Annotated in this window: 59 protein-coding genes, 7 tRNA genes and 1 riboswitch (1 of these 67 only partly in view); of the genes, 56 read left to right on the top strand and 10 right to left on the bottom strand. The window is 31.9% G+C overall.

What is annotated here, in order from left to right; translation table 11 throughout:
• The first annotated feature begins 84 nt into the window (after window positions 1-84).
• The 9 genes from ACESR5_RS04145 to ACESR5_RS04105 all read left to right on the top strand — a co-directional run bounded on the left by ACESR5_RS04145 (window position 85) and on the right by ACESR5_RS04105 (window position 6,909).
• A complete protein-coding gene (locus ACESR5_RS04145) occupies window positions 85-489 on the top strand; it encodes a DUF1934 family protein (protein ID WP_373154377.1) in 405 nt (134 codons plus the stop codon).
• Complete coding sequence (cls, locus tag ACESR5_RS04140; RefSeq protein WP_373154376.1) at window positions 476-1,981, top strand: cardiolipin synthase; 1,506 nt, start codon at window positions 476-478, stop codon at window positions 1,979-1,981. The genes ACESR5_RS04145 and cls overlap by 14 nt, the downstream gene beginning before the upstream one ends.
• 65 nt (window positions 1,982-2,046) lie before the next feature.
• Window positions 2,047-3,708, top strand: a complete 1,662-nt coding sequence (gene argS, locus ACESR5_RS04135) for an arginine--tRNA ligase (RefSeq protein WP_087245823.1) — start codon at window positions 2,047-2,049, stop codon at window positions 3,706-3,708.
• A 9-nt stretch (window positions 3,709-3,717) separates the two neighbouring features.
• Window positions 3,718-4,050 carry a DNA-directed RNA polymerase subunit delta gene (gene rpoE / locus ACESR5_RS04130; protein WP_087245822.1) on the top strand — a complete coding sequence of 111 codons (333 nt, stop codon included), beginning with the start codon at window positions 3,718-3,720 and terminating at the stop codon, window positions 4,048-4,050.
• Between the two features lie 140 nt (window positions 4,051-4,190).
• Window positions 4,191-4,919: an alpha/beta fold hydrolase gene (locus ACESR5_RS04125; RefSeq protein ID WP_373154373.1), complete on the top strand. Its 729-nt coding sequence runs from the start codon at window positions 4,191-4,193 to the stop codon at window positions 4,917-4,919.
• Window positions 4,882-5,634: a type I 3-dehydroquinate dehydratase gene (gene aroD, locus ACESR5_RS04120; RefSeq protein WP_373154371.1), complete on the top strand. Its 753-nt coding sequence runs from the start codon at window positions 4,882-4,884 to the stop codon at window positions 5,632-5,634. The genes ACESR5_RS04125 and aroD overlap by 38 nt, the downstream gene beginning before the upstream one ends.
• Window positions 5,627-6,199, top strand: coding sequence for an HD domain-containing protein (locus ACESR5_RS04115; protein ID WP_373154370.1), 573 nt, complete (start codon window positions 5,627-5,629; stop codon window positions 6,197-6,199). Before aroD ends, ACESR5_RS04115 begins: the two co-directional genes overlap by 8 nt.
• 15 nt (window positions 6,200-6,214) lie before the next feature.
• The gene (locus ACESR5_RS04110) at window positions 6,215-6,403 is read left to right on the top strand and encodes a hypothetical protein (RefSeq protein ID WP_373154368.1); all 189 of its coding nucleotides are present in this window, start codon (window positions 6,215-6,217) and stop codon (window positions 6,401-6,403) included.
• Window positions 6,400-6,909: a Gx transporter family protein gene (locus ACESR5_RS04105; RefSeq protein ID WP_373154366.1), complete on the top strand. Its 510-nt coding sequence runs from the start codon at window positions 6,400-6,402 to the stop codon at window positions 6,907-6,909. Before ACESR5_RS04110 ends, ACESR5_RS04105 begins: the two co-directional genes overlap by 4 nt.
• A 39-nt stretch (window positions 6,910-6,948) precedes the next feature.
• On the opposite strand, the gene ACESR5_RS04100 is transcribed toward ACESR5_RS04105, so the two are convergent.
• Entirely contained in the window at window positions 6,949-7,020 is a 72-nt protein-coding gene (locus ACESR5_RS04100; protein ID WP_143747004.1) for an IS3 family transposase, read from the bottom strand.
• A gap of 77 nt (window positions 7,021-7,097) precedes the next feature.
• Between ACESR5_RS04100 and ACESR5_RS04095 the strand changes: the two genes are divergently transcribed.
• From ACESR5_RS04095 to ACESR5_RS04085, 3 genes are all read left to right on the top strand, one after another.
• Entirely contained in the window at window positions 7,098-7,625 is a 528-nt protein-coding gene (locus ACESR5_RS04095) for a VanZ family protein (protein WP_373154364.1), read from the top strand.
• A 102-nt stretch (window positions 7,626-7,727) separates the two neighbouring features.
• A complete protein-coding gene (glpK, locus tag ACESR5_RS04090) occupies window positions 7,728-9,212 on the top strand; it encodes a glycerol kinase GlpK (protein ID WP_129736890.1) in 1,485 nt (494 codons plus the stop codon).
• Window positions 9,213-9,221: 9 nt separating this feature from the next.
• A complete protein-coding gene (locus tag ACESR5_RS04085; RefSeq protein WP_087244508.1) occupies window positions 9,222-9,692 on the top strand; it encodes an immunoglobulin-like domain-containing protein in 471 nt (156 codons plus the stop codon).
• 82 nt (window positions 9,693-9,774) lie between these two features.
• Here ACESR5_RS04085 and ACESR5_RS04080 read toward each other — a convergent pair whose 3' ends face one another.
• From ACESR5_RS04080 to ACESR5_RS04065, 4 genes are all read right to left on the bottom strand, one after another.
• Window positions 9,775-11,523, bottom strand: a complete 1,749-nt coding sequence (locus ACESR5_RS04080) for a DUF2207 domain-containing protein (protein WP_373154362.1) — start codon at window positions 11,521-11,523, stop codon at window positions 9,775-9,777.
• A 1-nt stretch (window position 11,524) separates the two neighbouring features.
• Complete coding sequence (locus tag ACESR5_RS04075; protein ID WP_168082800.1) at window positions 11,525-12,073, bottom strand: LemA family protein; 549 nt, start codon at window positions 12,071-12,073, stop codon at window positions 11,525-11,527.
• A gap of 131 nt (window positions 12,074-12,204) precedes the next feature.
• Window positions 12,205-13,539, bottom strand: coding sequence for an MATE family efflux transporter (locus ACESR5_RS04070; RefSeq protein ID WP_373154360.1), 1,335 nt, complete (start codon window positions 13,537-13,539; stop codon window positions 12,205-12,207).
• Between the two features lie 9 nt (window positions 13,540-13,548).
• Window positions 13,549-14,088, bottom strand: coding sequence for a TetR/AcrR family transcriptional regulator (locus tag ACESR5_RS04065; protein ID WP_087244517.1), 540 nt, complete (start codon window positions 14,086-14,088; stop codon window positions 13,549-13,551).
• A 164-nt stretch (window positions 14,089-14,252) separates the two neighbouring features.
• Here ACESR5_RS04065 and ACESR5_RS04060 point away from each other — a divergent pair, with 164 nt between their 5' ends.
• From ACESR5_RS04060 to ACESR5_RS04040, 5 genes are all read left to right on the top strand, one after another.
• On the top strand, window positions 14,253-14,519 hold the full coding sequence (locus ACESR5_RS04060; protein ID WP_087244518.1) for a DUF2624 family protein: 267 nt from the start codon (window positions 14,253-14,255) through the stop codon (window positions 14,517-14,519).
• 73 nt (window positions 14,520-14,592) lie between these two features.
• The gene (locus ACESR5_RS04055) at window positions 14,593-15,573 is read left to right on the top strand and encodes an asparaginase (protein ID WP_087304002.1); all 981 of its coding nucleotides are present in this window, start codon (window positions 14,593-14,595) and stop codon (window positions 15,571-15,573) included.
• Window positions 15,563-16,438, top strand: a complete 876-nt coding sequence (locus ACESR5_RS04050; RefSeq protein WP_087936028.1) for a DMT family transporter — start codon at window positions 15,563-15,565, stop codon at window positions 16,436-16,438. The genes ACESR5_RS04055 and ACESR5_RS04050 overlap by 11 nt, the downstream gene beginning before the upstream one ends.
• Window positions 16,439-16,984 carry a uridine kinase gene (locus tag ACESR5_RS04045; RefSeq protein ID WP_087304000.1) on the top strand — a complete coding sequence of 182 codons (546 nt, stop codon included), beginning with the start codon at window positions 16,439-16,441 and terminating at the stop codon, window positions 16,982-16,984.
• Window positions 16,985-17,025: 41 nt separating this feature from the next.
• Window positions 17,026-17,433, top strand: a complete 408-nt coding sequence (locus tag ACESR5_RS04040; protein WP_373154357.1) for a hypothetical protein — start codon at window positions 17,026-17,028, stop codon at window positions 17,431-17,433.
• Here ACESR5_RS04040 and ACESR5_RS04035 read toward each other — a convergent pair.
• Window positions 17,415-18,011 carry an ATP-dependent Clp protease proteolytic subunit gene (locus tag ACESR5_RS04035; protein ID WP_087244523.1) on the bottom strand — a complete coding sequence of 199 codons (597 nt, stop codon included), beginning with the start codon at window positions 18,009-18,011 and terminating at the stop codon, window positions 17,415-17,417. The two genes, ACESR5_RS04040 and ACESR5_RS04035, sit on opposite strands and share 19 nt — an antisense overlap.
• A gap of 221 nt (window positions 18,012-18,232) precedes the next feature.
• Here ACESR5_RS04035 and gap point away from each other — a divergent pair, with 221 nt between their 5' ends.
• On the top strand, window positions 18,233-19,249 hold the full coding sequence (gene gap / locus ACESR5_RS04030) for a type I glyceraldehyde-3-phosphate dehydrogenase (RefSeq protein ID WP_087244524.1): 1,017 nt from the start codon (window positions 18,233-18,235) through the stop codon (window positions 19,247-19,249).
• Window positions 19,250-19,290: 41 nt separating this feature from the next.
• Here gap and ACESR5_RS04025 read toward each other — a convergent pair whose 3' ends face one another.
• Window positions 19,291-20,199, bottom strand: a complete 909-nt coding sequence (locus ACESR5_RS04025; protein ID WP_373154355.1) for a LysR family transcriptional regulator — start codon at window positions 20,197-20,199, stop codon at window positions 19,291-19,293.
• Between the two features lie 121 nt (window positions 20,200-20,320).
• Here ACESR5_RS04025 and ACESR5_RS04020 point away from each other — a divergent pair, with 121 nt between their 5' ends.
• The 14 genes from ACESR5_RS04020 (at window position 20,321) to ACESR5_RS03955 (ending at window position 36,867) form a co-directional block, all read left to right on the top strand.
• Window positions 20,321-21,424 carry a methionine synthase gene (locus ACESR5_RS04020; RefSeq protein WP_373154354.1) on the top strand — a complete coding sequence of 368 codons (1,104 nt, stop codon included), beginning with the start codon at window positions 20,321-20,323 and terminating at the stop codon, window positions 21,422-21,424.
• A 102-nt stretch (window positions 21,425-21,526) separates the two neighbouring features.
• Complete coding sequence (locus ACESR5_RS04015) at window positions 21,527-22,306, top strand: ZIP family metal transporter (protein ID WP_373154352.1); 780 nt, start codon at window positions 21,527-21,529, stop codon at window positions 22,304-22,306.
• 49 nt (window positions 22,307-22,355) lie between these two features.
• Entirely contained in the window at window positions 22,356-22,718 is a 363-nt protein-coding gene (locus tag ACESR5_RS04010) for a metal-dependent transcriptional regulator (RefSeq protein WP_373154395.1), read from the top strand.
• 88 nt (window positions 22,719-22,806) lie between these two features.
• A complete protein-coding gene (locus ACESR5_RS04005; protein WP_373154351.1) occupies window positions 22,807-24,240 on the top strand; it encodes a S41 family peptidase in 1,434 nt (477 codons plus the stop codon).
• Window positions 24,241-24,252: 12 nt separating this feature from the next.
• Window positions 24,253-26,226, top strand: a complete 1,974-nt coding sequence (gene uvrB, locus ACESR5_RS04000) for an excinuclease ABC subunit UvrB (protein WP_087244529.1) — start codon at window positions 24,253-24,255, stop codon at window positions 26,224-26,226.
• Window positions 26,226-27,569, top strand: coding sequence for a CCA tRNA nucleotidyltransferase (locus ACESR5_RS03995; RefSeq protein ID WP_087244530.1), 1,344 nt, complete (start codon window positions 26,226-26,228; stop codon window positions 27,567-27,569). Before uvrB ends, ACESR5_RS03995 begins: the two co-directional genes overlap by 1 nt.
• A complete protein-coding gene (uvrA, locus tag ACESR5_RS03990) occupies window positions 27,556-30,381 on the top strand; it encodes an excinuclease ABC subunit UvrA (RefSeq protein WP_087296710.1) in 2,826 nt (941 codons plus the stop codon). Before ACESR5_RS03995 ends, uvrA begins: the two co-directional genes overlap by 14 nt.
• A 10-nt stretch (window positions 30,382-30,391) precedes the next feature.
• Complete coding sequence (gene hprK / locus ACESR5_RS03985) at window positions 30,392-31,327, top strand: HPr(Ser) kinase/phosphatase (protein ID WP_087244532.1); 936 nt, start codon at window positions 30,392-30,394, stop codon at window positions 31,325-31,327.
• Window positions 31,324-32,133, top strand: a complete 810-nt coding sequence (gene lgt, locus ACESR5_RS03980) for a prolipoprotein diacylglyceryl transferase (protein WP_373154348.1) — start codon at window positions 31,324-31,326, stop codon at window positions 32,131-32,133. The genes hprK and lgt overlap by 4 nt, the downstream gene beginning before the upstream one ends.
• A gap of 89 nt (window positions 32,134-32,222) precedes the next feature.
• Window positions 32,223-33,284 carry a GTP pyrophosphokinase family protein gene (locus ACESR5_RS03975; RefSeq protein ID WP_087296712.1) on the top strand — a complete coding sequence of 354 codons (1,062 nt, stop codon included), beginning with the start codon at window positions 32,223-32,225 and terminating at the stop codon, window positions 33,282-33,284.
• A gap of 91 nt (window positions 33,285-33,375) precedes the next feature.
• Window positions 33,376-33,545, top strand: a riboswitch (Lysine riboswitch).
• Between the two features lie 64 nt (window positions 33,546-33,609).
• The gene (locus tag ACESR5_RS03970) at window positions 33,610-34,437 is read left to right on the top strand and encodes a transporter substrate-binding domain-containing protein (protein WP_087244535.1); all 828 of its coding nucleotides are present in this window, start codon (window positions 33,610-33,612) and stop codon (window positions 34,435-34,437) included.
• A gap of 3 nt (window positions 34,438-34,440) precedes the next feature.
• On the top strand, window positions 34,441-35,163 hold the full coding sequence (locus tag ACESR5_RS03965; RefSeq protein WP_087244536.1) for an amino acid ABC transporter permease: 723 nt from the start codon (window positions 34,441-34,443) through the stop codon (window positions 35,161-35,163).
• Between the two features lie 8 nt (window positions 35,164-35,171).
• On the top strand, window positions 35,172-35,915 hold the full coding sequence (locus ACESR5_RS03960; protein ID WP_087303992.1) for an amino acid ABC transporter ATP-binding protein: 744 nt from the start codon (window positions 35,172-35,174) through the stop codon (window positions 35,913-35,915).
• A gap of 79 nt (window positions 35,916-35,994) precedes the next feature.
• Complete coding sequence (locus tag ACESR5_RS03955) at window positions 35,995-36,867, top strand: MerR family transcriptional regulator (protein ID WP_373154346.1); 873 nt, start codon at window positions 35,995-35,997, stop codon at window positions 36,865-36,867.
• Window positions 36,868-36,877: 10 nt separating this feature from the next.
• Here the strand turns inward: ACESR5_RS03955 and ACESR5_RS03950 are convergent, their stop codons facing one another.
• Entirely contained in the window at window positions 36,878-37,216 is a 339-nt protein-coding gene (locus ACESR5_RS03950; RefSeq protein ID WP_087244540.1) for a hypothetical protein, read from the bottom strand.
• 102 nt (window positions 37,217-37,318) lie between these two features.
• On the opposite strand from ACESR5_RS03950, the gene ACESR5_RS03945 reads away from it, so the two are divergent.
• The 12 genes from ACESR5_RS03945 to ACESR5_RS03890 all read left to right on the top strand — a co-directional run bounded on the left by ACESR5_RS03945 (window position 37,319) and on the right by ACESR5_RS03890 (window position 42,631).
• Window positions 37,319-38,518, top strand: coding sequence for a PLP-dependent aminotransferase family protein (locus ACESR5_RS03945; RefSeq protein WP_373154344.1), 1,200 nt, complete (start codon window positions 37,319-37,321; stop codon window positions 38,516-38,518).
• A gap of 47 nt (window positions 38,519-38,565) precedes the next feature.
• Entirely contained in the window at window positions 38,566-38,907 is a 342-nt protein-coding gene (locus tag ACESR5_RS03940) for a hypothetical protein (protein WP_087244542.1), read from the top strand.
• Window positions 38,908-38,990: 83 nt separating this feature from the next.
• A tRNA-Asn gene (locus ACESR5_RS03935) sits at window positions 38,991-39,066 on the top strand.
• A 7-nt stretch (window positions 39,067-39,073) separates the two neighbouring features.
• Window positions 39,074-39,149 (top strand) — tRNA-Glu (locus tag ACESR5_RS03930).
• 3 nt (window positions 39,150-39,152) lie between these two features.
• Window positions 39,153-39,228 (top strand) — tRNA-Val (locus ACESR5_RS03925).
• A 9-nt stretch (window positions 39,229-39,237) separates the two neighbouring features.
• A tRNA-Thr gene (locus ACESR5_RS03920) sits at window positions 39,238-39,313 on the top strand.
• A 7-nt stretch (window positions 39,314-39,320) separates the two neighbouring features.
• Window positions 39,321-39,396, top strand: a tRNA-Lys gene (locus ACESR5_RS03915).
• A 7-nt stretch (window positions 39,397-39,403) separates the two neighbouring features.
• Window positions 39,404-39,486: transfer RNA gene (locus tag ACESR5_RS03910), tRNA-Leu, on the top strand.
• Window positions 39,487-39,491: 5 nt separating this feature from the next.
• Window positions 39,492-39,565, top strand: a tRNA-Gly gene (locus tag ACESR5_RS03905).
• Between the two features lie 564 nt (window positions 39,566-40,129).
• Window positions 40,130-40,789 carry a hypothetical protein gene (locus ACESR5_RS03900; RefSeq protein ID WP_373154342.1) on the top strand — a complete coding sequence of 220 codons (660 nt, stop codon included), beginning with the start codon at window positions 40,130-40,132 and terminating at the stop codon, window positions 40,787-40,789.
• 68 nt (window positions 40,790-40,857) lie between these two features.
• A complete protein-coding gene (locus tag ACESR5_RS03895; RefSeq protein WP_373154340.1) occupies window positions 40,858-41,190 on the top strand; it encodes a DUF5640 domain-containing protein in 333 nt (110 codons plus the stop codon).
• Between the two features lie 313 nt (window positions 41,191-41,503).
• Window positions 41,504-42,631, top strand: coding sequence for a hypothetical protein (locus ACESR5_RS03890; protein WP_373154339.1), 1,128 nt, complete (start codon window positions 41,504-41,506; stop codon window positions 42,629-42,631).
• A gap of 741 nt (window positions 42,632-43,372) precedes the next feature.
• On the opposite strand, the gene ACESR5_RS03885 is transcribed toward ACESR5_RS03890, so the two are convergent.
• Window positions 43,373-43,564 carry a hypothetical protein gene (locus ACESR5_RS03885; RefSeq protein ID WP_087936036.1) on the bottom strand — a complete coding sequence of 64 codons (192 nt, stop codon included), beginning with the start codon at window positions 43,562-43,564 and terminating at the stop codon, window positions 43,373-43,375.
• 162 nt (window positions 43,565-43,726) lie between these two features.
• Here ACESR5_RS03885 and ACESR5_RS03880 point away from each other — a divergent pair, with 162 nt between their 5' ends.
• The 5 genes from ACESR5_RS03880 to ACESR5_RS03860 all read left to right on the top strand — a co-directional run bounded on the left by ACESR5_RS03880 (window position 43,727) and on the right by ACESR5_RS03860 (window position 48,095).
• On the top strand, window positions 43,727-44,074 hold the full coding sequence (locus ACESR5_RS03880) for a metalloregulator ArsR/SmtB family transcription factor (RefSeq protein ID WP_087303987.1): 348 nt from the start codon (window positions 43,727-43,729) through the stop codon (window positions 44,072-44,074).
• Window positions 44,075-44,091: 17 nt separating this feature from the next.
• Window positions 44,092-44,310, top strand: a complete 219-nt coding sequence (locus tag ACESR5_RS03875; protein WP_087244546.1) for a cation transporter — start codon at window positions 44,092-44,094, stop codon at window positions 44,308-44,310.
• A gap of 82 nt (window positions 44,311-44,392) precedes the next feature.
• The gene (locus tag ACESR5_RS03870) at window positions 44,393-46,267 is read left to right on the top strand and encodes a heavy metal translocating P-type ATPase (RefSeq protein ID WP_373154337.1); all 1,875 of its coding nucleotides are present in this window, start codon (window positions 44,393-44,395) and stop codon (window positions 46,265-46,267) included.
• Window positions 46,268-46,357: 90 nt separating this feature from the next.
• Window positions 46,358-47,218, top strand: a complete 861-nt coding sequence (locus ACESR5_RS03865; protein WP_087244554.1) for a YitT family protein — start codon at window positions 46,358-46,360, stop codon at window positions 47,216-47,218.
• Window positions 47,219-47,273: 55 nt separating this feature from the next.
• On the top strand, window positions 47,274-48,095 hold the full coding sequence (locus ACESR5_RS03860) for a P-loop NTPase (RefSeq protein WP_373154336.1): 822 nt from the start codon (window positions 47,274-47,276) through the stop codon (window positions 48,093-48,095).
• A 36-nt stretch (window positions 48,096-48,131) separates the two neighbouring features.
• Here the strand turns inward: ACESR5_RS03860 and ACESR5_RS03855 are convergent, their stop codons facing one another.
• Window positions 48,132-50,057 (bottom strand): transcription antiterminator, encoded by a 1,926-nt coding sequence (locus ACESR5_RS03855; protein ID WP_373154334.1) that lies wholly within the window; start codon window positions 50,055-50,057, stop codon window positions 48,132-48,134.
• Between the two features lie 251 nt (window positions 50,058-50,308).
• Here ACESR5_RS03855 and ACESR5_RS03850 point away from each other — a divergent pair, with 251 nt between their 5' ends.
• From ACESR5_RS03850 to ACESR5_RS03820, 7 genes are all read left to right on the top strand, one after another.
• Window positions 50,309-51,640, top strand: coding sequence for a PTS sugar transporter subunit IIC (locus ACESR5_RS03850; RefSeq protein WP_373154332.1), 1,332 nt, complete (start codon window positions 50,309-50,311; stop codon window positions 51,638-51,640).
• A 75-nt stretch (window positions 51,641-51,715) separates the two neighbouring features.
• Window positions 51,716-52,144 (top strand): zinc-ribbon domain-containing protein, encoded by a 429-nt coding sequence (locus tag ACESR5_RS03845; protein ID WP_373154330.1) that lies wholly within the window; start codon window positions 51,716-51,718, stop codon window positions 52,142-52,144.
• A 13-nt stretch (window positions 52,145-52,157) separates the two neighbouring features.
• Entirely contained in the window at window positions 52,158-52,643 is a 486-nt protein-coding gene (locus tag ACESR5_RS03840) for a zinc-ribbon domain-containing protein (RefSeq protein ID WP_373154328.1), read from the top strand.
• 114 nt (window positions 52,644-52,757) lie between these two features.
• Complete coding sequence (locus ACESR5_RS03835; RefSeq protein WP_373154327.1) at window positions 52,758-53,684, top strand: type I phosphomannose isomerase catalytic subunit; 927 nt, start codon at window positions 52,758-52,760, stop codon at window positions 53,682-53,684.
• A gap of 11 nt (window positions 53,685-53,695) precedes the next feature.
• Window positions 53,696-55,123: a glycoside hydrolase family 1 protein gene (locus ACESR5_RS03830; protein WP_373154325.1), complete on the top strand. Its 1,428-nt coding sequence runs from the start codon at window positions 53,696-53,698 to the stop codon at window positions 55,121-55,123.
• 85 nt (window positions 55,124-55,208) lie between these two features.
• Complete coding sequence (locus ACESR5_RS03825) at window positions 55,209-56,243, top strand: NAD-dependent epimerase/dehydratase family protein (RefSeq protein WP_373154324.1); 1,035 nt, start codon at window positions 55,209-55,211, stop codon at window positions 56,241-56,243.
• A gap of 118 nt (window positions 56,244-56,361) precedes the next feature.
• On the top strand, window positions 56,362-57,671 hold the 5' portion of the coding sequence (locus ACESR5_RS03820) for a hypothetical protein (protein ID WP_373154323.1). It continues 61 nt past the right edge of the window; 1,310 of the gene's 1,371 nt are visible here — the first part of the coding sequence; the start codon lies at window positions 56,362-56,364; its stop codon lies off the right edge, out of view.

The following is a 57,671-nucleotide window of genomic DNA, read 5'->3' as shown; positions in this document are numbered from 1 at the left end:
CATGATTCATGGAAAATATGGGAATAAGAAATAAAACGTGACTTTCTCAGTGTGGTTTTGTTATAATGTAGGCGGTGATGTCAAATGTATCAAACAAAACAAATTCATTATAAAGCAATTTTTAAGCAAGATCATGATCAGCATAAAATTGAATATAAAGCCAAAGGATTATTTCATCAAGATCAAAAAACAAGTCTTGATTTTGATACACCTGAAGGACATATTCAAATATCTTATGATGATCAGGAAGTGCATTTACAACATGGAAATTCACTTTTAAAATTTCATAAAGAAAAACCATTTTGGAATCAATATCAATTACCTTATGGTTCAGTTGCTTTAAAAACAAAGTTACTGAAATTTCAAAATAATCAAGATAGCATGAAAATGAAATATGAATTGTATGATCAGCAAGGGTTAATTTCTACAGTTTATATCATGATTACAATGAAAGCCTATTGTCTGGTGGACGAACATGAAAATATTTAAAATATTTTTAAATCGTATTTTTGTTTTTGGTTTTCTTATCTTGATTCAAATATTATGGGTATTTTTTATAGGTAGAGAATTATTGGAACATTATTCATGGATTCATTATCTGATGCGATTGATCAGTTTGATGGTTGTCTTATGGTTAGTTAATAAAGATGAAAATCCTTCTTATAAGATATCATGGATTATTGTTGTTTTATTATTCCCAATGTTTGGGGGATTATTATATTTATTGATTGGAAATAAGAAACCATCTCATAAGATACGTAGAATTTTACAGCCTGCTTTAGATGAAATCAGTCAAGTTGCGATATTAGAAGATGATGTTTCCAAAACCCTAACAGAGTCCAAACAGGATGCGCTTCATTATTTATCTGATTTGGGATATGGAACTTATCTCAGAACAAAGTGTCGCTATTATTCGTTAGGTGACTATTGTTATGGAGATTTATTGAAAGATATCAGTCAGGCTAAAAAATATATATTTATGGAATATTTTATTGTATCTGAAGGATTGATGTTTGAAAATATTTTAAAAATTCTCGCTCAAAAAGTTCAGGAAGGTGTAGAAGTTCGTTTTATTTATGATGATGTTGGCAGTATAACAACACTTCCTTATCATTTTGAAAAAAAGTTAGAACAACTGGGAATTCAATGTGTTGTCTTTAATCCTTTTATACCGCTTGTTTCTGCCAGGATGAATCATCGAGATCATCGTAAAATTTGTATTATAGATGGAAATATTGGATATAGTGGTGGTTTTAATCTGGCTGATGAATACATTAATGTGAAAGTGCGTTTTGGGCATTGGAAAGATACAGGTATTCGTTTAGAGGGACAAGGTGTCTGGAATTTAACAACCATGTTTTTATCAACATGGAATGCCTATAAACATCAAGATGATGATTATACACAGTATCAACCTCATCAATTGCCACCGATTCAGCAGGATGGATATGTAGTGGCTTATGGAGACTCACCTGTTGACCATGAAGAAACGGGTGAAAACATATATTTGAATCTTATTAATCAGGCTCAAAAAGAAATTCTTATCATGACGCCTTATTTTATTATTGATGAAACAATGATGAAAGCTTTTTTACTGGCAAGAAGAAAAGGGGTGCGTATTCAAGTCATTACTCCTGGGATTCCAGATAAAAGAAATGTGTATCATGTGACACGTTCTTATTATTACTCGTTAATGAAAGAAGGGGTTGAATTCTATGAATATAAACCTGGTTTTTTACATGCTAAAATGGTTTTATGTGATCAAAGAATAGCAACCGTTGGTACTATTAATTTTGATTATCGTAGCTTGTATTTACACTTTGAATGTAATGTGATGGTGACTCAAAAATCTGTCATTAAAGATATTTCGAAAGATTTTAAAGAAACATTAGCATTAAGTCAAAAAGTCACGCTTAAAGATAGTCGTCGTTTTAGAGGAATATATGAAGCTTTTTTAAGGTTATTTGCACCATTAATGTAGAAAAAATGTTGACTATATCGTCAAATATGATATTGTATTAAAAGTATGATAAGAAGGAGGATATTATGGCTGTTAATAAAATAGAACTTTCATTAAAGAAGGTCTTACAAAAAGCAATTATTGATTTAAAATTTGTGGAAGATTATCCCCTTGAACAGATTGTAATAGAAATTCCTAAAGATAAAGCTCATGGAGATTATTCTACAAATATGGCAATGCAATTAACAAAAGTTTTAAGAAGAAATCCAAGAGAGATTGCTAAGTCTATTATTGATGCATTAGATTTAGAAGCAGGACATATTGAACGTGTAGAAATAGCTGGGCCTGGTTTTATCAATCTCTTTTTAAAGAAAGATGCTATGACATCAGTGATTAAAGATGTTTTAGATGAACAAGATCATTATGGATATTCTGATTTTGGTCAAGGGATTAAATATAATATTGAATTCGTATCTGCTAATCCAACAGGTGATCTTCACTTAGGACATGCGAAAGGAGCTGCGGTTGGTGATAGTATTTGTCGTATTATGAAAGCTGCTGGTTATGATGTGACAAGTGAGTATTATATTAATGATGCTGGTAATCAGATTACAAATTTAGCTTTATCATTATATGCCAGATATTTACAGGCTTTTGGACAAGATGCCTCACTTCCAGAAGATGGGTATCATGGACCGGATATTATTCAAATTGCAGAAAATTTGAAAGAAGAATTTGGTGATAAATTCTTAAATATTCCTAAAGAGGAAGCCATTGCTTATTTTAGAAAAATTGGGACAGAACATGAATTACAGAAAATCAAAGATATTTTAAAGGAATTTAGAGTTCAACATGATGTCTGGTTTAGTGAAACATCATTATATGAAAATAATAAAATTGAACCCACAATTCAAAAGTTAAAAGATCAGGGATATACTTATGAAAGTGAAGGGGCTTTATGGTTTAAATCTACTGAATTTGGTGATGATAAAGACCGTGTTTTAATTAAAAGTGATGGAAGCTATACATATTTGACTCCTGATATTGCATATCATTTAAATAAGTTGGATCGAGGATATCAGTATCTTGTTGACTTGTTAGGTGCAGATCATCATGGTTACATTCAACGTATGAAAGCTGCTATACAGGCATTAGGTTATAATGCAGATCAACTCAACATTGATATTATGCAGATGGTTCGTATGGTTGAAAATGGTGAAGTTGTCAAAATGAGTAAACGTACTGGTAATGCTGTGACAATTAAAGATTTAATTGAAGATATCGGAGTTGATGCAACACGTTATTTCTTTGCATCTAAAGCAGCAAGCTCACCATTTGATTTTGATTTAGGTTTAGCTAAATCTCAGTCAAATGATAATCCTGTTTACTATGCACAATATGCTCATGCAAGAATGTGCTCGATTGAAAGACAGGCTATGCAGGCTCATATCGAAGTTGCCAATCATTATGAATTATTAGTTCATGAAAAAGAAATTGAATTGGTTAAACACATTAATGAATTTAGAGATGAAGTGATTGAAAGTGCTAAACAAAGAGCTCCTCATAAAATCGCAAATTATATTCAAAAACTTGCGCAATTATTTCATTCGTTCTATAATGATTGTTATGTAATTGATGAAAATCATCTTGATTTATCATCACAAAGATTAGCTTTAGTGAAAGCTGCTCAAATTACTTTAAAAAATGCATTAAATTTAATTGGTGTGAATGCACCAGAAAAAATGTAGGAGGATATTATGATTGATTATAGACAAAGTTCAATGGTAGATGTTGCATTTGATTTAATGACAAAGAAAAAAAAGCCAGTTGATTTTTATAAATTATGGCAGGAAGTTTCTGAAATCAAAGGATTTAATCAAGAAGATAAAGATGAAAATGAATCTTTATTTTATACAAACATTACTTTAGATGGACGTTTTATTACAGTAGGTGAGAATCGCTGGGATTTAAGAAGTCGTCATAAATTTGATGAAGTGCATATTGATATGAATGATATTTATGCTGATGATGAAGAAGATGCATCTGAAGAAGATTCTGATGATGGTTTAATTGAAGATGATTATAATTAATAAAAAAGCAAATCACATTGAAGTGATTTGTTTTTTATTAATGATGTTATTGAAATAGAGTTTTCAGGATTTTATATATTTAAAAAGAAAGTATTTTACTCAAACAGGAAAAATGATTATAATGAAAAAGGTGAACCAAAATGAAAGACATTTATTATCAAGTGACTGGACAGGGATTTCCTGTAGTATTTTTACATGGTAATGGCGAAGATCATCATATTTTTGATCAGGCAGTCAATCTCTTATCAAAACAATATCAATGTATATGTATAGATTCTCGTTATCATGGGCAAAGTGTTCATGCAGGGGAACTCTCATACCAGCAGATGTGTCAAGATGTTATGGCGGTTATGGATGAATTAAACATTGCTGCATACGATGTGATAGGATTTAGTGATGGTGGTATTGTTTCACTTATGTTAGGAATGCAGGATTCACGTTTAAAGCATATTATATCTATTGGTGCGAATACCAAACCACGCTATATCAAAAGATTTTATCGTTTGACTTTTTATTTACAAATGATATGTCTAGCTATTTTTTCTATTTATCAAAAGAAAGCCAGATTAACATTTCGATTATATAAATTAATGTTAACACAGCCTCAAATTGAGTATAAACAACTTCAACAGATTCATGTTCCTGTTTTGGTTTTAGCAGGAGAATTTGATATGATTGATGCAAAAGATACAGACCATATAGGGGAGTCATTACCTTATGGAATTGTGAAAATTATTCAACATGGCAATCATTTTTTATTAAGAGATGCATTTCAGGAAACAGTAAAAGAAATTTCTTTGTTTCTAGAAGCATGTCATCAGGAGGAGAATTATGAGTGTATGTCAAGTTCGACAATTGAAGATAGGTGAAGGAAAACCTAAAGTTTGTATTCCTGTTGTAGAAACAACAACATCTTCTATATTGAAACAGATTCAGTTTTTACAGTCCTATCTATTTGATATTATAGAATTACGTATTGATTTTTATCAGGATATTCATGACTTACAAAAAGTCCAGGATTTACTGATGCAAATTAGAAATCAAACTAAAAAACCACTGTTATTGACATATCGTTCTGCTAGAGAAGGGGGACAAATCCAATTAAGTGATGAAGCATATCTTGCACTTATCAAAACAGCATGTCAAAGTCAATGTATTGATATGATTGATGTAGAATTGATGAGTGGCAATGTATTGGTTTGTCAAATGGTTGATATAGCACATCAAAATCATGTGAAAGTTCTGATGTCATATCATGATTTTGAACAGACACCAAAGATTCAGGAAATGAAACAATATTTAGAGAATATGGAAATTCTCGGTGCAGATCTATGTAAAATAGCTGTTATGCCACATCGTTATCAAGATGTGATCGACTTATTAAATATAACAATGGAAATGTCACACAGACTTTCTCGACCTATTGTCACAATGTCTATGGGATCAATCGGGAAAATTTCAAGAATTGTCGGAGAATTAACAGGTTCTACCATGACATTTGCCAGTGTGAATCAAGCGTCTGCCCCAGGTCAAATGGCGATAGAAGATTTACAGAAACTTTTGGAGGTGATTCATCATGATTGATTTACTAAAGGCTCAAAAGGCTTTTCAAAAATATATCAGTCATTATGATTCTACAATTCCATCTATTCGTTTAAAAATCATTCATACTTATAAAGTTATGGAGTGTAGTGAATATTTGTGTCATAAGCTCCATTTGTCAAAAGAAGATAGTGATTTAGCTTCACTCATTGCTTTGCTTCATGATATTGGACGTTTTGAACAATGGATGAGATATCAAAGCTTTGCTGATCATAAAACAATTGATCATGCCTTATTTTCTAGTCAGTTGCTGTTTGATGAAGGGCTTATTAGAGAGTTTATTGAGGATGATCAATATGATGATATCATTAAGCACGCTATTGAACAGCATAATCGTTATCAGGTAGAAGATGGTTTTGATGAGAAAACATTATTATTTATTCATTTAATAAGAGATGCAGATAAATTAGATAATTTTAGAGTAAAAGAAGAAGAAAAAATAGAGAATATATTATATATATCTTTAGATGAGGTGAATCATGAGCAGATTTCTGAAAAAATTTATCAACAGTTTTCACATCAACAGTTGATTTATGCTCCTGATTGACACACACATATTGATATGTGGTTATCTTATATTGCTTTTATTTTTGATTTGTATTTTCAAGAAAGTATTCAATATATTCAAGACAACCATTGGGTTGAACGCTCATTTCAACGTTTAAATCCTGTAGATTTTAAAGTGAATAAACAATATCAAACTTTAAAGCAGATTGCTTTAGATTATATACAAAAAAGGAGTGCAGTATGAATCATAAAAAAACAAGAAAAATGGTTTATTTAGCCCTGTTAAGTGCGATTGCGATTGTTTTACATACAGTAGAAGCAGCAATTCCTGTTCCTTTGCCAGTTGGTGCAAAGCTAGGGCTAGCTAATATTATTTCTTTAGTCGTTATTCATCTTTATGGTATTAAAGAAATGTTTATTGTGAATATATTTAGAGTTCTGGTTTCTAGTTTATTAACAGGTATTTTTATGCAGAATCCATTCTTTATTAGTTGTGGTGGTGTTTTTTTTAGCAGTTTAGCTTTAGCTATTATTTATAAATTTGTAAAACTACCAATGGTTTCTACATCTATTGTGTCAGCTATCTTTCATAATATTGGACAAGTCGCTGTTGTTGCTTTTATATTTTCATTTGCGGGTATCATGGTTTATGTTTTACCATTACTTGTCACATCTATTCCAACAGGAATTTTAACAGGACTTGTTGCGATTGAGATTTTAAAACGTGTTAAAAAGGAACAATTTCAATAAAGTGAACCCAATTTGTTGGACACTTATTTAAATTTTGTTTTAAGCAGTTAATAAGGATTGATTCCTGTACTGAACAGGAGTTAATCCTTTTAATTTCTTGTACCTTGACATATATAATAATTCGATGTTATCTTGAAAATAATAAGTTGAATAATATTATAAAAATGGAATTTATCAAGGAGATGTACATGAGAGAATTATTTGATTTTATTGTTTTATTTTTCATATATATTTTTGTGTTCTATAGAAAATGGGAAGTACAAGGAAAAGATGTATTATTTATAAATACGATAATGTATATATACTTATCTTTTATATTATATCTGACTTTAATGCCTATATTAGTATCTTTACCATTTATATTTAATCATCCTTATGAATTGATGAACTTAGTTCCGTTGGTTGATGTAACAAGTGGAAGAGGCGATTTTATCAGACAGGTAGTATTAAATATAGTTATGACCATTCCTTTTGGATTTTTATTACCATTAGTAAGAGAGAAAAAGATAAATTTATTGAACGTTATTTTTTATACTTTTCTATTAAGTTTAGGTATAGAAATCTTACAACCATTTATAAATGGTGTAAGATCATCTGATATAACTGATATAATAACAAATGTGACAGGAGGTATGATTGGATATATCTTATATTTATTATTCAAACCATTTGTAACTAAAATACTTCATTGTGTAAAAATGGGAGATGTCAATTAAATAAAAAAATATTGATATGGAATTAGTAAATTTGAAACGATTGATATGGAATCAGTCGTTTTTTATTTACAGACTTGTTATAATAGAGTGAGGAGGGTATTTATGGAAGAATATATTTTAGCAATTGATCAGGGAACGACAAGTACCAGAGCTATTTTATTTGATCAACATGGACATTTATGTCATATGCAACAAAGAGAATTTAAACAATATTTTCCTCATCCAGGATGGGTAGAACACGATGCTAAAGAGATATGGAACTCTGTAGTAGAAGTGGTTCAGGCATTGTTTACGATTGATAATATTCAGTCTTCACAGATTAAAGCTATTGGAATAACCAATCAAAGAGAAACAACGGTCGTATGGGATAAAACAACAGGAGAACCTGTTTATCATGCCATTGTCTGGCAATCACGTCAATCACAGGATATTTGTGATGAATTGATTGAAAAAGGTTATAGTCCTATGATTCAAGAAAAAACGGGATTAATTATTAATCCGTATTTTAGTGCCAGCAAAATCAAATGGATATTGGATCATATTGATTATGAACATAAGGATCAGTTATTATTTGGAACGATTGATACATGGTTGATCTGGAAATTGACTGGTGGAAAAGTACATGCGACAGATTATACCAATGCTTCAAGAACAATGTTATATAATATTCATGATTTAAAATGGGATGATGATTTATTAGCATTATTTGATATTCCTAGAAGTATGTTACCAGAAGTGAAAGAATCTTCATGTATATATGGATACAGTGATGAAACGCAAATGAGTGGATTGCATTTTAGAGCGCCTATCTGTGGAGTTGCAGGTGATCAACAGGCATCATTGTTTGGGCATACTTGTTTTCAATCAGGAGATATCAAAAATACTTATGGAACAGGATGCTTTATTTTAATGAATACTGGTCATACGCCTGTAACATCAAATAATGGTTTATTGACAACAATTGCATGGGGACTTCATGGAGAAATCACTTATGCTTTAGAAGGGTCTGTTTTCATTGGTGGAAGTGTTATGCAATGGTTAAGAGATGGTCTTCATTTAATACAAAATGTTGGAGAAACAGAAGCTATGGCTCAATCTTTAAAGAATAATGAAGGTGTGTATCTCATCCCAGCATTTGTTGGGTTAGGCACGCCCTATTGGGAAAATGATGTCAGAGGAACAATCTTTGGCTTAACACGAGGAACTTCAAGAAATCATATTGTGCGTGCAGCTTTAGAGTCTATCGCTTTTCAAAGTTGCGATGTGATCGAAGTGATGAAACAGGAAGCACATATTTCTTTAAAAAGTCTATCAGTAGATGGTGGAGCAACAAGTAATGCATTTTTAATGCAGTTTCAAAGTGATATGCTTAATATTGATATATTACAGCCACAAGTTAAAGAAACAACAGCTCTTGGAGCAGCGTATTTAGCTGGTTTAGCTATAGGTTTTTATAAAAGTCAGGATGATATCAAGAAAAATCATCAATTTGCTCAAGTATATCATCCAGTCATGAATCAACAAGAAGCTTTACAATATTATAAGCAGTGGCAAAAAGCGATTGCAGCAACATGTGTATTTAAATAGGAGGATTTTATGAAAGCAAAAAGAATTGTGGCTTTGACTTTATTAACATGTTTATTGATGGGATGTCAGCAAGCCGATGAAACAGCTAAAAACGATCAGTCAACTGTTGAATTGATTCAAACTGATGATAGCTGGGGAATTGCTTTGTCTTCGACAGATGTCAGCAATACAGGCTTAACATTGATTTGTAGCCAAAATGGTGGAGAGATCACAGGTGAACTTCAAACAGGTGAAAAATACTGGATTGAAGAAAAGGTAGATGGAAAGTGGCAGGAACTTTCAACACCAGAAAAACCTATTTGGCAAGATTTGTCTTATACCATTAAAATGCAAAACTTAACACAATGGGATATTCAATGGAGTGACCTTTATGGGACATTACCACAAGGAGAATATCGCATTGGTAAGGAAATACAGGATTTTCGTGGTGGCAGTGACTATGATGAAAAAGCTTATTATGCTGAGTTTGTGATTGAATAGAAGTTTACGCTAGATGTTAAAGAACACATTTATGACTAGAAAATGAAAAAACATGACTTCATTTCAAAGTCATGTTTTCATTTTAGCGGACACCGCCTCCGCCACCACCAGAGAAGCCACCTCCGCCTCCTGTAAATGATGATGAACCGCCACCACCACTTGCAGCTATAGAAGCATCATGTGAAGCTTTCATACTGTTGTGTGAGAACATATGAACCATATGCATTGTATAGATCGTATCTAATTGTGATTGTTCATTGAAGGTTGGACATAATCTTCCTAATTGTTCCTGAACTTTATCGGCAATCTGTAAAATAGAAGCAAAAATGAGATATTCTTCCCATAACTTGACTTCAATGACTTCTTTTTCATCAATCATGCTCATTTCCTCTAAGAAAGTTTTTAAACCTATGATATGTTCCATTTCTTCTCTAATAGATGCATCATAAGTATCAGTGCTATGTGAGAATCTGATTTTTAAAAATGATGTATATGTTGTTTCTAATGTTAATAAATGTTGTTCTCTTAGCTCATTTTCAATATATTCATCAATGCTTTCAAACCATTCATCAATTTTTTCATAATTTTCTTTGCACCACGATTCAAACTCATCTGTTTCTAAGATCTGATTAGAACCAGCTGCCTGTCTGAAAAATTGAAATAACTTTTTCTCTAATGGATGTGTAATAGGAATATCGTTATCTAAATCTATTGAATAACCATCTTTTTTAAAGAAGAGGAATTGTTTGACTTCTTCTTTTTGAAATTCAATATAGTTTTCTTTAATCCATCTTAATAGAATAGCAGCAATCAGGCCATCACGATCTTGATCGCTGATCAAACCTAATTTTTTAGCATAGTAATAGAATTGAAATAAATCTTTTTGACAAGGAATGTCTCTAAACATTGGTGGTTCATGATTTAATGGAATATGATCGTTGAATTGAAAATCAACACGACCTCTTGTATAAGCCACAATCAATACGACGACAACTGCACCAATCAATCCTATCACTGCAAAGACAATAGCGATAATCATCGCAGTATTATCTTTATACATGAAAGAGTTGTAATAATCTCCCTGATCATAAAATTCGTCTTCATATTCACTGCCATCAATCGCATCTTCTAATATCTTTTGAAAAGATTGATCATTCACATGAGCGTTTGTAAATGTTTCATTATCAATCTGCATCAATAATTGCATCTTAGCACCTTCAGGTACAGCACTTTGTGTTTCCATAATGACATCACCATGATCAAAATAGACAACACCCTGATATCCAAAGGCCCATATTTTTGCATTGCTTTTGTTGAAATCATGTGAAGATGAAACGGTAATCTTGACATGTTGAGGTTCTAACTCCATTTCTGAAAAGAAAGCATAGTTAAATCCTTGAGTATCCTGATATTGTTGAACAAAATTGGCTATATCATATTCAAATGTATAAGTTCTTCGTCCATATTCGCCAATACCAAAGCAGAGTTCATAGCGATCACCATCTTGAATCATCCCACATTTGCCATCTTTGTCTTCTTTATCAAGATCAACATCCCATTCACCAATATTTTGATAACGCTTGCCTTGATCATCAACAACATTAAAATTCGATATATGAGAATCTCCCATATTATCAAAAACTTTATAAATTTCTGTTCCCTCTTCAATATTGATATCCCAAATTTCCTGCACATGTGCACTTCCATCATTATTTAAAGTTGTATGGATAGAGATGTCATTTAAATAGGTATCAGCTCCATAAACCAAAGAAGATAACGATGGTATGAGAATGAGTAGTAAAGAAAATATCAGACATATTTTCTTTTTCATATTAAAATTTCACCTCAGGAATCTCTTTATCATTTTCATTAATTTCAAAGTAATCAAATCTTTCAAAATGAAATAGACTGGCAATTATGCTAGAAGGGAACATCTCTAACTTATTTGTATAACTATAAACGGAATCATTATAGAATTGTCTAGCAAAACTGATTTTATCTTCAGTTTGTGTCAATTCGTTTTGTAAACTGACAAAGTTTGTGTTCGCTTTTAAATCAGGATAAGCTTCACTAATAGCCATAATCTTATTTAAGGCCTGTGTCAATTCTCCCGCTGCTTCCATCTGTTCACTTGGAATAGAAGCGTTCATATATGTGTTTCTGGCTTCCATGACGCTATCCAAAGTTTCTTTTTCATGTTTAGCATAACCTTTGACAGTTTCAACTAAATTAGGAATCAAATCAGCACGTCTTTTTAAGACAACATCAATTTGTGCCCAATTTGTTTTCACTTTATTTTTTTCTCTCACTAAGGCATTATATGAGACAATCACATATAATACTAAAACAACAATGAGAATACCTACTATTATTAATATCATAATCCTTTCCTCCTATAACAACATTATATACTATTCTTTGATGAAAATTGTAAATTTTTTGTTAAATCATCAGATAAATAGAATTGTTTTATGGAATATTTATTTCAAAAAAAGTAGATAAGTGTTTGATCTTATCTACTTGGTTTTGTCCAGTTTTCTTTTTTTATACCATAAATAATACCAATAGTATCAGCTAAGAACCAGCCAATAGGAATAGCCCACCATATCGCAACAGTACCTAATATTGGAGCGAAGGCATAAGCCAAAGCGACTCTTGTTCCTAAAGAAGCAATTGTTAAAACAACAGAAATGCCAGGCTTTCCAACACCACGGTAATAGCCATAGAGTAAAAATAAGCATCCAATTCCTAAATAACACATACCTTCAATCTGTAAGTATTCAACACCTTGACGAATAATTTCAACTTCTTCAGGATGAATGAAAATCAGCATGAGTGTAGGTGCAAAAATATAGACAATTAAAGAAATGAAAATACAGAAAATACCAGAAATCAGGATAGCTGATTTAAGCCCTTTGTGGATACGTTCTGGCAGATTGGCACCTTGATTTTGAGCGATGAAGGTTGAAAAGGCATTGCCAAAATCCTGAACAGGCATATAGGCAAAAGAGTCAATCTTCACAGCTGCCGCAAAAGCAGACATAGTGATGACACCAAAACTATTGACTAATCCCTGAATCATCAAAATACCAAAGTTCATAACAGATTGCTGGATGCATGTTAATAATGAATAATCTTTAATCTTTTTGATAATGTCTTTATCAAAATAGCAGTGTTGTCGTGTTGGTAATAAATCTTTTTGTTTGATGAAAACATAAATCATAATACCAAAACCACTCACCGCTTGCGCAATAATTGTCGCAAGGGCAGCACCACTGACTCCCATATGAAAAGAGACAATGAAATAAACGTCTAAAATAATATTGATGATGGTTGCAATCGCAAGAAAATAAAGAGGCACTTTAGAATTTCCTAATGCTCTTAATAAAGAAGCAAAATAATTATAAAGAAAAGTAAAAAAGAAACCGATAAAGATGATAAATAAGTAATCATAACTTTGTTGATAGATATCTTGGGGAATATTCATAAAATGTAAAATAGGATGAATAAAAATGAGACATAATATTTCTAGAATGACTGTAAAAATCATAATGCCAATAAAAGAAATAAAAAAAGAAGTTTTCATTTTATCTATTTGTTGACCACCATAATACATTGAAAATAAGATTCCACTTCCCATACATAACCCTAGAATAACAGATGTTAAAAAGGTCATTAAAGTAAAAGAGGATCCTACAGCAGCTAAAGCATTGGAACCAAGAAATTGTCCAACAATGAAGGTATCTGCGACATTATAGAACTGTTGAAGAAGATTCCCAATAATCATCGGTATCGCAAAGAAAATTAATGATTTGGTAATAGAACCATGTGTTAACTGATTATTCATAAAAACCCCCTATAAATTATGAAGAATGAGATCAGACATTGTATGGGCATATTCTTCCATAGATTCAAAATTTTCATTTTGAAGCCATTCTCTTAATAATATCATAAAGCCACCAATGAATATATGAAGTCTTCTTTTGGTTTCTGGAGAAAGAGAAAACTCCTGTTGTAATTCTTGAATCATTGCATCTCTCATTTCATTATAAAATTCAAATGTAAAATCCTGATTAGATAAAATACAGTATGTTTCATAGTCATTCTTTAAAATATCTAAAATTTTCATTAATAATGTATTGAGCTGTTCAACTAATGTCAGCTTATGATTTTTACGTGTAAAATATAAAATCTGTTCAATGAATTCACGTTGAAAACTCTCTAGTAAATCCTTTGTATCTAAATAATGGGCATAGAATGTCCCACGACTAATATTGGCTTCATGAATAATATCAGTGACTGTCACTTTGCTGGCAGGTTTTTCTTTTAAAAGATCAATAAAAGCTTTTTTTATTAATAATTTTGAACGTGTTGCGTTACGATATTCAGTTCTCATTCAAATCCCCTCCTTCAATATTGGACAGTTTGAACCAATGTGTCTAATATTGTATAAATCATGAATATGTGTACATTGTATACATATTTTAAATCTATTATAATATATTTAAATAAGAAAAGTATATAAGAATTTCGTAATATACTCAAAAAGGAGGAGAGCTTATGATGAATTTTTATCGCTTGAACCATCGTCTACAACAGATGACTTTAAAGATTTTACAGAATCTTTGTCATCGTCATGATATTGTAATTGAAGATGGAGATTTAAAGATTATTTTACATCTCATTCAAGATAATCCTCACACAGTCTTAAATGATGAGTATACACCTATCTTATTGTCAGAAATATCTCAAAAAACAAGTCGTGAAACTTGTTTGAATTTTAAACCACTTTTAGATGAGAATTATTTACTTCAAGAGATAGAATAGCCACCAAACAGGTGGTTTTTTTATTGTTTCATCAATCATAAAATGATAGAATGTCCTGTGGGTGAGAGAATATATGAAAACAATTGCAATTGTCGCAACTGGTGGAACGATTGCTGGGAGAGGACAGATAGGAAAAGCTGTAGCCTACCATGCAGGAGAAATGGATGTTAATGAAATTATTGAATCTATTCCTATGTTAAATCAAGTTGCACATATTAAAGAATATCAATTAATGAATGTAGATAGTAATGAGATGACACCACAAAGATGGATTATGTTGTCACGTCAGATTAATGAACTGGTTGAACGTGATGATATTGATGGTATTGTGGTGACTCATGGAACAGATACTTTAGATGAAACGGCTTATTTTTTGAATTTGACATTACATACATCTAAACCAGTTGTTGTGACAGGGGCTATGCGTCCTGCCACAGCAACCAGTGCTGATGGGCCTTATAATTTATATCAGGCTGTTTGTCTGGCAGCTAATGATGAAGCCTATAATCAGGGTGTCATGGGGCTTTTTTCGAGTACGATATATTCGGGTAGAGATATCCAAAAAGTCAATAATTTTAAGGTAGATGCTTTTGAACAAAAGGCATTTGGATGTTTGGGTTATATGCAAGACCATGAAGTTCATTTCTTTTCAAAAACATTTAAAAAACATACTCTTCAATCTCTTTTTTCTAGCCAAAATTATAATGACTTACCAGCAGTAGGAATTGCTTATTTTTATGCGGGTGCAAGTCATGAAATTCTCTATTCTTTAGCTTTAAATCATCAAGGAATTATATTAACAGGATCAGGAAGTGGGAATTATAGTCAGGACTGGTTACATGCGATTGAAGATTTATCAAAACAGGGCATTATTTTTGTCCGTTGTTCAAGAGTGTCACAAGGTATTGTTTTTGATGATGAAGTGTTTGATCCTCATCATTGTTGTATACCAGGAAATACTTTAACACCACAAAAAGCCAGAGTTTTATTAATGTTGGCATTAACATATACACATGATCGTCAAAGAATTAAGGAGTTTTTTAATGAATACTAAACGCAAAGGTATTATTTTTACAATGATTGCCACTATTCTTTTTGGAGTAACACCAGCTATTGGGAAAATGACATATGCAATGGGGAATAATGGTATACAATTGGCTTTTTTAAGGCATTTATTTGTCTTGCCGTTATTTTTATTTATTGTTCTTTATCAGGGAAAATCATTACGATTGAATCGTCAGCAGCTTTTAGATGTTTTCAAAGTAGGCTTTTTTGGAAATACATTGACAATTGTCTTATTGTATTCATCTTATGAATATATAGGGGTAGGAAGTGCAACGGTTCTACACTTTTTATATCCATTGTTTGTATGCTGTATGAATTTTTTGTTTTATCAGCAAAAACTCAACAAGCAACAGATTTTATGTCTTGTTTTAGCCATCCTAGGTATTTTCTGTTTTATGGATTCATCTGCATCTTCTTTATTAGGCGCTTTATTAGCGATTTTATCAGGTGTTTTCTTTGCTTATTATATGGTGGGTATGGATCATTCTTCGATTCGTTATATGAGTCCCTATGTTTTTAATTTTTATCTGGTCGTTATGAATACGATTGTGATACTGGTTTTAGCCATGGTATTGGGACGTATTCATATCATGCCAATAGAAGCATATATTTTATCAGCTGTTGTTGCTGTGCTGACATCTTTAATTGGTGTTGTTTTACTACAAAAAGGTATTTATTGTCTAGGGGCATCTTTAACGGCTATTTTATCAACTTTAGAGCCTATCACAAGTATTGTTGTTGGTGTTTTATGGTTGAATGAAGGATTAACATTATTGAAAGTAATAGGATGTATACTTGTTTTATTATCGACTTTTATCTTAGTGAAAAGTCAAAATCAAGAAGGAGAATCTTAAATGAGAATGGATGAACTGATGAATGATTTATCTAAGCAATCATCATTTTTACTTGCTATTGATGGAATGAGTGGCAGTGGTAAAACAACTTTAGCTCAAAGTTTACAAGAAAAATGGCATGCGCATGTTTTTCATATGGATGATTTCTTTTTGCCATTAGAAATGCGTACACCACAAAGGTTACAGCAACCTGGTGGTAATGTGCATTATGAACGCTTTTTAGAAACGGTCTTAAAACCTTTATCTTTACAACAATCTGTTTTTTATCAGCCTTTTGACTGTCAGACGATGTCATTTCAAACAGTTCAGGAAATACCTTATTCACCCTTTAACATTATTGAGGGTAGCTATGCATTACATCCTTCTTTACAACGTTATTATACGCATGGAATTGTTTTAAAGATTTCGCCACTTACGCAAAAAGAACGTTTATTCAAAAGGAATCCCGAAAAAATAGATCAGTTTATTCATCGCTGGATTCCGATGGAAAATCAATATTTTGATGCTTTTGATATTTTTGAAAAGTATCCTGTATTAGAACGATGACATATTTGATCACGCTATACATATAATATATGGGTGATATAGTGATTTTAAATGAAGCAGAAGTGCAAATAGGATTATCCTTTATTTTACAGTCAGTTTTAAAAAAGTATGATGTTGTTTTACAGGAAATGAATTTGAAAATAAAAGAAGATCATCTCTTGTTGACATCAGTTGTTTTGTATAATCAATATCATGTTGATGTTTTGTGTGAGTTCAATTTGAAATATGAAAATCAGCACTTTGTATTTGAAAATATTCAAGGCAAGGTTGAATATTTATTTTTACAGTTTCCTATTATGAGTTTTCTGAAGTCTTTTTTACAAGACTCACATATCATTTGGAAAGATAACCAGATTCAATATGAGATTGATTTACCTATTGAAAGTTTAAATCTAGAAGATGGACAATTACAGATGACACTAAAAAACAATCAAAGTGTTTCACCTTGATTGTTTTTTAATACTTCATCAATTAATCCATAATCTAATGCATCATAGGCATTCATAAAATAGTCACGATCAGTATCTTTTTTAATACGACGTAAGGGTTGATTGGTCATTTGAGCTAATAAGCGATTGAGCTTTTCTTTTTGTTTTAATATATGACGGGTAGAAATTTCAATATCACTGGCTTGACCTTGTGCTCCACCTAGAGGCTGATGAATCATAATTTCACTATTTTCTAATGCATAGCGTTTTCCTTTTTTGCCAGCAGCTAATAAAAAAGCACCCATACTGGCTGAAAGACCAATACTGATGGTTGAGACATCACATTTTACAAAATTCATCGTATCGAAGATAGCTAAACCAGCGGAAACACTGCCACCTGGAGAATGAATATACATATCAATATCAGCCTGACTGTCCAATGATTCAAGATAGAGAAGCTGACTGACAATGGAGCTTGCCATCTCATCATTAATTTCACCACAGAGCATAATAATGCGATCTTCTAATAATCTTGAGAAAATATCATAAGCATATTCTTTAGAATTCTTTTTTAATATCACAGTGGGTATAAAATGCATAAGTGTACCTCCATAATTCATTATAGAGAAATTTGTGTTGGATTATTCATAGAAAATTGATTTTTTCTTGCGTTAATATTGAGTTAAGCGAAGTTAAAAAACGAGAAAAGATTTTCATTCTTGTGAAAAAAATTATATAAAGCGCACAACTTTTATTGATTTCTTTGGGTTTGTGGACTATAATATAGACATAAATTATTAGTAAGGAGGATGTCATAAAAATGGCAGTAAAAGTAGCAATTAACGGTTTTGGACGTATCGGACGTCTAGCATTTAGACAAATGTTTGGAGCTGAAGGATATGAAGTTGTTGCAATCAATGACTTAACAGATCCTAAAATGTTAGCACACTTATTAAAATATGATTCAGCTCAAGGTAAATATGCTTTAGCTGATACAGTAGAAGCTAAAGAATCTTCAATCGTAGTAGATGGAAAAGAAATCGAAATCTACAAAGAAGCAGATGCTTCTAAATTACCTTGGGGAGAATTAGGAGTAGATGTAGTATTAGAATGTACAGGTTTCTATACTTCTAAAGCTAAATCTCAAGCTCATATTGATGCAGGAGCTAAAAAAGTTGTTATTTCTGCACCAGCTGGAAATGATTTACCAACTGTTGTATTTGGTGTAAACGAAGGAACATTAACTGCTGATGATACAATTATTTCAGCTGCATCTTGTACAACTAACTGTTTAGCACCTATGGCTAACGCATTAAACAAATTAGCACCAATCAAATCTGGTATCATGTTAACAGTACATGCTTATACTGGTGACCAAATGGTATTAGATGGACCTCATAGAAAAGGTGACTTAAGAAGAGCACGTGCTGCTGCAGTTAATATCGTGCCTAACTCAACTGGAGCTGCAAAAGCTATCGGTTTAGTTATCCCTGAATTAAATGGAAAATTAATCGGTTCAGCTCAACGTGTACCTGTTCCTACAGGATCTACAACTATCTTAACTTCAGTTGTTGAAGGTGAAGTTACTGTAGAACAAGTTAACGAAGCTATGAAAGCAGCTGTAACTCCATCATTTGGATACACTGAAGAACAATTAGTATCTTCAGATATTATTGGAATGACTTATGGTTCATTATTTGATGCAACTCAAACTATGGTTAAAGCATTAGATAACGGAACTACTGAAGTTCAAACTGTTGCTTGGTATGACAACGAAAATTCTTATACTTCTAACATGGTTAGAACTATTAAATATTTCGCTGAATTAACTAAATAATTTAGAAACTTCTTGGGAGTACATTGTATTCCCAAGATTTTTTATATAGAAAATGAAATATGTTTTTTTAAATAAGAAATATAATCTTTAGCATAATGCGTGATTGGAATGTTTTTGTGAGTGATGTAACCTATTTTCATATATTCGTCAATATCTAAAGGTTTTGAAATAATGTTTTCACCATTTAATTCATGGTCAATAATTCCAGAACTCACTGTGTAGCCATTTAAACCAATCACAAGATTGAAAAGTGTTGCACGATCTGTTACTTTGATGTTTTTCTTTCTATCTAATGTACTTAATATTTCTTCGGAAAAATAAAATGAGTTATATTCGCCTTGTTCGAAAGATAGATACGGATATGAATCTAAATCATCCAATGTAAGTATCTTTTTATTTGATAAAGGATGTTTAGAAGAAATAAAAACATGAGGTTTTGTGCAAAGCATTTCTGTAAAGCATAAGTTATTTCTATGTAATAAATGGGATATAACTTTTTCATTTTCTTTGCATAAGTATAAGATTCCAATCTCGCTTTTGAGGTGAGCAATATCTTCGATAATTTCATGTGTCTGTGTTTCTCTAAGTGTAAAATCATATTGTTTTTCGCCATATTGGTTTATAAAATCAACAAAGGCATTGACCGCAAATGAGTAGTGCTGACATGATACAGAAAATTGCGGATGATGTTCTTTTTTGTTCAAAAACTTTTCTTCTAATAATGCAGCTTGTTCTATAACTTGTCTGGCATAAGCTAAAAAAATCTCCCCATCACGTGAAACGATAATACCTTTATTTGTTCTATGGAAAATTGTAATATTCATTTCTTTTTCCAGTTCTTTGATGGCGTTCGTTAGACTTGGTTGAGAGATGAACAAAGCTTTTGCTGCTTCATTAATTGATCTTTTTTTTGCGACCATTGTGACATATTTGAGTTGTTGTAATGTCATAAGAATTCCTCCTGTGCATTTATGTTTGTTATAGTTTTAAACTATAACAAACATTATTTTTCTATATTATACAATAGATCTTCCATTGTTTATAATAGAAAAAAGAAAGAGGGTAAATTGTATGATAAAATGGAAATATGATATTGTGGGTTCGTTTTTAAGACCACAGGAAATTAAAGAAGCACGTCAACAGTATGCAGAAGGTAAAATACAGTTAGAACAATTAAGAAAGATTGAAAATGAGGAAATTGCTAAACTTGTAGAAAAAGAAGTACAGCATGGTTTGAAAGTTGTAACTGATGGTGAGTTTCGACGTCGCTGGTGGCATCTTGATTGGTTGAAGGAATTTGATGGTTTTACAACTCGTCATTTACAAAAAGAACGTAATGGAAGTGTTCATCACATTGAATTAGGGATGGTTGAAGGAAAAATCAGTTATGATTGTCAACGTCAACATGCAGAGATTGAAGCATGGGATTATTTATATCAATTGGCTCAAAAATATCCTGGGATTACAGCTAAAAAATGTATATCAGGTCCTAATATGATTCTTGTTGACCATTTTTTACAATTAGGGATAAAGGAGACGCCATATTATGGTCATGATATGGAAGCGATTATTAATGATATTGCTGTTGCATATCAGAATGCTATTTTAGATTTATATAATCATGGATGTCGTTATTTACAAATTGATGATACATCATGGACATATATGATTGATGAAGCATTCCTTAAAAAGGTTAATGATTTAGGATATAAAAAGGCTGAGATTTTAGAGTGGTTTAGAATAGTTTCTACAAAAGCGTTAGAAAATAAACCACATGATATGGTTATTGCTAATCATTTTTGTAAAGGAAATTTCAAAGGATATCCTTTATTTTCAGGATTTTATGATACAGTAGCGCCTATTATATGTCAAATTCCATATGATGCTTTTTTTGTAGAGTATGATGATGAAAGATCTGGAAGTTTTGAACCATGGGCAAGATTAAAAGGAACAGATGTGACTTTTGTGGCAGGATTGATTTCTACGAAGAATCCGCGTTTAGAAAGTCATGATGAAATAAAAAAACGTTATTTAGAAGCTAAGAAGATAGTAGGTCAAAATATTGCCTTATCACCTCAGTGTGGTTTTGCATCAGTTGAAGAAGGAAATTGTATTGATGAAAAGACACAATGGCAAAAGATTGATTTATTAGTTTCATGTCAAGATTTCTTATAAAGATTCAATATGATGTCATCAGGCATCATATTTTTATCATATATTTTGAAAGATAAAATGATATATAGTAAGATAATGCCTAAAGAAAAGAGGTGTTAAAACATGAATACATCTGTTTTGATTGGTATTATGATACCATTTATTGGGACAACATTAGGTGCAGCCTGTGTTTTCTTTATGAAACAAAAAATGGATAATCGTGTTCAAAAAGTTCTGCTGGGATTTGCTTCTGGAGTGATGATTGCGGCTTCAGTCTGGTCACTTTTGATTCCAGCTTTAGATATGTCAGCAAGTTTAGGAAAATTATCTTTTATACCTGCGGCAGTTGGTTTTTTATTGGGAATTTTCTTTCTATTATTTTTAGATCGTACTATTCCACATATGCATTTGGATCATCAGGTAGAAGGAAAGAAATCGCACTTGCAACGTACAACAATGTTAATTTTAGCAGTCACAATGCATAATTTTCCTGAAGGGATGGCAGTTGGAGTTGTTTTTGCAGGAGCCTTGATGGGCAATAGCGAGGTTTCTATTGCTGGGGCTATTGCCTTATCATTGGGTATTGCGATACAGAATTTTCCAGAAGGGGCTATTATTTCTATGCCATTAAAAAGTGAAGGAGTGTCTAAAGGAAAAGCTTTTTTGTATGGGATGTTATCTGGGATTGTTGAACCTATGGGTGCTATATTAACGATTGTCCTGTCACAGTTTTTTGTACCGATTTTGCCTTATCTTTTATCGTTTGCCGCTGGCGCAATGGCATATGTCGTTGTAGAAGAGCTGATTCCTGAAGGTTCGCAAGGGACACATTCAAATATTGCGACGATTGGCTTTGCGATTGGTTTTGTCATCATGATGATATTAGATGTAGCATTGGGATAGTGAAGTGTGATATAATGATATAAATTGATATGAGGTGACAAAAATGGACTTGCATGAATCAGGTGAAATGTATTTAGAAACGATATTAATCTTAAAGAATCAAAATGAATATGTTCGTTCTATTGATATTGCACATACTATGGATTTTTCTAAACCAAGTGTATCACGTGCAATTAAACTTTTAAAAGAATCTCAATTGATTGTTGTAGATGATAAGGGATATATTGATTTTACTGATGAAGGACGTCGTATTGCAGAAAAAGTGTATGGTCGTCATCAGATTTTGACAGAGTTCCTTGTTTCTATTGGTGTGAGTGCTAAACAGGCTGAAGAAGATGCTTGTCGTATTGAACATATTATTAGTGACGAAACACAACAATGTATTCAAAACTTTTTAAAGAAGCAGTCTTAGGATTGCTTTTCTTTGTTTGTAGAAAAAAAGGGTTTATGAGTTAAAAATAATTGTCATCTATGATAGAATAAAAAAACGAGGTGTATGTATGGACGATTTTCAGTTTGAATATGATCAAAAAAAGAAAACAAGATTAAAAAAAGGACCTATCTATATGATGGCTTGTATTTTATGTCTGGTGATTGGAGGTGTTGGTGGTTATTTTATTCATGACTTCCAGTCCAATCATTATGGTGATGATAGTGATGTCTATAATGAAATTGCGCAAATTATTGAAAATGATTTTTTAGATACAAGTGATAATGATACAAGTTTACAGGAACGTATGCTAAATGGAATGGTTTTAGCATTAGGAGATCCTTATTCTTCATATTTATCATTGGAACAGTCACAGGAATTAGGAACATCTATTAATGGGACTTTTGAAGGTATAGGGATTACGTATACAATGGTAGATGATGGTGCTATTGTGTTGGATGTGTATCAAAATACGCCAGCTCAAAAAGCAGGTATACAAAAAGGAGATATTATTACGCACATTGAAGGAACTTCAATCGCTGGATATACATCAGATAAAGTTAAAGAAATGATACAGGGTGAAAGTCAGAGTCAAGTTGCTTTACGTCTATTAAGAGATGGAAAAAGTCAAAATCTAACAGCAACACGTCAAAATGTGGATACATCAATTGCTTCTTCTATTATGACTGTAAACCAACAGAAAGTTGGTTATGTGAGAATTGTGACTTTTGGTGAAAATATTCATGAAGTTATTGAAACGAAGCTGCAAGATATGAAATCACAAAAAATCAACCACATTATCATTGATTTAAGGGATAATAGTGGAGGTTATTTGAATGCCGCCCAAGAGATTCTTGATTTATTTGTACCAGAAGGACAAACATTATTTTCCCTTCAGGATAAAGATGGCAAAACGGAAGAATATAAAGCAACCAGTCGGGAAAAATATGTATTTGAACATGGCTATATTTTAGTGAATCAGCAAACTGCCAGTGCTTCAGAAGTTTTAAGTGCAGGTTTGAAAGAGAATTTAGATTATCAATTGATTGGTGAAACGACTTATGGTAAAGGTGTTGCACAAACACAAGTGACTCTTTCTAATTCATCTGTATTGAAATACACTCATGAAAAATGGTTAACTCCTCATGGAACATGGATCAATGGTACAGGATTAGAACCAGATTATGTCATTGATGAAACTAATATCCATGATTTTCATGTAGGTGAAATGAAACAATCTTATCAATATGATGATGTTGATGATAATATTCAATATATGCAGGAAATGCTTCAAGAATTAGGTTATTCATTAGATCGTCAGGATGGATATTTTTCACATCAGACAACAACAGCTTTAGAAGCATTTGAAAAAGATTATGCTTTAAAACAGGATGGTATTTATTCTCAAAATGATCGTTTAATTCTTTTAAGTGCTTTAACATATCATTTGTATCAAGAAAAAGAGGATGTTTATCTACAAAAAGTGAATCAATTGATTCAATAGGGAGGTGCTAAAATGGAACAATTTAAATTAGTTTCCAAATATTCACCAATGGGTGATCAACCAGCAGCTATTCAACAGCTGGTTGATGGAATACGTGCTGGAAAAAAGGAACAGGTTTTACTGGGAGGAACGGGAACAGGAAAAACGTTTACTGTTTCTAATGTTATTGCTCAGGTAAATAAACCAACACTGGTATTAGCCCATAATAAAACTTTAGCTGGACAATTATATTCAGAATTAAAAGAATTTTTTCCTGAAAATCGTGTGGAATATTTTGTTTCTAACTTCGATTTTTATCAGCCAGAAGCTTATATTCCAAAAAGTGATACATACATAGATAAAAATGCAAAAACAAATTATGAAATAGAAATGTTGCGTTCAGCAGCCATGAATTCTTTATTAGAAAGAAGAGATACGATTGTGGTTGCATCAGTGGCTTCTATTTATGGTTTAGGAAATCCTGAACAATATAAAGAAATGATTTTCTCATTACGTGTCGGTCAGGAAATTGATCGTCGCGAACTCTTAACTTATCTTGTAGATCGTCAATACCAAAGAAATGATATCGAACAGTCAAAAGGGACATTCAGGGTACGTGGTGATGTCATTGAAATTGTACCTGGACATACAGAAAGCTGGCTGATTCGTATAGAGCTTTTTGGTGATGAAGTGGAAGGAATCAGTGAGGTAGATCCTTTGACTGGTAAAGTCTTGAGTCGTTATAAAACATATACGATTTATCCGGCTTATGGCTATGTCACAAAAAAGGAACAAATGTTACATGCCTGTGATACAATTTCCGAAGAACTTCAAGACCGTTTACAATATTTTAAGGATGCTATGAAACCACTGGAATATGAACGTCTAGATCAGCGTACACGTCATGATATTGAAATGTTAAGAGAAGTAGGGATGTGTCCAGGAATTGAAAATTATTCACGTCATATTGATGGGCGAAAAGCAGGACAACGTCCTTATACTTTAATCGATTATTTTCCAGATGACTTTTTAATGATTGTTGATGAAAGTCATGTGATGTTACCACAGGTCAGAGGTATGTTTAATGGTGATCGCAGCCGTAAAGAAACATTGGTTGAATATGGTTTCCGTTTACCAAGTGCCTTGGATAATCGACCATTGCGTTTTGAAGAGTTTGAAAAGATTATTAATCAGGTGATTTATGTTTCGGCAACGCCAGGTGACTATGAATTAGAAAAAACACATGGTGAATATGCAGAACAGATTATTCGTCCAACAGGTTTGTTGGATCCTATTATTGATGTTCGTCCAACAAAAAATCAGATTGATGATCTGATTGATGAAATTCATGAACGTATTGATAAAAAAGAGAGAGTTTTAATTACAACACTTACAAAACGTATGGCTGAAGATCTTAGTGCTTATTTAAAAGAAGTAGGGTTAAAAGTCGCTTATTTACATTCAGATACAAAAACATTAGAACGTACTGAAATTTTAAGAGATTTAAGACTTGGAAAATATGATGTACTGGTGGGAATTAACTTGTTAAGAGAAGGGTTGGATTTACCTGAAGTTTCTCTAGTTTGTATTTTAGATGCGGATAAAGAAGGGTTCTTAAGAAGTGAACGCTCATTAATTCAGACGATTGGACGTGCGGCCAGAAATGCGAATGGAAAAGTGATTATGTATGGTGATCATATAACAGAATCTATGCAAAAAGCGATTGATGAAACAAATCGTCGTCGTGAAATTCAAGAAGCCTATAATAAAGAACATCATATTATTCCACAGACTATTCATAAAGAAATTCATGATTTAATTCAAGGTAAAGAAACAATGGAAGAAGCTTCTTCATTATTACAAAAAGGTAAAAAAGCACCTCAAAAAGCAAAGAAGAAACTGATTGCAGATCTAGAAAAAGAAATGAAAGAAGCTGCGAAAGTGCTTGATTTTGAAAGAGCTATGGAATTAAGAGATATTATTATGGAACTTAAAGGTGAAAAGTAATGAAAATAGATGCTTTGGCTCAAGAGATTTTTGATGATATGATCGCTCATGGTGGAAAAGTTTATATTGTCGGTGGATCTGTTCGTGATGAAATCTTAGGACGTTATGATCAGCATGATGTAGATGTAGAAGTATATCATTTAAGTTATGAAAAACTGTGTGCTATTTTACAAAAATATGGTCATGTTCATACATTTGGAAAATCTTTTGCGATTGTTCAGTTAGAAGAGCTTCCTCATTATGACTTTGCCTTACCTCGACAGGAAACAAAAACTGGTCACAAGCATCAGGATTTTGAAGTGATGATTGATCCTGATTTACCATTAGAAAAAGCTGTTTTGAGGCGTGATCTGACAATGAATGCACTCATGTATGATTACTTAGAACAACGTGTCATTGATTTATGTGGTGGTTTATCAGATATTGATCAGCATATCATTCGTTGTGTGGATCCTGAACATTTCATGGAAGATCCTTTGCGTGTTTTAAGAGTGGCACGTTTTGTCGCCCAATTTGAATTTCAAGTTGAAGAGAAGACTTTGAATCTATGTCGTTCTATGGCACAGTCACATATGCTGGATCATTTATCATATGAAAGAATCTATCAGGAGTATTGTCAAATTCTGATGGCACCACAACCATCATTAGGATTTATGTTTTTAAAAGATATAGGAGCTTTACCACCTTATTTACAGGCTCTGACAACAACGCATCAGCGTTTAGATTTTCATCCTGAAGATGATGTTTTCACGCACACGATGCTGGTTATAGATGTAGCTAGTCATGTAAAAAAGAAAACCGATCATCCTTTATGGTTTATGTGGGCATGTTTACTTCATGATATAGGGAAACCTTTGGTAACAACCAAAGAAGGACATGCGCCTAAACATAATGAAGCAGGTGTGCAGGTGTTTCAAAATGTTCCAATCATCACATCTAAAAAAGAAAGACAATATATTTCCACAATGATTATGTATCATATGCATTTAATGAATATGTCACGTCATCATGCAAAGGATTTATCTTATTTAAGACTTTTAAAGAAGATTGATGGAAAAGTTTCTATGAATGATTTGATTTATATAAGCTGTTGTGATAAGTTAGGAAGGGGAAAAGTAGCTCAGGAACAATATGATGAGTTTTGGTTATATATTCAAGATAAGCAAAAACGTTTAGGTGTTCAAGCGCCATTGCCACTGATTCGTGGTGATGATTTATTAGCAAATGGTTTGACTTCAACACATTTATTTAAGCAGATGTTAGATGAAGCCTATGATTTGCAGTTGCAAGGTTTGAGTAAGGAAAAGATATTAAGGAGTTTGAGGAAGTATGAACAAAGATAAAATTATTATCAAAGGCGCAAGAGTTAATAATTTAAAAAATATAAATGTAGAAATTCCTCGAGATCAGCTTGTCATTATGACAGGATTATCTGGGAGTGGAAAAACATCACTGGCATTTGATACGATTTATGCGGAAGGACAAAGACGCTATGTTGAATCATTAAGTGCTTATGCCAGACAATTTCTAGGTGGTGTGGAAAAGCCTGATGTGGATAGTATTGATGGTTTATCACCGGCGATTGCGATTGATCAAAAGACAACATCAAATAATCCTCGATCAACAGTTGGAACAGTGACTGAAATTTTTGATTATTTAAGATTGTTGTATGCCAGAGTTGGACATGCCTATTGTCCAACCCATCATGTGTTGATTGAATCACAGACAATTAAACAAATGGTTGATACAATTGATCAATATGAAGATGGAACAAAATTACAGGTTCTAGCAAGAATGTGTCGTAATCAAAAAGGGACACATAAGGATTTATTTGAACAATTAGCGAAAGATGGTTTTTTACGTGTCAAAGTGGATGGTGAAATGCGTCTTTTAGATGAAGATATTGTTTTGGATAAAAATAAAAAACATAATATTGATGTTGTAGTGGATAGAATTATTAAAAAGGAAGGATATCGCTCGCGTTTAGCGGATTCTTTGGAAACAGGATTAAAATTAACAGGTGGGGAAGTTATTGTTGAAAACTTGAATGAAAAAACAGAAAAGCTTTTTTCTCAACATTTAGCTTGTCCATATTGTGGATTCAGTGTTCCTAAATTAGAACCACGTTTATTTTCTTTTAATAACCCATTGGGTGCCTGTCCAGATTGTAAAGGGATCGGTGTAAAAAATGAAGTTGATAATGATTTATTGATTCCTGACTGGTCATTAAGTATTAATCAGGGAGGAATTCGTTATTTCAAAACATCAGTAGGAACTGATCGTATTGAATGGCAGAGATTTCTTGTTTTATGTCGAGAATATCATATTGACTTGGATAAGCCACTTAAAGATTTTAGTAAGAAAGAATTAGATATTATTTTATATGGTTCTGATAAACCTATTACATATACATTACAGTCAAGTTCAGGAAATGTTTCTCAAACGACAAAACCAATCGAAGGTGTGAAAACACTGATTCAAAGACGTTATGAAGAAACAACTTCTTCATGGTCAAAAGAATGGTATGCTTCATTTATGGCTGAACATACATGTCCAACATGTCAGGGAAAAAGATTGAATGAACAAGTTTTAAGTGTACAGGTGGGTGGATTAAATATCAGTGAATTTACTGATATGTCTATTGAAAAAGCACTTGACTTTGTACAGAATTTAAAACTGAATGAAACAGAAACAAATATTGCACGTTTGATTATTAAGGAAATTAAAGATCGTTTAACATTTTTAAATGATGTAGGATTAGGTTATCTGACATTATCAAGACGTGCTGGTGGTTTATCTGGAGGAGAAGCACAACGTATCCGTTTAGCAACACAAATTGGTTCACGTTTAACAGGGGTTCTTTATGTATTAGATGAACCATCTATTGGTTTACATCAACGTGATAATGAAAAATTAATTAAAACGTTATGTAATATGCGTGATTTAGGCAATAGTGTGATTGTTGTAGAACATGATGAAGATACGATGCGTGCTTCTGATTATATTATTGATATTGGGCCAGGTGCTGGAGTTCATGGTGGTCAGGTTGTCGCAGCAGGAACACCTGAAGAAGTCATGAAGAATCCCCATTCTATCACTGGAAAATATCTTTCAGGAGAATATAAGATTCCAGTTCCATCAAAGCGACGCAAAGGGAATGGATTATATATTGAAGTAAAAGGTGCTAAGGAAAATAACTTAAAAAATATTAATGTGAAATTTCCACTTGGAAAATTTATCTGTGTGACAGGTGTATCAGGAAGTGGAAAATCAACATTGGTGAATGAAATTTTATGTAAAGCCATGCGTGCAAAACTTTATCATTCTAAAGAAAAACCAGGAAAACATAAAGAAATTCTTGGTTTAGAAAATGTAGATAAAGTTATTGAAGTCTCACAAGATCCGATTGGACGTACACCACGTTCTAATCCTGTGACTTATACAGGTGTCTTTGATGATATTCGTGAATTGTTTGCGAAAACACCTGAAGCAAAAATGCGTGGATATGATAAAGGACGTTTTTCATTTAATGTCAAGGGTGGACGTTGTGAAGCGTGTCAAGGTGATGGAGTCAAACGTATCAGTATGCATTTTTTACCTGATGTTTATGTACCTTGTGAAGAATGTGGTGGTAAACGCTACAATGAAGAAACATTACAGGTGACTTATAAAGATAAGACTATCTATGATGTCTTAGAGATGACTATTGAAGATTCTTTAACATTCTTTGATAATTTACCACGTATTCGTTCTAAGCTTCAAACGATTTATGATGTAGGACTTGGTTATATAAAACTTGGTCAAAGCGCCACAACATTATCTGGTGGAGAAGCGCAGCGTGTGAAGCTTGCCAGTGAATTACAAAAGAAAGCAACAGGAAAAACAGTATATATTTTAGATGAACCAACAACTGGTTTACATAGTCATGATGTAGCACGTCTGATTGAAGTTTTAAATCGTATTGTTGAACAGGGTGATACTGTGATTGTGATTGAACATAATCTTGATGTGATTAAAGTTGCTGATCACATTATTGATTTAGGATTGGAAGGTGGCGACAATGGTGGTACAATTGTAGTATCAGGAACGCCAGAAAAAGTCGCAGCATGTCAAAAAAGTCATACAGGACGTTTCTTGAAAATGGTCTTAGAGTAGGAGGAAATACATGGGAAAGTCAGTGAAAATCAAAGATTTATTGAAACCAGCTTTATTTCATCAGATATCAGGTGATGAATCAGCTTTGGAAAGAGAAGTCTTTGTGCCAGAAATGAATCGACCAGGATTTGAATTGGCAGGATTTTTTAAACATACAGATTTTAGAAGAATTATATTATTTGGAGAAAAAGAAATTTCTTTCGTTAAAGAAATGAGCAAAGAATCACAACTTGCATGTTTTTCTAAATTAGCCAATGATGAAACACCTTGTATTATTATTGCGAAAGGATATTCATGTCCAGAAATTTTGAAAAATATTGCAATCAAGAGAAATTTTCCAATTTTTGAAACAACACAGGCAACAGGTCGTGTTTCCATAGATTTAACTGGAACACTTGATGAAGCTTTAGCTGCTGAAACATTGATGCATGGTGTTTTCTTAAATATTTATGGTAAAGGTGTTGTGATTCGTGGTGATAGTGGTATTGGAAAATCAGAGATTGCATTAGAGTTAATTAAACGTGGACATTTTTTGATTGCTGATGATGCTATTGAACTTTATCATATTGGTCAGGGAATTGTAGGTCGTGCTCCTGAAGTTTTACGCAATTTATTAGAAATCAGAGGTATCGGGGTTATTGATGTTTCTAAGATGTTTGGGGTCGCCTCAGTATTACCAAAAGATCATGTTGATTTAATTATTCAGTTGGAACGTTGGCTTCCATCACGTGAATATACAAGAATTGGTATGGAAGAAGATGACGTTATGGAAGAAATCTTGGGTATCCAAATTCCTAAGATTGTCGTGCCTGTAACTGGTGGAAGAAGTATGTCTGCTATTATAGAAGCAGCTGTGATGAATATGCAACTTAAAGATTCTGGATTTGATTCAAGCAAGGAATTTGTCAATCGTATTCTTGACAATATTAAGAGTAAATCATCATGACATTCTTTGAAGATTTTTCAACTTTTGTCACTATTGGAGCAATCCATATTCAGTGGTATGCGGTTTGTATTCTCACAGGTGCATGTATTGCATATTTTTTAGGGCAATACCGTTTTAAACAATTAGGGTATTCTAAAGATATTTTATCTGATTATTTCTTTGCAGTCTTATTGATTGGAATTGTCGGTGCTAGAATCTGGTATGTTATTTTTACCTTTGATGAAATGTATGCTTCTCAACCATTAGAGATTTTTGCTATATGGCATGGCGGTTTAGCTATTCAAGGTGGAATCTTTGCAGGACTGATTTATAGTTATTATTTCTTTAAAAAGCATGATATTTCATTTTTACTGGCTGGTGATGCCATTATGCCTGGCGTATTGATTGCCCAGGCGCTTGGAAGATGGGGAAACTTTTTCAATCATGAAGCATATGGAGGAGAAGTCAGTTTGTCATTTTTGCAGTCTTTGCATCTTCCACAATTTATTATTGATAATATGTATATGAATGGGGTATATCATCATCCTACATTTTTATATGAATCAATGGGAAATATAATGGCTTTTTTGCTTATTGTGTTTGTGATTAGAAGATTTCAAAAACACCAGGGTGTTCAATTCTTTAGTTATTTCCTATTCTATGGTTTAGTGCGTTTCCCAGTTGAAGGATTACGTACAGATAGTCTTATGTTTGGACCAATTCGTATGGCTCAATTGATTTCAATTGCTTTTATTATAGTTGGTCTTATTGGAATCATTTATGTTCATTTAAAAGGAAAAGAAGTCCATTACATTGATATGAGTTAAATGTGGTATATAGCCACATTTTTTTCTTATGTGTTTTGTTCATGAATATTTCATATAAGGAGCGTATAATGAAAATATGAGGTGATTTTATGCATAACTCTGCAAAGAAAATTATTAAACAATATCATGATAATCAGGACATTTATCGTTCTTTGAAACATGATATTGAAGATATTTTTACACGTATTATTGATACCCATCATTTTCGTATTTCTAATATGGCGATTAGGATTAAAAGCGAAGGCGCATTAATGAAAAAAATCACATATAAGAATAAATATACGGACATTCATCAAATTACAGATGTTGTGGCTTGTCGTATTATTACTTTATTTGAAAATGATGTTGATCGTATTTATGATTGTGTAAAAGAAAATTTTGATATTGTAGAATATAATGATAAAAGAAAGAAAAATTATGATGATCGTATTGATTTTGGTTATAATTCTTTGCATCTGTTAATTAAATTTAATGATGAAAGATGTCAATTGATTGAGTATTCTGCGTATAAAGATATTATTTTTGAATTACAGATTCGTACGACATTACAACATTCATGGGCAGAAATAGAACATGGGCTAGGATACAAATCACAGTATGAAATTCCTAAGGATATTCGTAGACGATTAACACGTCTTTCAGCATCATTAGAATTGTTAGATGAAGAATTTGTACAGATTGCAAGGGAAGTCGATGAATATAATAAGGGTATTGTGCATATTGAAAAAGTTTTAAAAACAGATATCAATGCCAATTCATTGGCACAATATGTCAATACATCACCACGCATTAATAATATTTTAGAAAAATTGCATACAGAATTTCAATTTCAGTTTGAAAGAGATTCAGAACTGATTTCACAATCTCGACTGGTTCAAAGATTCCATTATATGGGGTATACGTATATTAATGAATTGGATGATTTTGTAGAAAATCATATGAAAGAGATTGAATGGATTTCACGTGAACGTATTGAAAACAATAAAGAAAATCAAAAGATTAATATTTATAATGTTTTGGTTTGGATTTCACTTGTTATGTTAGCAAATGAAGGATCAGCAGATCCAGAAGATATCTTTACCAAAGAAAGTATTGAACGATTACAGACGTTAAAAGGAATTATTGAAGGAAAACAGACGACTGTATCTTAAAAAAATCAGCAGGAATTCATATTTTTTTGTGAAAAAATGTGAAAAAAGTTGACAAGACATGAAAAAGAGTATAGCATAAAGAACGTAAAATAAAAGAATTAGAGGCAGCAGTGTATCAGAGTACCATTTGGAGTTGGCAAACGAAGAAGAATGGGAAAGGTAATCATTGCCGAAAGATAGATATTGGCAAATCTCTATCTTGGGGTTATGGGAAATACTCATAACACTCCTTCATGAAAATGAAGAGGCGCTATTAATATGGTCATTAAAGTCGTGTTAATAGCACGGCTTTTATTTTATGTGTATATAGAAAGAGAGGGTTTATATGAAAAAATTAGGAAAAGTTTTAGTGGCAATGGCAATGGCAATGACTTTATTTGGATGTGGCGGTGGTGAACAGGCATCAGCCAATAAAGATCAGTTTGTTGTGGGAATGGAATGTTCTTATGCACCATTTAACTGGCAGACAAGTCAGGAAAGTGATACAACAGTATCATTAGGTAATGCTGGATATGCAGATGGATATGATGTACAGATTGCCAAGAGAATTGCGGATGATTTAGGAAAAGAACTTGTGATTAAGAAAATATCATGGGATGGATTAACAGTGGCTTTGGAATCTGGTGAAATTGATGCCATTATTGCTGGAATGACAGCGAATGAAACAAGAGAAGAAGGTATTGATTTTACAACACCATATTACGATAGCGAAGGTATGATTATGATTGTACGTAAAGATGGTGAAGAAGCGAAGTTTACAGATATTCAACAATTTAGTGGTAAAAATGTTGTTGGGCAAAAAGGAACAAACTATGATGATGTCATTGATCAGATCAAAGGTGTTCATCATGCTACAGCAAAAGCCACTTATCCTGAAATGGTTGTTGCTTTACAACAGGGAGATGTTGATGGAATCACTGCAGAAATGGCTGTTGCTGAAGGTGTTGTTGCAGCCAATAAAGATTTAACAATTGTACATTTTGATGAAGGAAAAGGTTTTGAGTGCGATACAACAGTATCTATTGGTTTAAAAGAAGGAACAAGAGACAGTGAATTCTTTAAACAGGTACAGGCATCTTTAGATAAGATTACGGTAGATGAAAGAAAGCAACTAATGACTGAAGCTGTTGATAGACAGCCAGCAGGAGAATAATTTATGAGTATTGATTTTGCAAAAGCATGGGAAATATTTGTTGAAAATATGTCTCTGTTCAGTTACGGTATTCAAATTACTTTATTATATGCTGTTGTAGGAACTGTTTGTGGTTTTCTTATAGGGTTAGTTGTAGGGGGTATAAGAGCTATTGAAATCAATGATTATGATTCATCAGTCAGTCGTCTATTCAAACGCTTAGGAAAATGGATTACAGGTTTTTATATCTGGGTATTTAGAGGAACACCTATGATGGTACAGGCTATGTTTTTATATTATTTATTAAAGCCTGCTTTCAATTGGACTCCTTTAGTTGCTGGATTGTTTATTATTTCTATTAATACAGGAGCATATATGGCTGAAATCATTCGTGCAGGTATTCAATCTGTTGATGCAGGACAGAGTGAAGCTGCAAAGAGTTTAGGAATGACAACAAGTCAGACACTTATATCAGTGATTTTTCCACAAGCTATTAAAAATACATTTCCATCAATTGGGAACCAGTTGATTGTTAATATCAAAGACAGTTCTATGCTGAATGTTATTTCTGTAACAGAATTATATTTTCAGACGACATCTGTGGCAGGATCAAATATGAAATATATTGAATGTTTCTTGGTTGCTGCAATCATTTATTTATTTTTAACAACGATCAGTACCTTTATTTTAAATTATATCGAAAAAAGATTGAATTCTGAAAAACAAAGCAAGGACTTTTGCAGTTAGGAGATATTATGGATACAATTATTCAAGTACAACATTTAAAGAAAAGATTTAAACAATTAGAAGTTTTGCATGATATCAATTTTGATATACATAAAGGTGAAGTTGTGACAATTATTGGTTCAAGTGGAAGTGGAAAATCAACATTATTACGTTGTATTAACTTATTAGAAAGATTGGATGATGGACATATTTTATATCATGACCAGGATATTTTAGATCGTCACTTCAATGTGAATCAATATCGTTCTAAAGTTGGTATGGTGTTTCAGGGATTTAATCTATTCAACAATTTAACAGTATTAGAAAACTGTATGATTGGACAAATCAAGGTTTTAAAAAGAAATAAAGAAGAAGCAAAACAAATGGCTTTCAAATATTTAGAAAAAGTGGGTATGAGTGCTTTTGCAAATAAAAGCAGTGTACAATTATCAGGTGGGCAAAAACAAAGGGTTGCTATCGCAAGAGCATTATGTATGAGTCCTGAAGTTTTGCTTTTTGATGAACCAACAAGTGCATTAGATCCAGAAATGGTTGGCGATGTTTTGAATATTATGAAAGAACTCGCTGATGAAGGTTTGACAATGATTGTTGTCACTCATGAAATGGAATTTGCGAAAGATGTATCAACACGTGTTGTTTTCATGGATCAGGGTGTGATTGCAGAAGAAGGGACACCTGAACAAATCTTCGAACATCCTCAAGAAGAACGTACACGAACATTTTTAAAACGTTATTTAAAAGCAAATGGATAAAGTATCAGAAATGATACTTTTTTTGTTGACATTGACCTAAGGGGATAGTTTATGATGAAAATGGGAGATGAAATGAGATATGAAAATACAGGAAGTTTGCAGTCAATGTCATGTGACAAAAAAAGCCATTTATTATTATGAAAAACAACAGTTACTTCATGTTTATAAAAATCAAAATGGATATCGTGAGTTCAGTGACGAAGATGTTCAAAGATTAAAGGAAATTATGTTGTATCGTAGCTGGTCTATCTCTATTGCAGATATTCGCTGTTTATTGGATTTAGATGCCAATCAGAAAAAAGAATATCTTCAACAGATTTATACACAAAGACAAAAAGAACTTTCTTATCAACAAGAAAGTTTAAAACAGTTATATCATTTTATTGAAAGTGACAACATAGAAGATTCTTTTTCATTGGATGATATATGTCAAATCATGTCTGACAATATTCCTCAGCCATTCTTTGATATGTTCTATGAGCATTTTCTACCTTATCTTCATATTCATATTCGTACACAAAAACAACAGAATGCTTATGATCGTATTATTGATTTTTGGGATCATTTTCATATCAAAATTCCATGGACGTATCGCTTTTTGATGTGGATTTCTAAAACAAATCAAAAGCAGCTCAAACAAGTATGGCATGATGTCAATGTATATAAAAATCAATTGATGAATCAAGAAGATGCATATGAATCCATTAAGCAAATGGTTATCAAAAACTATGAGTTACAACAAAAATGGTGGTATCGTATACTGAGTTATCCAAATCGTCAGATGAAGATCAGATTAAGAGATAGTGGGTATTATGATATTTTGATACCAGCCATGTGTGAACTATCGGATGAGTATCATCAATATTATCAACAACTCATGGATTTCAATCAAAGAGTTTGTCAGGAACTTCATCTTTATTATGATTCTAAGTTTCGGTTAATAAAAAAATAAAGCCGAAACTTTATTTTTTTATAAGACCATCTGCAAATGTAAGAGGTAATCCAAAAACAATACCTGTATTTGGATTATCAATGCCACCAACTGATTCATCAACTGTTTTTCTGACTAAATCTACCTGACCATCTTCTACGATAAAAAAGATAGTGCGGCTTTCAGGGCGGGGATTTTCTAAGAACAAACGTAATGATCCTAAAAGATAGCTTTCATCAGAATCATCTATTGTCTTTATCATACCAGTAGATTCAATGATTGTTCCACCACGTACCCCGGCTCTTTTTAAGTTTGCAAGCAAATCATCTAAACAGTCAAGTTTATTTAAAACAACGACAATAACTTGCATTTCTATCACCACCTATCTCTATTATATCGCTAGTTGAGATAAATATCTAGTTATTCTCATGAAATTGGTTTATAATAAACAATAAGATAAGGGGGTTTTATGATGGAATATCAATTTGCAAAACGTATGTCAAATGTAAAGGCATCTGCAATTAGAGAAATATTAAAGGCAACATCTGATCCAAAGATGATTAGTTTTGCTGGAGGAAATCCATCAGCAGAAGCATTTCCAGTTGAAGAAATTGAAAAAATATCTGCAGATATATTGACTAATGAGCCTATTAGTGTTTTACAGTATGGAATTACTGAAGGAGATCAGGAATTGATTCAGGCAGCGACACACTTTTTTAATCGTCATGAACAGGTTATGAAAGCTGATGATCAAATGATAATTACTTCTGGATCACAACAGATTATGGAATTTGTGGCTAAAATATTATGTAATGAAGGTGACGTTGTGATTTGTGAAAATCCTAGTTTTTTAGGAGCTTTAAATGCTTTTAAATCATTAGGTGCTGTTTTAAGAGGTATTGAATATAAAAATGGACAATTAGATTTAAAGTCTTTAAAACAGGCTTTACAAATGGAGCCAAAACCAAAATTTATGTATCTGATACCTAATTTTCAAAATCCAACAGGAATGACAATGTCATTGGAAGTCAGAAAAGAAATTTTAAAATTAGCTAAAGACAATGGTGTTCTTATTTTAGAAGATAATCCTTATGGAGATTTAAGATTTGAAGGTGAAGCTATTCCTTCTATAAAATCATTGGATGAAGATGGATTGGTTATTTATGCAGCAAGTCTTTCTAAAATTATTGCGCCTGGAATGCGTGTGGCTTGTTGTATAGCACCAAAAGCGATTATTCAAAAAATGACAGTTGCCAAACAGGCCAGTGATGTTCATTCTAATCTTTGGGCTCAAAAAGTTATGGCACGATATCTTCAAAATTATGATATGGATGCACATATTGAACGTATTCGAATGATTTATAAACAAAAATGTCACTTAATGCTTGATGAAATGGAAAAACATTTTCATCCGGATGTTCAATATACAATACCAACAGGTGGAATGTTTATCTGGGTGACATTGCCTGAAAGTGTTGATATGTTGACATTTGTGAAAAAAGCCTTGGAAAAGAATGTGGCAGTTGTACCAGGAAATGCATTCTTAGATGATGATACGAAAGAATGTCATAGTTTTAGAATGAATTATTCAACACCAACCAATGAAAAGATCAAAGAAGGAGTGAAGATTTTAGGTGAAATAACATATGAAATGTTATCTATTTCGTCATAATTTTTAAAGCTGTTTATATATAATGGATAAATGGGAGGAAAAATAGTATGCCGTATATAACATTTACAACAACAAAAACATTAACATTAAATCAAGAAAAAGCATTAAAAGAAAGTGCTGGTCAATTAATTTCTATTTTACCTAATAAAAAAGAAGAAAACTTAATGATTCATATTGAAGATAATCAAGTCATGTATTTTAGAGGACAGGAAATGGAATGTATGAAAATATCTTGTCAGCTTTTTCATACAACAGATTATCAATATAAAAAAGAGTTTGCTGAAAAATTATTAAAAGAAATTGAACGTATAACAAAAATACCTGTGGAACAGCAATATCTTTCCATTCAAGAGTTTGAAAATTGGGGTAAAAATGGAGAATATTTATAGAAGTCAAAATGACTTCTATTTTTTTAAAAAAAAGACTTGCATTACATGAAATGATATGATAATATATTTAGGCAATCGAAAATGCTTGAATAGCTCAGTTGGTAGAGCAATCGGCTGTTAACCGATCGGTCGTAGGTTCGAGTCCTACTTCAAGCGCCATTTTTGTGGCCTGTTGGAGAAACGGTTAACTCACATGCCTTTCACGCATGCATTCACGGGTTCGAATCCCGTACAGGTCACCATATGGAGGTTTAGCTCAGTTGGGAGAGCATCTGCCTTACAAGCAGAGGGTCAGCGGTTCGAGCCCGTTAACCTCCACCATTTTTTTATGCCGGCTTAGCTCAATTGGTAGAGCAACTGACTTGTAATCAGTAGGTTGAGGGTTCAAGTCCTTTAGCCGGCACCATGTTTTTGACCCGCTAGCTCAGTAGGTAGAGCATCTGACTTTTAATCAGAGGGTCAGGCGTTCGAGTCGCCTGCGGGTCACCATTTATATGCGGATGTGGTGAAACTGGCAGACACGCTAGACTTAGGATCTAGTGCTTCGGCGTGCAGGTTCAAGTCCTGTCATCCGCACCATACTCGCGGGTGTAGTTCAATGGTAGAACTTCAGCCTTCCAAGCTGACTACGTGGGTTCGATTCCCATCACCCGCTCCATTTTATTAATAAATCAAAAAAATGCTGAGTATATCAACTAAATATCTATTTTGGCAAACTCAATAACAGTGGTTCGACTACAAGCTATGTTGTAATCAACATAGCTTTTTTTGTGCCTAATTTCAAAAGGAGGGTTGATATATGGATGTTTTAGCTATAAAAAATTTGAAGTTGAAAGGAAGCAATGCTATAGAAATGGTAAAAAAGAATCCGAAAAGGTATGCATTATGAAAGCAATATCCATTGGATGATTTGGATAGACTACAGTCTTTTAGTAGTTTACTTATAAAGGTTTCTGATTATCCTTCTTATCATTTCAATCAAAAACAACTTAAAATGTTAAAAAAAGCTCAAAAATAACCAAGAAGATAATCTGTTTGTAGAAAAGGATGAAAGTGAAAATTTGAAACTATGATATATTATTTTTTTTGCATATGAGATATTTATAGACAGTCGTTGAAAAAAACTATAAAATAAAAGTGATCAAAGAGAATAAAATCTTGTAAATACATAAAAAATATCATTTATGTATAGATTTTTAATCAAGAGAAGGTGTAAGAAAAGATGATTACTTTTAAATTAATTCTACAATTGATTACTCATTTTTCTGTATATGTTTCTTATGGTTTTCATAAATATCCGTTGGGGTTAATATGCTGGATTGCATTCTGTTTTTGTGTACCTATTTATAGTTTTTGGAACATGAATATTGATTTAAAAAAACTAAAAAGCATTTCAAAAAAATATATTTTCTTATTGGTGCTATTATTCTTAGGGCAATTTTTTGCTTTTTTATTACTAGGATTAACCCTTTTAGCAGGAGAATTTCTCGTTATTTCAAATTCCGATTTAACGAGTCCTTATTTTTATATTGAAATATGTATAATTGCTGTAGTTTATGAATTTTTTCAGTGGAGAAGAATAAAAAAAGGTGATTTTTTGCCAGATGACAGTGATATAGATGAATACATATCTGAATTTACATTGCCTTTTAAAATGATTTTGTTAATCATTGTATCATTTATGTTTTTAGTTACCGATTTAGAAAATGTTTTACCTCATTGGGGAATGACTCTATTTGGAAATACAATTGGGCAATGGATATATAATATATTCTTTTCGCTTGCGATAAGTTATATGGTTGAAATGGTTGTAACTATTATTCAATATGTCATTATAAAAACTTTTAAACTTCCGTTTAAAATGATTCGTTCAAAACACTAGTGAAAATTTGAAGATTTAGCTTTAGTATTTTTTCAATTATAAAAGAAGAATGTAAGGAGAATATATACATGAAAAAGATAATTTTATTAGTTATAATGTCAATGTGTATCTTAACAGGATGTAATAGTAGTGATAATAATGGAAGTGATGATATTATTGGTAAATGGCAAGGAAGCGATATAGAAAGTATTGAATTCAAAGAAGATGGAACTTTTACTATGAGTGATAAAGGTACTGATACGAAAGGTACATATAAAATTGAAGAAAATCAAGTTTCTTTATCTTCTTCAGAAAATGGTGTTATATTTAATCCATCTTATTATTTTGAAATTGAAAATGATAAACTCTTGTTAAAGCGAACAGATCATGATTTTGAGTATCATTTCGCAAGAGAGAAGTAAATATAAAAAAGCGCAATGCTTATGAAAACAGTCCTCATGTGGAAATTTTTAATAATGTGATAGATGGCAAATGACTGGCTGTTCAGTAACACATAATATGGACGAAACTCCTGATGAATTTATCGGGGGATAAAAAATATAAATAGAACGAGAAAATTGATTGCGTTTGATAACTTACGATTAACTATCGTAAGTTTTTTTATAGAATAGTGCAATGATTGACAACATATACAATCCAATATACAATGAAAATGAAGATGACATCAAAGAATTATCTGCACTCAAAAATAATAAATAAGTGAGAAGGGAAGTTATGAAATCAAAATTTATCATCATTATTATTTCATTATTGGTGATTATTTGTCTAACAGGTATAAGTTTTCAATTCAACAATGATCATCATCCGACTTTTTCAGGAAAAGGAAAAGTTATATTGATAAGTGAGAAATCAGTCAACCGTGAAATGATTAATAAGATTGATCAAAAATACGAATCTATAACAATAACCGTATTGCATCCATCAAAAGTCAATTCATATCACTTTGATGATGAAGATGTTGTGGCTGTGGATAAAGAATCACTTTCACATTTAGAAACAAAACAATTCATAAAGGATTATGTTCAAGAAAATTATATTTTATTTGTTGGAAATAATGCTATTGAAAATCTTTCCAATGAATTAGATCTTGTTTTTCAAAATAATCAGCCTATTTATTCATTAAATACAGGTGAACTGATTTCAGATGAGCTTGTTGAAATGCAAGGAAGTTTTTCAGTATTCAAATATTCAGAAAATATAGATTTAAAAGATGGAATTGAAACTGTATTTTTCAATGAAGATTCCCTTTCTATAGAAAGTTATTTAATTCCTTGTTTAGATGATCTGATTGATAAAAATCAATATCATTTTAAACCTCAAGGATCTAATATGAGTAGACATTATCTATTCAATTCTGATACGAAATTACCAACAAGCACATATTTATATACAGCTCATGATTTGTATCAGGATACTAATGAAATTGATGATCAAAAAGATTATTATTTATTAAAGACAAAAGCCTGCTTTTCAAAAGATGGTCAATATTTTACGCTTTTGCAGCATTGTTCTCCTGATACAAAGACAACAATTTTAGAAAGATATCCTACTCATCTTGATAATGCAACATCATATTCTTCCTATCCATCTGATAGTGTTTTGGTTTCCTATTCAGGGCCAAAAATCAATGTATCATCAAAATTCTTAGAAGAAAATTCTAGTATGTGGACTATAGATGGACAGACATTTTTAAATGAAACAGGTTTTGATTTTGAAAATGTATTTGAATTTGCATCACTAGCTTCTGTCGAACAAGGAAGTCAGCTTGAGTGGACATATCAAGTCAAAGCGTTAGATCAAAAGTCAAATGAAACAGAATCAAATGATATATATATATTTTGATATATTTTTATGGAAGAATTCAATTTAACAAGAGATGATTTTAATCTAAAGAAAATAACAGATATGTTTTTCTTAAAATGACCATAGAAAGTGAAGATAACGTCTATAATTTTGTAATCAATATGATAAAAATGGAGGGTTAACAATGAAAAAAGTATTTGAAAATATAATCGTTAAGATTATTTTCTCTATTTTTATAGTTTTTTTGTAGGTGTTCCATTAACTCAATTTTTTGTAAGTCTAATGCTTGGAGATAACTATAATTTTGTATTGGCTTATATTTTGGCTATGCAAATTCTTATTATTTTTTTAATTATACTTTTTGATTTTATCACGATTAAAATAAATATGAATGAAATCATTAATGCATCTAAATAATACGAAAAAATGATACAAAATATTTTGTTCATTAAGTTTTATTCAGTAAAATGGGTATTTAAATAAAATAGAATGCAAAATATATATTGGAATCTTTTTATAATGGATCTTATTTTGCTTATAATGCTATTGGATAAAAAGATTGTTTGGAAAAGGGCGTAAAAATGATTCACTGATTAGTAGCACATTTATGAAAAGACGTTTCTTATTTTTGAACGATTCATAGTATTCAGCAATAAAGAAGTCAAGATATTAACAAGTCTCTATCTTTGACTTCTTTTATGTTTCATATTTATAGTTTTTTGAAAAATGAGATTCTTTATGAAGAATGGGAAACGAAATGAAGAAATAACATGATTTGTGTTATTGTTTGCTTTCTTTAGGGTAATTGATAATGATGATAAATATGAAAATGATACTAATGAGTTTTAAACCAACTGATAGACCTAATAGAAAACCATGAATAAAAGATGGTAAAGTAACAAAAGAAACAATCCAAGATATGATTTCTCCTATTATTAAACATATGAGCCCAGTTTTTAATTTTTTTAGCATAAAACTTCACTCCATTCTTAATATTTTATCTACTATGATACTAACAGAAAGAGAAGAATCAAATCTATCAAATTTATGTAAAGTTTTTATTGACAAAGAAGAATAATAGTAATATATTTATATATGAAGAAGTGTTCATATGTTCATTGAAAGGATGATGTTATGGGATTGAATCAAGAAAATTTAGAAGTTCATGAAGATATTGTCAAGCGAGTTCAAGATAAACAGCCAGATGATGAATATTTATATGAATTAGCTGATTTATTTAAAGTTTTTGGGGATACAACACGTATCAAGATTCTCTATGCATTGTTTGAAAGTGAATTATGTGTAGGAGATATCGCATTAGTTTTAGGAATGAGTCAATCAGCAGTGAGTCATCAGCTGAGGGTTCTCAAAGATAGTAAATTGATTAAATTCAGACGTGAAGGAAAGGTGATTTTCTATTCATTAGATGATGATCATGTTAGAACAATCATGTCTATGGGTATGGAACATGTAGAAGAATAAGAAAGGGGAAAAAGAAGATGAAAAAGACATATAAAGTTGATGTAGATTGTGCAAACTGTGCAGCTAAAATGGAAGAAGCTGTTAAAAAAACAGAAGGTGTGAAAGATGCAACTTTAAGTTTTATGACTTTAAAACTAAAAGTTGAATTTGAAGATGGAGTTAATATTGATGAAGTCATGCAAAAAGCTTATAAGAATTGTAAAGTCGTAGAAGATGACTGTGAAATTTATTTATAGAATAAATTCCCTTAAAAAGGGATATTTATTTAGATGATATATGAATGAGTGAACATATATTAAAATGAATGGGAGTGTTATGATGAATAAAAAACAAAAGAAAGTTCTTTATAGAATTCTGTTATCTTTAGTATTCATGATTGGAATCATGATTTTAACTTCATATGTTTCTGTGAATTTATATGTAGAAGTGGTACTTTATCTAATACCTTATCTGATTATTGGGTATGATATTTTAAGAAAAGCTATCAAAGGTATATTGAAAAGACAAGTCTTTGATGAAAACTTTTTGATGGCTGTTGCGACTGTAGGCGCTATGTGTTTAGGTGAATTCCGAGAAGGTGTCGCTGTCATGCTGTTTTATCAGATTGGGGAATTGTTTCAAAGTGTTGCAGTGGGAAAGAGTCGTCGCAATATTGCCGCATTAATGGATATTCGTCCCGATTATGCCAATATGATGATAGATGGTAAGCTTCAAAAAGTTGATCCAGATGATGTCGAAATAGGTAGTGAAATCATTGTCAATCCTGGTGAAAAAGTACCTATTGATGGTATTATTGTTGAAGGGAATACAACATTTAATACGAGTGCTTTGACAGGTGAAAGTGTACCTAGAGATGCACATTGCGGCGATGAAGTCATCAGTGGTTTTATTAATATGACTGGTGAAATTAAAGTGAAAACAACAAAGGAATTTGGTGAATCAACAGTTTCTAAAATTCTTGATTTGGTAGAAAATTCAAGTATGAAAAAGTCACGTTCAGAAAACTTTATTACTAAGTTTGCCAAATACTATACACCAGCAGTTTGTTATAGTGCATTGGCATTAGCGATTATTCCACCAGTTGTTTTGATGTTGATGGGGAAAGATGCCTCATGGGGTGATTGGATTATTCGTGCGTTAACATTCCTCGTTATCAGTTGTCCATGTGCTTTGGTTATTTCTATACCACTCAGTTTCTTTGGTGGCATTGGTTGTGCTTCAACAAAAGGAATTTTGGTGAAGGGTTCAAATTATCTCGAAGCTCTTGCCAGTGCCAAATATATTGTTTTTGACAAAACGGGAACACTGACAAAAGGGGTTTTTGAAGTAACGCATATTGATCCAACTGATAATTATGATCAACAACAGTTATTGTATTATGCGGCTCATGTGGAAATGGCTTCAAGTCATCCAATCAGTTTAAGTTTACAAAAGGCTTATGGACAATCATTGGATAGAGATGCTGTGCATAATATTGAAGAAATTGCTGGACATGGTATTCGTGGAACTGTTCATGGACATGATGTTTATGCTGGTAATGAAAAACTGATGAATAAGATAGGTGTAGATATCATGGAAAAACATCCTGAAGGAACAGTTGTGTATATGGCCATAGATAATCAATATGCAGGATGTATTGTGATTTCTGATGTGATTAAAGAAACCTCAAAAGCAGCGATTCAGTCTTTAAAATCACAAGGAATCAAAGAAACGATTATGTTAACGGGAGATACAAAACAGACTGCGACAAAGGTTGCTGAAGAGATTGGTATTGATCGTGTTTATAGTGAACTTTTACCAGCTGATAAGGTTGAAAAGGTTGAAGAAATCCTACAAAACAAAGGTGAAAAAGAAAAAGTGGCTTTTGTTGGTGATGGTATTAATGATGCGCCAGTTTTATCACGTGTCGATATTGGGATTGCGATGGGCGCTTTAGGTAGTGATGCAGCGATTGAAGCAGCTGATATTGTGTTGATGGATGATGATCCGGCTAAGATTTCATTGGCTATGAAAATCTCATTAAAAACATTAAGAATTGTCAAAGAAAATATTGTGTTTGCTTTAGCTGTTAAATTTATCTGTTTAATTTTAGGCGCTTTTGGTATAGCGAATATGTGGCTCGCTATCTTTGCGGATGTTGGTGTGATGGTCATTGCTGTCATTAATGCGACGAGAGCTTTACGAATTCGATAAAAATGGAAGATAACAGAAAGTCCATCTGTTATCTTTTTTTTTAGATTTTGAAGTGATATAATAGTGCCTTGTGAAGAAAGGGTGTATGTGATGAATTATAAATTCATAAGAAATATTATAGGAATTCTTATTGGAAATACGATATATGCTTTAGCTGTTTTATTATTTATTGTTCCTAATGGATTGATTACAGGTGGATCAACAGGATTATCCATTGGTGCACAGCATTTATTAGGAATTCCAATGACTTTATTTTTATCTATTTTTAATATTTTGATGTTTTTACTTGGGTTACTGATTTTAGGTAAAACCTTTGCCTTAACAACATTAATTAGTACTTTTTATTATCCATTGATTTTAAGTGTTTTTGAAAAAACAATAGGTTATACCCAAATGACAACTGATCCATTACTCGCTGCATTGCTTGGTGGAGTGATGATTGGTGTAGCAATTGGCCTTGTTATTAAATGTAATGCTTCCACAGGGGGAATGGATATTCCACCATTGATTATTAATAAAAAGACAGGAATACCTGTATCCGTTTCTATGTATGCTTTTGATTTCTTGATTTTATTAATGCAGGTCTTTTATACCAATCGAGAAATGGTTCTTTATGGTATTGTTTTAGTGGCGACATATACCATTGTTTTAGATAAAGTTCTGGTGGTTGGAAAAGCACAGACAGAAGTGATGATTGTGTCTAAGGAATATGAACAAATTAATGATATGATTATTCATGAACTTGATCGTGGAACAACAATGTTAAAATCTATTTCAGGTTATATGAAAAATGAATATCCTGTGATTATGACTGTGATTTCTAACCGTGAATTACCGAAATTAAATTATCTGGTTTTAAATATTGATGAACATGCTTTTATGGTTGTCAGCAAGGTGAACGAGGTGAAAGGAAGAGGATTTACCTTTAAAAAGGAATATATTGAGTCATAATAGTGAAAAAGAAAGACAGATAGGTTATAATAGAAAGGAATGTGGAGGTTATATTATGAGTAGTCAAGACTGTAATCATGATTGTCAATCATGTCAGGAAGATTGTGAAGAAAGAAGTTTTTTAGCTCCAATGAATAAAAATTCAAAAATACATAAAGTGATTGGAGTTGTCAGTGGTAAAGGTGGTGTAGGAAAATCATCTATTACGTCTTTGTTGGCTGTTTTAAAACAGCGTGAAGGATATCGCTGTGCCGTATTAGATGGTGATATTACAGGACCATCAATTGCGAAAACATTTGGTGTTGAAGGTACACAGATTTATTCTAATGGAGAAGAAATTATTCCAGCTAAATCTTTAGAAGGTATTGAAATCATGTCAACGAATCTTTTATTAGAAGATGCAGAAGAACCTGTTGTATGGAGAGGACCTATTTTAGCAGGTATGATCAAACAATTCTGGAGTGATGTCAGATGGGGCGAAGTGGATTATATGTTTGTAGATATGCCTCCAGGAACTGGAGATGTCCCTTTGACAATTTTCCAATCTTTACCTCTAGATGGTATTGTGATTGTGACAAGTCCACAGGAACTTGTCAGCATGATTGTTTCTAAAGCTGTTAATATGGCAAAGAAAATGAATGTTCCTATTTTAGGTATTGTGGAAAATATGAGTTATGTGCAATGTCCTGATTGTGGAAAGAAGATTTTTGTCTTTGGAAAAAGCCATCTTCAAGATGTGGCAGATAAATATGATTTAAAGATATTGGGGCAATTACCTTTAGATAGTGAATTAACACAACTTTCTGATATGGGAATGATTGAAAACTATTCATCTGATTGGTTGGATGAATTTGAAAAACAAGTTAAGAATTTTTAATAAAAGAAGCGAGCTGTTTATGTCAACAGCTCACTTTTACAAATTCATAAGTTTTTGATGTTTGAAAATAGCATTCATAAATTGTGGGTAGGATGGATGATTAATGATTTCAAAAATGTCATTCTGACGTGAAGTCAAACTTTTTAAAGTATCACTGAGTGTATTATAAATAAAATGATGAGGATCAATACAAGAAAATAAAATAACGATACGAACTTCTTTTTTATTCCATATGATGTTTTTATTAAGAATAATAACGGAAAGGATATCATTGTTATTAATTGGTTTATTCAATCTGATGAGTGCTATTTGATGTGGATAAATGGTCATTTGATGATATTCTGAATTCGTCATATGTATTTTGAGTGATTCCTTAATTTGTGGAAATTGTTTTTTTAGTAACTGATAGAATTCCCTAATCACTTCATTTTTACTTCTGGCAGAGACATGATCTTTATAAAGCTGAGGCAGGAAAGTCGTTTTCAGGACATCTTGATGAAATTGGTAGTAAAGGAAGTTATTGATTGAGTCCATATCATCTGACGTAATAATTGGTGATATATTGATATAAGGAATAGAGAGATTTCTATGGATAGGAACTGTTGAAATGATAAAATCATATTGTGATAGTTCTTCATCGGGCAGTTTATAATAAGATAGGGTTTTGATAATATCAATTTGATTTTCAAAATGTTGGAGAATAAGGTAAGCAGATAAATCCTGTGCACCACCACCTAAACCACATAAAAGTAAAACTTTCTTTTTTGGTATATGCTGATTAAAGATAGCATTATTAAATATAATAGCAAAGAAAGCTAATTCACTCATTGAAAGTTTTTTCTTTGTATATTTTTCAATAATAGAAGATGACATTTCTGCAAAATAGTAACCGAGTGGATAAATGGTTTTTAATTCATCGTAGAGTGGGTTTCTGACTTTTTCATCGTATTTAATTCTTAAAAGGGCATTTTCCACATAAAGATTAAAAGTATTATTAAACTTTTCATTATTAAATTGGAATAATGTCTGCTGATAGATGGTCTGAAGAATTTCATTGGTTATCATAATAACAGTAGGATTCTGATGAAATGTAAGACCCTGAGTTGAACGTTTACAAATCAGTTCGATCGCAATCCAATGAATTTCATGGATGTTAATATGATATTCGGTTTTTTCTTCAATAAATAGTGCAATATCTTTGGCGGCTTTAAATTCATCACGTGCAGCAATTGCCTCGATGTCTGGTGATTCCTGTATTGTTTTTCCTTGAAGAATACGTGAAAGACTGATGGATAAAGATAAGAGAAAATCACATAATGCAAAATCAGATATTTCAATCTGATATTTTTTGATGATTTCTAAAATACCATATTCTAGTGACGTAGCTTCTAGAATAAATGAATTCAAATAATCATAGAACATTTCTGATTGCCTTAAATTAGTAAATGCTAGGTCACAGATAGGTTTTCTTTTATTAACTTCCTGACCTAAAATCTTAATTCCATAATTAGGTTTTTGTGATAATGAAAGATGATATTTTTTCATGGCTTTGCGACAATTTTTTATATCATTGGAAATTGTTGAACGACTCACGAGGAGTTCTTCTGCTAACTGATCAATTTTGACATAATCATCAATATCAATTAGACGTTTTAAAATATAGTTTTCCCTTTCCCATGGTTGGGTTGGAAATAAAGATTCACGATGCTTTTGGGCTTCTTCAATGAAAGATTGTAAAGATTTAAGAGAAGATGAAGACTTATTTTTAATCATATATCCCTTGGATGTTTTAGAAATCAGTTCATAACCTAAATCTTTTAAAATCACTTTGATATTGGCGATTTCATCTCTGACTAAGCGTCGATTAATGCCAGTGATTGTTGCAATATCATAAGAAGAAATATAATCAGTAGATGTGACAAGTAATTTTAAAATTTCTATCTCATCTTTCTTTAATTTCATATGCACCACTCCTTAATTTCAAAATTATAACAAATCCTTTACTTTGTGTAAACGATTTCTCGCCAAAATCGTACAAAAGATTAATGATAAAAATGACGAAAAATCAGCATATTAGGCACTTTTTGTGAGAAAAGTGACATTAGTTGTGACAAATGATAATGTGGAAATTTTTTAAAGAAAAGATAAAATAATAAATGTAGAGAAAACGTTTACACGTATTTCTAAAATTTTAAAAGAAGGGAGAAAATTTTATGTCTACTGAAAAGAAGTCTTTTATGGACTCACTCATGGAGAAAGTTGACGTCATTGCTGGTCCGATGACAAAGTTTGGACAAATTCCATTTGTTCGTGCTTTGGTTAACGGGATGGTAGCAGCCATTGGGGTTACAATGGTTGGATCTATTTTCTTAGTTATCAACCTGTTTGCATCAGATGGTCAATTAACTGAAACTGCTCTATTGCCATTTTTAAGACCTTGGGCTGCTGACATTTCATTAGTTAACAGCTTATCAATGGGATTTATGGCTATCTACATTGTTATCGCATTTGGTTCTGAATATGCTGAAATCAAAGGATTTAACAAAACAACAGGTGCTGTTGGAGCATTTTTTGCCTTTATTTTATTGAACTACGATTCTGTTGGTCAATTATTTGTTGAAGGTGCTGAAACATTACCAGCTGCTTTGGAAACAACTTATTGGGGTGGTGCAGGGGTCATCACTGCAATGGTTGCTGGAGCTATTGCCATTAATATTGTTAGTATCTGTTATAAACACAATATTAAAATCACTTTACCTGATGGTGTTCCACCAGCAGTTGCAGATAGTTTCTCAGCAATTATCCCATATTTCTTTATTACAATTGTATGTTGGGGAATTAGAACTTTAGCTGGTATCAATATCCCAGAATTAGTTGGAAATGTATTATTACCAATCTTCTCTGCTGCTGATAATATTGCTGTTTATACATTACAACAATTCTTATCTGCATTATTGTGGACTTGCGGTCTTCATGGTGATAATATTACTGGTGCTGTTATTAATGCCTTTACAAATACATGGATTGCTGAAAATAATGCTGCATTCGTGGCTGGTACTGCTGTTGCTGATTTACCTTATACTTGGACACCTAACTTATGTAGATTGTCTCAATGGGTATCTTCATGCTGGCCAATCTTAGTTTACATGTATATGTCAAGCAAGAAATTGCCTCATTTAAAACCTTTGGCTACAATCTGTTTACCTCCAGCTGTCTTCTGTATTGTTGAACCAATTATGTTTGGTTTACCTGTAGTGTTAAACGCATTCTTAATTATTCCATTTGTTTTAACACATACAATTACTGCTGCATTAACATATTTCTTAACTGACATCGGATTTGTTGGTAAGATGTATATGACATTGCCTTGGGCGACGCCATCACCTATCTTAGGTTACTTAAGTAATGGTGGTTCAGTTGGTGGAATCATTGTTGTATTTATTAACTTTGCAATTGGTTTAGTTATCTTCTATCCATTCTGGAAAGCTTATGAAAAATCAGAAGTGGAAAGAATTGAAGCTGAAGCAACTGCAAGTGCAGAATAATTTTTTAGAACATGAAAAGGGCTGTTAAACCAATTTATTTACAGCCCTTCTTTTATTCAAAGGAGGAAGTATATTATGAAAACATGTCCAAATTGTTATAAAGATTTGCCAGATGATGCAGAATTTTGTACCTATTGTGGAAAACCATTAAGTGAATCAAAAATAAAGGAAAGAAAAAACGAAAAATCAAAATTAAAAAAGAATACGAGAAAGAATAATTGGGCTATGTTGGGACTTTCTCTTTTACTTTTTGGTTTGGTTGCTTTTGATTTTATTTTACCCACTATTATCGATGCTTTTGGTGGTAATACCGTTTTTCCGTTTTATATCAGTCTAATCATGTATATCATTTCTATTATATGTGGATGTTTATCTTTATATATTGATAGAAAAGATAAAAAGGCTGGATATGAACCTAATGGTAATAAAAGTTATGCTTATGTTTGTATCTTTGTCAGCTTGTTTATTGCATTAGTGAATTTAACACAAGTCATTTTGAAATAGGAGTTGAGATATCATGTATTGTAGAAAATGTGGAAAAAAAATAAGTGATCATGCACAATTTTGTGATCATTGTGGAGCAGAAGTTGTGATTGTTCCTCAACAAAGTTATGCGGATAAGTATAAAGAAAACAAGAAAAAAGCAAAATCACAGGCTAAGCAGACATCAGAGCAGCAAAAAAAGAAACAGGAAAAATATAAAGATGCAAAAAATCCATATATTGCGGCATCTTTGTTTGCTTCTATTGTTTCACTTGCTTGTGCTATTTTTCCATGGAATTTAATTGGAGAAGGTATCGGAACAAGTTTACCAATGAGAATTATTGTGGTTGTTTTTGCTTTGCTTGGTGATTATCATGCCACAAAAGCAAAACAAACCAATCGATATCTTAAAAATAGATATGGTTTTGAGATTCAAGTCAATGCAATGAAATTAGGTTATTATCTGTCTATTATTATGACAATCATGGGATTATTTGCATTGTTTATGTATGGGGCATAATATTGCCTTTTTTATTTAAACGATCAATATTAGGATAAAAAAGTCATAACTTATGACTTTTTAAACAGTGGAAGATTGAAATGGATTTTATATAATAAAGGTGGAGGTGTAAGAATGAATATTTTATTTTTTAAACCAATTCCTCGTCCTGCGATTTGGGGACATACATTGGTCAAAGATTATTTTGGATATCATGATTTCCCAGATGGTATTGGTCAATCATGGTCATTCAGTGCTCAAAAAGGCGCATCAACAATATGTCTTAGTGAGCCATTTCAAGGAAAGACATTACTTGAATTATGGAAAAATAATCAGGAACTTTTTGGTCATCCTAGAGAAGAGTTTCCAGTGATTATTTCACTGGTAGCACCAGAAGATGATTTAAGTATACAGGTTCATCCTGATGCAAAGCATGCTAAGCTCAAAGGTTTTTCAAGTGGTAAAAATGAAGCCTGGTACTTTATAGAAGCCAAAGAAGATGCTAATATTGTATATGGACATCATGCTAAAGATGAAGCTGATTTAAGACAATATATTCAAGAAGACCGTTGGAATGAATTGATTAAGCATCTGGATGTTCATCAAGATGATTTTGTTTATTTACCTGCCGGTTTATTACATGCTTTAAGAAAAGGAAGTATTGTTTATGAAATTCAACAGGCTACTGATATTACATATCGCTTTTATGATTATCATCGTCAAGATGAAAATGGTCAGGAACGCGAACTTCATTTAGAAGAGGCTATTGACTGTCTATCATATGATCCTCATGATATGGAAAATCATATAGAACCAGTCATTGAAAAGAAAGATGGTCTGACAAAAACTGTGTTTATTTCTAATGATTCTTTTACAGTCACAAGATTAGAAATTGAAGGATCAGGAAAATTGAAGGATGATAACTATCAATTAGCAACAGTAGTGAAAGGAAGCGGAAAAGCGAATGGTATTGATGTCAAATTGGGAGATAATTTCTTGATTCCAAAAGGATTAGAAGTTCAATTTGATGGAAAAATGACAATAATGATGACAACAAAGTGAGGGAAACTAATATGAGTCGATTAAAAGAAGATTTTTTATGGGGTGGAGCCCTAAGTAATGTTCAGGCTGAAGGAGGATATCTGGAAGATGGTAAAGGCCTCAATGTTTATGATACTTTAGAAGTTGTACCAGAACCAGGTATTGCACCAATGTTTTGCGATACTGCTGTCGCAACAGATCATTATCATCATTATAAGGAAGATATTGATTATATGGCAGAAATGGGATTTAAAGCTTATCGTTTTTCTGTTGTATGGTCAAGAATTCATCCCATGGGTGATGATGAAAAGCCAAATGAGGCTGGTTTAGCTTATTATGAAGATATGGTTGATTATCTTTTAGAAAAAGGCATTGAACCAGTTGTGTCTTTAGTGCATTTTGATATGCCAGATCATCTGGCTAAAGAATATAATGGTTTTTTAAATAAAAAAGTCATTGATTTTTATGAAAAACATGTTGCAAGTGTTGTAGAAAGATTAAAAGGAAAAGTCAAATATTATATCACTTATAATGAAATTAACTTGGCACCTTACCACCCAAGTTTGGTTGCAGGTGCACATAAGCCTGATGACATGAATCAGGAAGAACTGTTTGCACAATTAACAGTGAATGTTGAAGTGGCACATGCGAAAGCTGTCGAAGTTATTAAATGTATTGATCCAAAGGCTCAAGTTGGGGGAATGCTTGGACACGCTCCATTTTATCCATTGACTTGTAAGAGTGAAGATATCCTGGCTGCAGACTTTAAAAATAAAATGCACAATTATCTGCCTTTTGATATTATGACAAGTGGTGAATTGCCAGTTTATTTTTTAAATTTCATGAACCAAAGACATATTTCTGTTGATTATAGTGAAGAAGAAAGACGTATTGTCAAATCTGCTTCAACAAAGCTTGATTATTTGGCTTTCTCTTATTATCGCAGCAATGTTCAAAGTTCTTTTGAAGATATTGAAGATTTAACTGAATTAGAAAATGCGATATTATTTGATAACCGTGGATTAAAAAATCCTCATTATCAGGCTAATGAATGGGGATGGCAAATTGATAGTGAAGGATTGAGATATTCTTTAGTTGATTTTTATCATCGTTATCATAAACCATTGTTCATTGTAGAAAATGGTATAGGTATTGATGAAAAACTGGTAAATGGAAAAGTTTATGATGATGAAAGAATTTCTTATTATCAAAAACATATTACCAGCATTAAAAGAGCTGTTTTACATGATGGTGTAGATTTAATGGGATATTTAGCTTGGAGTCCAATTGACTTTTTAAGTAGTCATAAAGAGATTAGAAAAAGATATGGTTTTGTCTATGTAAATAGAGATTTTGAAGATCTTTTGGATTTAAAACGTTATCCTAAAAAATCATTCTACTGGTATCAGAAAGTGATTCAGACACAAGGTGAAGATTTAGATAATCAGGTAGATTATTAGAATGGATTTGAAACATTGAAAAATATTTTCAATGTTTCATTTTCTTGTTATAATGAAAATAGTCAAATAAATGGAGATGAATAAGATGATACTTACAAAGAAACCTTTAAAAGTTTTATTAATTGGTGGAACAGGTACAATATCTCTGCCTATATGTGAAGCATTAAGTCAAAATCAGGATATTGAATTATACGTTATGAATCGTGGACATAAGTCTTTACCTGAACACGCTCATCAGATAATCTGTGATTTTCATGATACTGCAAAAATGGAAGAAATTTTAAAAGATTATTCTTTTGATATTGTTTGTAACTTCATTATCTATAAGCCAGAAGAAGCTATTAAACAAATTCAGTTATTTAAAGGAAAGATTCAACAATATATCTTTATATCTACAGTTGTGACTTATAATCATGAAACAGCTGTGATGATTCTTGAATCACATGAACAAAATAATATCTATTCTAAATATGGAAGAGAGAAAACAAAATGTGAACAAATCTTTATGAAAGCTTATGAAGAATTTGGTTTTCCTATTACGATTGTTCGTCCTTCACAAACTTATGGATATGATCGTATTCCTTTAAGTGTCAAAGGAAAAAGCTGTTGGAGTGTGGTTGATCGTATTTTAAATGATAAGCCAGTCATTGTTCATGGTGATGGTAAGAGCACATGGCATTGTACTCATAATCAGGATTTTGCTTATAATTTTATTCAACTGATTAATAATGAAAAGACAATTGGTCAGGCTTATCATAATATTAATCCTGTTGTGGTGAACTGGGATATGATTTATCGTGATTTATATGCATTATTAAACAAAGAACCAAAAATCATTCATATTGCCAGTGATACATTAGCACTCTCTCAAACTTATGATATTGAATCATCAATTCTAGGAGATAAGCAATATTCATGTCTGTTTGATATGTCAAAAATTCAAAGAGATATCCCTGATTTTCAAAATCATATTATGATTCAGGAAGGGTTGAAGATGTATCTTGACTATATGGAACAGCATCCAGAAAAGAAAGTTAAAGATGAAACATTTGATCAATGGTGTGATCAGGTGATTGATTCTTATCAGAAATTCATACAACAAATCAAGGGTCATTTTTAGGGATTAACGCAATCCCTTTTTTATTTGGCAACTGAGACATGTTTTTGGCTATGTGAGAGAATATTTAACCTTTTTTTCATGCAATCATGTATAATCATAAGTGAAAGAGGTGAGTAGGATGGGAATCGGTATCATAGCTTTAGGGCTCTGGTTGCTTCTAGGCATTTCGTTTTCAATCAATAGCATAGAACTTTTTCCAGATGCTTTATCAATGATGATTATTATTGTGGGAATTATCATTGTTTTTAGAAGGGTGAAATTAAGAGAACTGTTGATATCTTTAGGATTATGGATAGTCAGTTTTGTAATGGAACTGTTTCAATTGTATTTTTTCAACCAGTGGATTTGGTTACTAGCATTGGCATTTGTCTATATAGGGATTGATCATATAGCTGTTGATTATCCTGCTTTAAAAAAATATAGATATAGCTATCGTATATATTTGACAGTTTATGTGATCACTTTATTGTTGGGTGAATTGATTTTGAAAACAAATGAAGCATCTTTCATGCTAATAGTTATCTTTTTCATGGTTGTTTTAGAAATACTTTTGATTATGGTTTTATATCATATGATCAAAATCAATCATTTTTTAGAAGAAGATTATATCCAAATCCATGTTCAATCTTTATCCTATTCATTTCATCAAAAAGCAATCATTATTGTTCTTTCTTTAGTGAGTCTTTTAGGTATTGTCTATATGAAAGATGGCTTTTCAAAACAGATCCAACAGGAAGTTTTATATGAAGAATCATACTATTTAAAAGTGAACGAAGAAGATTATAAAATCTTGCCTTTTGGTTATCGAAAAGAACAACAGAGCACACTGTTTTTGGGAAGAGAAAGTGTATCCTATACACTGATTGAAATCTATATTCGTCAGGACTTATTCAAAGACTTAAGTCAAGTTGAATATCAGATTTTGAATTATGATCAGGTCATTGTCTCTTCATCAGGACCGTTTCAGACTGTTGAATATGAAGAAGGAGAAACGACACCATTTCCAGGTTATGTAGGTGTTTATGTTCAAGATGATCGTTATAGTGAGATTCAAAATATTCAAGATTATACAGATGCCTTCAATTTTGTATTAAAGCTTTATAATCAAAATGGCGAGTGTTATTATCAGCAGATGTCGACTTTAGAACAAGTTTCATCTCATGTGTATCGTTATGAGGATGAAAATATCTGTATGGAAAACCTGAAATATGATATGAATGTTATCACTGATCCACCACCACAGATAACATTAAAACAGAATCAAGATCAGATAACAGATATCCTGTTTTATACAGTCAATGAAAATCAAGAAGAAAACTTGATTCTGATGTATAATAATGTTCTTGATCAAAATCGTTATGAACTTTTTTTCGATAAACGTTTTATTCATCAGCCGTTAGATCATTTATCAAAACTAAAAATAAAATA

The sequence above is a fragment of the Clostridium sp. AUH-JLR23 genome (assembly GCF_964238065.1).
Classification (GTDB): Bacteria; Bacillota_I; Bacilli_A; order Erysipelotrichales; family Coprobacillaceae; genus Allocoprobacillus; species Allocoprobacillus merdigallinarum.
This window is presented reverse-complemented; position numbering and strand designations above follow the sequence as displayed.

Coding starts and splice junctions, on each gene's coding strand:
- ACESR5_RS04145 (WP_373154377.1), top strand. CDS start 85: ATGTATCAAACAAAACAAATTCATTATAAAGCAATTTTTAAGCAAGAT.
- cls (WP_373154376.1), top strand. CDS start 476: ATGAAAATATTTAAAATATTTTTAAATCGTATTTTTGTTTTTGGTTTT.
- argS (WP_087245823.1), top strand. CDS start 2,047: ATGGCTGTTAATAAAATAGAACTTTCATTAAAGAAGGTCTTACAAAAA.
- rpoE (WP_087245822.1), top strand. CDS start 3,718: ATGATTGATTATAGACAAAGTTCAATGGTAGATGTTGCATTTGATTTA.
- ACESR5_RS04125 (WP_373154373.1), top strand. CDS start 4,191: ATGAAAGACATTTATTATCAAGTGACTGGACAGGGATTTCCTGTAGTA.
- aroD (WP_373154371.1), top strand. CDS start 4,882: ATGAGTGTATGTCAAGTTCGACAATTGAAGATAGGTGAAGGAAAACCT.
- ACESR5_RS04115 (WP_373154370.1), top strand. CDS start 5,627: ATGATTGATTTACTAAAGGCTCAAAAGGCTTTTCAAAAATATATCAGT.
- ACESR5_RS04110 (WP_373154368.1), top strand. CDS start 6,215: ATGTGGTTATCTTATATTGCTTTTATTTTTGATTTGTATTTTCAAGAA.
- ACESR5_RS04105 (WP_373154366.1), top strand. CDS start 6,400: ATGAATCATAAAAAAACAAGAAAAATGGTTTATTTAGCCCTGTTAAGT.
- ACESR5_RS04095 (WP_373154364.1), top strand. CDS start 7,098: ATGAGAGAATTATTTGATTTTATTGTTTTATTTTTCATATATATTTTT.
- glpK (WP_129736890.1), top strand. CDS start 7,728: ATGGAAGAATATATTTTAGCAATTGATCAGGGAACGACAAGTACCAGA.
- ACESR5_RS04085 (WP_087244508.1), top strand. CDS start 9,222: ATGAAAGCAAAAAGAATTGTGGCTTTGACTTTATTAACATGTTTATTG.
- ACESR5_RS04080 (WP_373154362.1), bottom strand. CDS start 11,523: ATGAAAAAGAAAATATGTCTGATATTTTCTTTACTACTCATTCTCATA.
- ACESR5_RS04075 (WP_168082800.1), bottom strand. CDS start 12,073: ATGATATTAATAATAGTAGGTATTCTCATTGTTGTTTTAGTATTATAT.
- ACESR5_RS04070 (WP_373154360.1), bottom strand. CDS start 13,539: ATGAATAATCAGTTAACACATGGTTCTATTACCAAATCATTAATTTTC.
- ACESR5_RS04065 (WP_087244517.1), bottom strand. CDS start 14,088: ATGAGAACTGAATATCGTAACGCAACACGTTCAAAATTATTAATAAAA.
- ACESR5_RS04060 (WP_087244518.1), top strand. CDS start 14,253: ATGATGAATTTTTATCGCTTGAACCATCGTCTACAACAGATGACTTTA.
- ACESR5_RS04055 (WP_087304002.1), top strand. CDS start 14,593: ATGAAAACAATTGCAATTGTCGCAACTGGTGGAACGATTGCTGGGAGA.
- ACESR5_RS04050 (WP_087936028.1), top strand. CDS start 15,563: ATGAATACTAAACGCAAAGGTATTATTTTTACAATGATTGCCACTATT.
- ACESR5_RS04045 (WP_087304000.1), top strand. CDS start 16,439: ATGAGAATGGATGAACTGATGAATGATTTATCTAAGCAATCATCATTT.
- ACESR5_RS04035 (WP_087244523.1), bottom strand. CDS start 18,011: ATGCATTTTATACCCACTGTGATATTAAAAAAGAATTCTAAAGAATAT.
- gap (WP_087244524.1), top strand. CDS start 18,233: ATGGCAGTAAAAGTAGCAATTAACGGTTTTGGACGTATCGGACGTCTA.
- ACESR5_RS04025 (WP_373154355.1), bottom strand. CDS start 20,199: ATGACATTACAACAACTCAAATATGTCACAATGGTCGCAAAAAAAAGA.
- ACESR5_RS04020 (WP_373154354.1), top strand. CDS start 20,321: ATGATAAAATGGAAATATGATATTGTGGGTTCGTTTTTAAGACCACAG.
- ACESR5_RS04015 (WP_373154352.1), top strand. CDS start 21,527: ATGAATACATCTGTTTTGATTGGTATTATGATACCATTTATTGGGACA.
- ACESR5_RS04005 (WP_373154351.1), top strand. CDS start 22,807: ATGGACGATTTTCAGTTTGAATATGATCAAAAAAAGAAAACAAGATTA.
- uvrB (WP_087244529.1), top strand. CDS start 24,253: ATGGAACAATTTAAATTAGTTTCCAAATATTCACCAATGGGTGATCAA.
- ACESR5_RS03995 (WP_087244530.1), top strand. CDS start 26,226: ATGAAAATAGATGCTTTGGCTCAAGAGATTTTTGATGATATGATCGCT.
- uvrA (WP_087296710.1), top strand. CDS start 27,556: ATGAACAAAGATAAAATTATTATCAAAGGCGCAAGAGTTAATAATTTA.
- hprK (WP_087244532.1), top strand. CDS start 30,392: ATGGGAAAGTCAGTGAAAATCAAAGATTTATTGAAACCAGCTTTATTT.
- lgt (WP_373154348.1), top strand. CDS start 31,324: ATGACATTCTTTGAAGATTTTTCAACTTTTGTCACTATTGGAGCAATC.
- ACESR5_RS03975 (WP_087296712.1), top strand. CDS start 32,223: ATGCATAACTCTGCAAAGAAAATTATTAAACAATATCATGATAATCAG.
- ACESR5_RS03970 (WP_087244535.1), top strand. CDS start 33,610: ATGAAAAAATTAGGAAAAGTTTTAGTGGCAATGGCAATGGCAATGACT.
- ACESR5_RS03965 (WP_087244536.1), top strand. CDS start 34,441: ATGAGTATTGATTTTGCAAAAGCATGGGAAATATTTGTTGAAAATATG.
- ACESR5_RS03960 (WP_087303992.1), top strand. CDS start 35,172: ATGGATACAATTATTCAAGTACAACATTTAAAGAAAAGATTTAAACAA.
- ACESR5_RS03955 (WP_373154346.1), top strand. CDS start 35,995: ATGAAAATACAGGAAGTTTGCAGTCAATGTCATGTGACAAAAAAAGCC.
- ACESR5_RS03950 (WP_087244540.1), bottom strand. CDS start 37,216: ATGCAAGTTATTGTCGTTGTTTTAAATAAACTTGACTGTTTAGATGAT.
- ACESR5_RS03945 (WP_373154344.1), top strand. CDS start 37,319: ATGGAATATCAATTTGCAAAACGTATGTCAAATGTAAAGGCATCTGCA.
- ACESR5_RS03940 (WP_087244542.1), top strand. CDS start 38,566: ATGCCGTATATAACATTTACAACAACAAAAACATTAACATTAAATCAA.
- ACESR5_RS03900 (WP_373154342.1), top strand. CDS start 40,130: ATGATTACTTTTAAATTAATTCTACAATTGATTACTCATTTTTCTGTA.
- ACESR5_RS03895 (WP_373154340.1), top strand. CDS start 40,858: ATGAAAAAGATAATTTTATTAGTTATAATGTCAATGTGTATCTTAACA.
- ACESR5_RS03890 (WP_373154339.1), top strand. CDS start 41,504: ATGAAATCAAAATTTATCATCATTATTATTTCATTATTGGTGATTATT.
- ACESR5_RS03885 (WP_087936036.1), bottom strand. CDS start 43,564: ATGCTAAAAAAATTAAAAACTGGGCTCATATGTTTAATAATAGGAGAA.
- ACESR5_RS03880 (WP_087303987.1), top strand. CDS start 43,727: ATGGGATTGAATCAAGAAAATTTAGAAGTTCATGAAGATATTGTCAAG.
- ACESR5_RS03875 (WP_087244546.1), top strand. CDS start 44,092: ATGAAAAAGACATATAAAGTTGATGTAGATTGTGCAAACTGTGCAGCT.
- ACESR5_RS03870 (WP_373154337.1), top strand. CDS start 44,393: ATGAATAAAAAACAAAAGAAAGTTCTTTATAGAATTCTGTTATCTTTA.
- ACESR5_RS03865 (WP_087244554.1), top strand. CDS start 46,358: ATGAATTATAAATTCATAAGAAATATTATAGGAATTCTTATTGGAAAT.
- ACESR5_RS03860 (WP_373154336.1), top strand. CDS start 47,274: ATGAGTAGTCAAGACTGTAATCATGATTGTCAATCATGTCAGGAAGAT.
- ACESR5_RS03855 (WP_373154334.1), bottom strand. CDS start 50,057: ATGAAATTAAAGAAAGATGAGATAGAAATTTTAAAATTACTTGTCACA.
- ACESR5_RS03850 (WP_373154332.1), top strand. CDS start 50,309: ATGTCTACTGAAAAGAAGTCTTTTATGGACTCACTCATGGAGAAAGTT.
- ACESR5_RS03845 (WP_373154330.1), top strand. CDS start 51,716: ATGAAAACATGTCCAAATTGTTATAAAGATTTGCCAGATGATGCAGAA.
- ACESR5_RS03840 (WP_373154328.1), top strand. CDS start 52,158: ATGTATTGTAGAAAATGTGGAAAAAAAATAAGTGATCATGCACAATTT.
- ACESR5_RS03835 (WP_373154327.1), top strand. CDS start 52,758: ATGAATATTTTATTTTTTAAACCAATTCCTCGTCCTGCGATTTGGGGA.
- ACESR5_RS03830 (WP_373154325.1), top strand. CDS start 53,696: ATGAGTCGATTAAAAGAAGATTTTTTATGGGGTGGAGCCCTAAGTAAT.
- ACESR5_RS03825 (WP_373154324.1), top strand. CDS start 55,209: ATGATACTTACAAAGAAACCTTTAAAAGTTTTATTAATTGGTGGAACA.